Origin of the sequence: Halomicrobium sp. IBSBa, assembly GCF_017612575.1 — an archaeon.
Lineage (GTDB): Archaea > Halobacteriota > Halobacteria > Halobacteriales > Haloarculaceae > Halomicrobium.
This window is the reverse complement of the sequence record NZ_JADPQC010000003.1, coordinates 111,898-168,050: the sequence shown is the minus strand read 5'-3', so window position 1 is coordinate 168,050 and position 56,153 is coordinate 111,898. Positions and strand designations below refer to the sequence as shown.

At 65.5% G+C, this 56,153-nt stretch carries 55 protein-coding genes (1 of these 55 running past the window's edge); 35 read left to right on the top strand and 20 right to left on the bottom strand.

What is annotated here, in order from left to right:
* Positions 1 to 85: 85 nt before the first annotated feature.
* Positions 86 to 2,146, bottom strand: coding sequence for a hypothetical protein (locus IL252_RS10395; RefSeq protein ID WP_208627943.1), 2,061 nt, complete (start codon positions 2,144 to 2,146; stop codon positions 86 to 88).
* 140 nt (positions 2,147 to 2,286) lie between these two features.
* Here IL252_RS10395 and glyA point away from each other — a divergent pair, with 140 nt between their 5' ends.
* The 4 genes from glyA (at position 2,287) to IL252_RS10375 (ending at position 5,399) form a co-directional block, all read left to right on the top strand.
* On the top strand, positions 2,287 to 3,561 hold the full coding sequence (gene glyA / locus IL252_RS10390; protein WP_208627942.1) for a serine hydroxymethyltransferase: 1,275 nt from the start codon (positions 2,287 to 2,289) through the stop codon (positions 3,559 to 3,561).
* 172 nt (positions 3,562 to 3,733) lie between these two features.
* Positions 3,734 to 3,958, top strand: a complete 225-nt coding sequence (locus IL252_RS10385) for a hypothetical protein (RefSeq protein ID WP_244257044.1) — start codon at positions 3,734 to 3,736, stop codon at positions 3,956 to 3,958.
* A gap of 72 nt (positions 3,959 to 4,030) precedes the next feature.
* Positions 4,031 to 4,924: a bifunctional methylenetetrahydrofolate dehydrogenase/methenyltetrahydrofolate cyclohydrolase gene (locus IL252_RS10380; RefSeq protein ID WP_208627941.1), complete on the top strand. Its 894-nt coding sequence runs from the start codon at positions 4,031 to 4,033 to the stop codon at positions 4,922 to 4,924.
* A 1-nt stretch (position 4,925) separates the two neighbouring features.
* Positions 4,926 to 5,399 (top strand): NUDIX domain-containing protein, encoded by a 474-nt coding sequence (locus IL252_RS10375; protein WP_208627940.1) that lies wholly within the window; start codon positions 4,926 to 4,928, stop codon positions 5,397 to 5,399.
* 1 nt (position 5,400) lies between these two features.
* Here the strand turns inward: IL252_RS10375 and IL252_RS10370 are convergent, their stop codons facing one another.
* A complete protein-coding gene (locus IL252_RS10370) occupies positions 5,401 to 6,114 on the bottom strand; it encodes a TFIIB-type zinc ribbon-containing protein (RefSeq protein ID WP_208627939.1) in 714 nt (237 codons plus the stop codon).
* A 58-nt stretch (positions 6,115 to 6,172) separates the two neighbouring features.
* On the opposite strand from IL252_RS10370, the gene IL252_RS10365 reads away from it, so the two are divergent.
* Both IL252_RS10365 and IL252_RS10360 read left to right on the top strand, forming a co-directional pair.
* Positions 6,173 to 6,319, top strand: a complete 147-nt coding sequence (locus IL252_RS10365) for a hypothetical protein (protein ID WP_170094198.1) — start codon at positions 6,173 to 6,175, stop codon at positions 6,317 to 6,319.
* A gap of 459 nt (positions 6,320 to 6,778) precedes the next feature.
* Positions 6,779 to 7,057 carry a PadR family transcriptional regulator gene (locus tag IL252_RS10360; RefSeq protein ID WP_015763165.1) on the top strand — a complete coding sequence of 93 codons (279 nt, stop codon included), beginning with the start codon at positions 6,779 to 6,781 and terminating at the stop codon, positions 7,055 to 7,057.
* Between the two features lie 84 nt (positions 7,058 to 7,141).
* Here the strand turns inward: IL252_RS10360 and IL252_RS10355 are convergent, their stop codons facing one another.
* Complete coding sequence (locus IL252_RS10355) at positions 7,142 to 8,323, bottom strand: AI-2E family transporter (RefSeq protein ID WP_208627938.1); 1,182 nt, start codon at positions 8,321 to 8,323, stop codon at positions 7,142 to 7,144.
* Between the two features lie 97 nt (positions 8,324 to 8,420).
* Here IL252_RS10355 and IL252_RS10350 point away from each other — a divergent pair, with 97 nt between their 5' ends.
* Together IL252_RS10350 and IL252_RS10345 are read left to right on the top strand one after the other, a co-directional pair.
* On the top strand, positions 8,421 to 9,689 hold the full coding sequence (locus tag IL252_RS10350) for a DUF4010 domain-containing protein (RefSeq protein ID WP_208627937.1): 1,269 nt from the start codon (positions 8,421 to 8,423) through the stop codon (positions 9,687 to 9,689).
* A 60-nt stretch (positions 9,690 to 9,749) separates the two neighbouring features.
* On the top strand, positions 9,750 to 11,084 hold the full coding sequence (locus tag IL252_RS10345) for an aminotransferase class III-fold pyridoxal phosphate-dependent enzyme (RefSeq protein WP_208627936.1): 1,335 nt from the start codon (positions 9,750 to 9,752) through the stop codon (positions 11,082 to 11,084).
* Between the two features lie 29 nt (positions 11,085 to 11,113).
* Here IL252_RS10345 and IL252_RS10340 read toward each other — a convergent pair whose 3' ends face one another.
* The 3 genes from IL252_RS10340 to IL252_RS10330 form a co-directional block, all read right to left on the bottom strand.
* The gene (locus tag IL252_RS10340; protein WP_208627935.1) at positions 11,114 to 12,346 is read right to left on the bottom strand and encodes a digeranylgeranylglycerophospholipid reductase; all 1,233 of its coding nucleotides are present in this window, start codon (positions 12,344 to 12,346) and stop codon (positions 11,114 to 11,116) included.
* A 180-nt stretch (positions 12,347 to 12,526) separates the two neighbouring features.
* Complete coding sequence (locus IL252_RS10335; RefSeq protein WP_170094193.1) at positions 12,527 to 12,859, bottom strand: multidrug efflux SMR transporter; 333 nt, start codon at positions 12,857 to 12,859, stop codon at positions 12,527 to 12,529.
* Between the two features lie 246 nt (positions 12,860 to 13,105).
* Complete coding sequence (locus tag IL252_RS10330) at positions 13,106 to 15,097, bottom strand: DUF262 domain-containing protein (RefSeq protein ID WP_208627934.1); 1,992 nt, start codon at positions 15,095 to 15,097, stop codon at positions 13,106 to 13,108.
* Between the two features lie 409 nt (positions 15,098 to 15,506).
* On the opposite strand from IL252_RS10330, the gene IL252_RS10325 reads away from it, so the two are divergent.
* Positions 15,507 to 16,295 (top strand): TrmB family transcriptional regulator, encoded by a 789-nt coding sequence (locus tag IL252_RS10325; protein ID WP_153553394.1) that lies wholly within the window; start codon positions 15,507 to 15,509, stop codon positions 16,293 to 16,295.
* A 22-nt stretch (positions 16,296 to 16,317) separates the two neighbouring features.
* Here the strand turns inward: IL252_RS10325 and IL252_RS10320 are convergent, their stop codons facing one another.
* Positions 16,318 to 16,647, bottom strand: coding sequence for a hypothetical protein (locus IL252_RS10320; protein WP_153553395.1), 330 nt, complete (start codon positions 16,645 to 16,647; stop codon positions 16,318 to 16,320).
* Between the two features lie 98 nt (positions 16,648 to 16,745).
* On the opposite strand from IL252_RS10320, the gene IL252_RS10315 reads away from it, so the two are divergent.
* The 3 genes from IL252_RS10315 to IL252_RS10305 all read left to right on the top strand — a co-directional run bounded on the left by IL252_RS10315 (position 16,746) and on the right by IL252_RS10305 (position 18,649).
* Positions 16,746 to 17,663 carry an A/G-specific adenine glycosylase gene (locus IL252_RS10315; protein WP_208627933.1) on the top strand — a complete coding sequence of 306 codons (918 nt, stop codon included), beginning with the start codon at positions 16,746 to 16,748 and terminating at the stop codon, positions 17,661 to 17,663.
* A gap of 45 nt (positions 17,664 to 17,708) precedes the next feature.
* Entirely contained in the window at positions 17,709 to 17,990 is a 282-nt protein-coding gene (locus tag IL252_RS10310) for a hypothetical protein (protein ID WP_208627932.1), read from the top strand.
* A gap of 80 nt (positions 17,991 to 18,070) precedes the next feature.
* Positions 18,071 to 18,649, top strand: a complete 579-nt coding sequence (locus IL252_RS10305; RefSeq protein ID WP_208627931.1) for an NADPH-dependent FMN reductase — start codon at positions 18,071 to 18,073, stop codon at positions 18,647 to 18,649.
* Positions 18,650 to 18,724: 75 nt separating this feature from the next.
* Here the strand turns inward: IL252_RS10305 and IL252_RS10300 are convergent, their stop codons facing one another.
* On the bottom strand, positions 18,725 to 19,468 hold the full coding sequence (locus IL252_RS10300; RefSeq protein ID WP_208627930.1) for a CPBP family intramembrane glutamic endopeptidase: 744 nt from the start codon (positions 19,466 to 19,468) through the stop codon (positions 18,725 to 18,727).
* A gap of 315 nt (positions 19,469 to 19,783) precedes the next feature.
* On the opposite strand from IL252_RS10300, the gene IL252_RS10295 reads away from it, so the two are divergent.
* From IL252_RS10295 to IL252_RS10220, 16 genes are all read left to right on the top strand, one after another.
* A complete protein-coding gene (locus IL252_RS10295) occupies positions 19,784 to 20,458 on the top strand; it encodes a hypothetical protein (protein WP_208627929.1) in 675 nt (224 codons plus the stop codon).
* Positions 20,459 to 20,506: 48 nt separating this feature from the next.
* Entirely contained in the window at positions 20,507 to 21,124 is a 618-nt protein-coding gene (locus tag IL252_RS10290; protein WP_208627928.1) for a YIP1 family protein, read from the top strand.
* A 50-nt stretch (positions 21,125 to 21,174) separates the two neighbouring features.
* Positions 21,175 to 21,438: a hypothetical protein gene (locus IL252_RS10285; protein ID WP_208627927.1), complete on the top strand. Its 264-nt coding sequence runs from the start codon at positions 21,175 to 21,177 to the stop codon at positions 21,436 to 21,438.
* A 97-nt stretch (positions 21,439 to 21,535) separates the two neighbouring features.
* Positions 21,536 to 23,758, top strand: coding sequence for a DHH family phosphoesterase (locus tag IL252_RS10280; protein ID WP_208627926.1), 2,223 nt, complete (start codon positions 21,536 to 21,538; stop codon positions 23,756 to 23,758).
* Positions 23,759 to 23,830: 72 nt separating this feature from the next.
* The gene (locus IL252_RS10275; RefSeq protein ID WP_208627925.1) at positions 23,831 to 24,148 is read left to right on the top strand and encodes a hypothetical protein; all 318 of its coding nucleotides are present in this window, start codon (positions 23,831 to 23,833) and stop codon (positions 24,146 to 24,148) included.
* 51 nt (positions 24,149 to 24,199) lie between these two features.
* Positions 24,200 to 24,715 (top strand): cupin domain-containing protein, encoded by a 516-nt coding sequence (locus IL252_RS10270; RefSeq protein ID WP_208627924.1) that lies wholly within the window; start codon positions 24,200 to 24,202, stop codon positions 24,713 to 24,715.
* 43 nt (positions 24,716 to 24,758) lie between these two features.
* A complete protein-coding gene (locus IL252_RS10265) occupies positions 24,759 to 26,420 on the top strand; it encodes a tRNA uridine(34) 5-carboxymethylaminomethyl modification radical SAM/GNAT enzyme Elp3 (protein ID WP_153553407.1) in 1,662 nt (553 codons plus the stop codon).
* 95 nt (positions 26,421 to 26,515) lie between these two features.
* Positions 26,516 to 27,229 (top strand): MBL fold metallo-hydrolase, encoded by a 714-nt coding sequence (locus IL252_RS10260; RefSeq protein ID WP_208627923.1) that lies wholly within the window; start codon positions 26,516 to 26,518, stop codon positions 27,227 to 27,229.
* Positions 27,230 to 27,276: 47 nt separating this feature from the next.
* Positions 27,277 to 28,344 carry an NAD(P)/FAD-dependent oxidoreductase gene (locus tag IL252_RS10255; RefSeq protein WP_208627922.1) on the top strand — a complete coding sequence of 356 codons (1,068 nt, stop codon included), beginning with the start codon at positions 27,277 to 27,279 and terminating at the stop codon, positions 28,342 to 28,344.
* A 36-nt stretch (positions 28,345 to 28,380) separates the two neighbouring features.
* Positions 28,381 to 30,507 carry a ribosome rescue protein RqcH gene (gene rqcH, locus IL252_RS10250; RefSeq protein ID WP_208627921.1) on the top strand — a complete coding sequence of 709 codons (2,127 nt, stop codon included), beginning with the start codon at positions 28,381 to 28,383 and terminating at the stop codon, positions 30,505 to 30,507.
* A gap of 179 nt (positions 30,508 to 30,686) precedes the next feature.
* Positions 30,687 to 30,887: a hypothetical protein gene (locus IL252_RS10245; protein ID WP_170094171.1), complete on the top strand. Its 201-nt coding sequence runs from the start codon at positions 30,687 to 30,689 to the stop codon at positions 30,885 to 30,887.
* Between the two features lie 250 nt (positions 30,888 to 31,137).
* Entirely contained in the window at positions 31,138 to 31,626 is a 489-nt protein-coding gene (locus tag IL252_RS10240) for a 50S ribosomal protein L11 (protein ID WP_153553412.1), read from the top strand.
* Positions 31,627 to 31,923: 297 nt separating this feature from the next.
* Positions 31,924 to 32,562 (top strand): 50S ribosomal protein L1, encoded by a 639-nt coding sequence (locus IL252_RS10235; protein ID WP_153553413.1) that lies wholly within the window; start codon positions 31,924 to 31,926, stop codon positions 32,560 to 32,562.
* 1 nt (position 32,563) lies between these two features.
* Positions 32,564 to 33,616 carry a 50S ribosomal protein L10 gene (locus tag IL252_RS10230; protein ID WP_208627920.1) on the top strand — a complete coding sequence of 351 codons (1,053 nt, stop codon included), beginning with the start codon at positions 32,564 to 32,566 and terminating at the stop codon, positions 33,614 to 33,616.
* Positions 33,617 to 33,624: 8 nt separating this feature from the next.
* Positions 33,625 to 33,975, top strand: a complete 351-nt coding sequence (gene rpl12p / locus IL252_RS10225) for a 50S ribosomal protein P1 (RefSeq protein ID WP_170094169.1) — start codon at positions 33,625 to 33,627, stop codon at positions 33,973 to 33,975.
* A 124-nt stretch (positions 33,976 to 34,099) separates the two neighbouring features.
* Positions 34,100 to 35,329, top strand: coding sequence for a tripartite tricarboxylate transporter permease (locus IL252_RS10220; RefSeq protein ID WP_208627919.1), 1,230 nt, complete (start codon positions 34,100 to 34,102; stop codon positions 35,327 to 35,329).
* On the opposite strand, the gene corA is transcribed toward IL252_RS10220, so the two are convergent.
* The 3 genes from corA to IL252_RS10205 form a co-directional block, all read right to left on the bottom strand.
* Positions 35,324 to 36,307 (bottom strand): magnesium/cobalt transporter CorA, encoded by a 984-nt coding sequence (gene corA / locus IL252_RS10215; RefSeq protein ID WP_208627918.1) that lies wholly within the window; start codon positions 36,305 to 36,307, stop codon positions 35,324 to 35,326. The two genes, IL252_RS10220 and corA, sit on opposite strands and share 6 nt — an antisense overlap.
* 201 nt (positions 36,308 to 36,508) lie before the next feature.
* Entirely contained in the window at positions 36,509 to 37,993 is a 1,485-nt protein-coding gene (cysS, locus tag IL252_RS10210; RefSeq protein ID WP_208627917.1) for a cysteine--tRNA ligase, read from the bottom strand.
* A gap of 53 nt (positions 37,994 to 38,046) precedes the next feature.
* A complete protein-coding gene (locus IL252_RS10205) occupies positions 38,047 to 38,523 on the bottom strand; it encodes a hypothetical protein (protein WP_208627916.1) in 477 nt (158 codons plus the stop codon).
* Positions 38,524 to 38,607: 84 nt separating this feature from the next.
* On the opposite strand from IL252_RS10205, the gene IL252_RS10200 reads away from it, so the two are divergent.
* Positions 38,608 to 39,483: a CbiX/SirB N-terminal domain-containing protein gene (locus IL252_RS10200; protein WP_153553420.1), complete on the top strand. Its 876-nt coding sequence runs from the start codon at positions 38,608 to 38,610 to the stop codon at positions 39,481 to 39,483.
* 72 nt (positions 39,484 to 39,555) lie between these two features.
* Positions 39,556 to 40,635 (top strand): DR2241 family protein, encoded by a 1,080-nt coding sequence (locus tag IL252_RS10195; protein WP_208627915.1) that lies wholly within the window; start codon positions 39,556 to 39,558, stop codon positions 40,633 to 40,635.
* A 3-nt stretch (positions 40,636 to 40,638) separates the two neighbouring features.
* Here the strand turns inward: IL252_RS10195 and IL252_RS10190 are convergent, their stop codons facing one another.
* Genes IL252_RS10190 through IL252_RS10180 form a run of 3 tightly spaced genes read right to left on the bottom strand, consistent with a single transcriptional unit; the run spans position 40,639 to position 42,885 of the window.
* On the bottom strand, positions 40,639 to 41,196 hold the full coding sequence (locus IL252_RS10190; RefSeq protein ID WP_244257041.1) for a hypothetical protein: 558 nt from the start codon (positions 41,194 to 41,196) through the stop codon (positions 40,639 to 40,641).
* Positions 41,197 to 41,246: 50 nt separating this feature from the next.
* Positions 41,247 to 41,441: a methytransferase partner Trm112 gene (locus IL252_RS10185; RefSeq protein ID WP_049940806.1), complete on the bottom strand. Its 195-nt coding sequence runs from the start codon at positions 41,439 to 41,441 to the stop codon at positions 41,247 to 41,249.
* Positions 41,442 to 41,490: 49 nt separating this feature from the next.
* Complete coding sequence (locus IL252_RS10180) at positions 41,491 to 42,885, bottom strand: adenylosuccinate synthase (RefSeq protein WP_208627914.1); 1,395 nt, start codon at positions 42,883 to 42,885, stop codon at positions 41,491 to 41,493.
* 207 nt (positions 42,886 to 43,092) lie between these two features.
* Between IL252_RS10180 and IL252_RS10175 the strand changes: the two genes are divergently transcribed.
* Complete coding sequence (locus IL252_RS10175; protein ID WP_049940805.1) at positions 43,093 to 43,398, top strand: hypothetical protein; 306 nt, start codon at positions 43,093 to 43,095, stop codon at positions 43,396 to 43,398.
* A gap of 70 nt (positions 43,399 to 43,468) precedes the next feature.
* Here the strand turns inward: IL252_RS10175 and IL252_RS10170 are convergent, their stop codons facing one another.
* On the bottom strand, positions 43,469 to 46,048 hold the full coding sequence (locus tag IL252_RS10170; RefSeq protein ID WP_208627913.1) for a hypothetical protein: 2,580 nt from the start codon (positions 46,046 to 46,048) through the stop codon (positions 43,469 to 43,471).
* A gap of 95 nt (positions 46,049 to 46,143) precedes the next feature.
* Between IL252_RS10170 and IL252_RS10165 the strand changes: the two genes are divergently transcribed.
* The 4 genes from IL252_RS10165 (at position 46,144) to IL252_RS10150 (ending at position 49,373) form a co-directional block, all read left to right on the top strand.
* Positions 46,144 to 46,539 carry a hypothetical protein gene (locus IL252_RS10165; protein WP_208627912.1) on the top strand — a complete coding sequence of 132 codons (396 nt, stop codon included), beginning with the start codon at positions 46,144 to 46,146 and terminating at the stop codon, positions 46,537 to 46,539.
* A gap of 49 nt (positions 46,540 to 46,588) precedes the next feature.
* Complete coding sequence (locus tag IL252_RS10160) at positions 46,589 to 46,834, top strand: DUF6684 family protein (RefSeq protein ID WP_208627911.1); 246 nt, start codon at positions 46,589 to 46,591, stop codon at positions 46,832 to 46,834.
* A gap of 295 nt (positions 46,835 to 47,129) precedes the next feature.
* A complete protein-coding gene (gene ctaD, locus IL252_RS10155; protein ID WP_208627910.1) occupies positions 47,130 to 48,926 on the top strand; it encodes a cytochrome c oxidase subunit I in 1,797 nt (598 codons plus the stop codon).
* A 183-nt stretch (positions 48,927 to 49,109) separates the two neighbouring features.
* Positions 49,110 to 49,373 carry a cox cluster protein gene (locus IL252_RS10150; protein WP_208627909.1) on the top strand — a complete coding sequence of 88 codons (264 nt, stop codon included), beginning with the start codon at positions 49,110 to 49,112 and terminating at the stop codon, positions 49,371 to 49,373.
* A gap of 12 nt (positions 49,374 to 49,385) precedes the next feature.
* On the opposite strand, the gene acs is transcribed toward IL252_RS10150, so the two are convergent.
* The 5 genes from acs to IL252_RS10125 form a co-directional block, all read right to left on the bottom strand.
* The gene (gene acs, locus IL252_RS10145; protein WP_208627908.1) at positions 49,386 to 51,383 is read right to left on the bottom strand and encodes an acetate--CoA ligase; all 1,998 of its coding nucleotides are present in this window, start codon (positions 51,381 to 51,383) and stop codon (positions 49,386 to 49,388) included.
* 250 nt (positions 51,384 to 51,633) lie between these two features.
* Positions 51,634 to 52,476 carry a hypothetical protein gene (locus IL252_RS10140; protein ID WP_208627907.1) on the bottom strand — a complete coding sequence of 281 codons (843 nt, stop codon included), beginning with the start codon at positions 52,474 to 52,476 and terminating at the stop codon, positions 51,634 to 51,636.
* Positions 52,477 to 52,530: 54 nt separating this feature from the next.
* Positions 52,531 to 54,234 (bottom strand): methylmalonyl-CoA mutase, encoded by a 1,704-nt coding sequence (locus IL252_RS10135; RefSeq protein ID WP_208627906.1) that lies wholly within the window; start codon positions 54,232 to 54,234, stop codon positions 52,531 to 52,533.
* Positions 54,235 to 54,287: 53 nt separating this feature from the next.
* Positions 54,288 to 55,154 (bottom strand): CBS domain-containing protein, encoded by an 867-nt coding sequence (locus IL252_RS10130; protein ID WP_208627905.1) that lies wholly within the window; start codon positions 55,152 to 55,154, stop codon positions 54,288 to 54,290.
* Between the two features lie 45 nt (positions 55,155 to 55,199).
* Positions 55,200 to 56,153 carry the 3' portion of a DHH family phosphoesterase gene (locus tag IL252_RS10125; RefSeq protein ID WP_208627904.1) on the bottom strand. 537 nt of this gene lie beyond the right edge of the window, so only the last 954 of its 1,491 coding nucleotides appear in the window; its start codon lies beyond the right edge, outside the window — the gene reads right to left on this strand; it ends in the stop codon at positions 55,200 to 55,202.

Below are 56,153 nucleotides of genomic sequence, written 5' to 3'. Positions count from 1 at the left end.
ACCGGTTGGGGGACAATGACAGACGGGGCGGCCACGTCGGCGGGCGAGCGACGAACGCCCGAGCGCGGAGCGTCCCCGTGGGCGATCAGAGTTCCTCGACCAGTTCCTCCGACCAGTGGAAGTCACCGTCGTAGATCACGGGCAGGGACTTGGCGGCGAGGACCTCGCGCAGCTCCGCCCCGCTCACGGTCTTCTCCAGCGTGTCGCCGTTGAGAATCTCTCTGCCGTCGAAGGGGAGGTCGTACCGGTCCCCGTTGGACTGAGCCGTCAACATCTCGCAGCTGACGGTGTAGCGCTCTCCCGTCTCGGCGATCTTGACGACGGCGGGCTGTTTGGGACTGGGCAAGAGCGCGTACGTCCCGTCGCCGACGACGGCGTAGTCTTTCCCCATCATGATCCGCCGACGGGCGAGCTGGAGCGCCCGCTCGATGCTGAAGCCGTGGACGAGCAGCCGCGCGAACGCGGTCCCGACCTTCGCGGCCTGCTGGTCGAGCACTTTCTTGAAGGTAACACCGCCCGCGATCGAGCCGCGCTCGACCAGCGAGAGCCCCTGGTCGTAGGAGCCACAGGCGTTGAGGAAGAACGTCTGCGTGTTCGACTCCTCGATCTCGGCTACGTCGAGCGTGCCGTCCGTACACCGCAGCCCGCCGTCCTCGCAGTGCCCGATGTAGTGGACGAAGTCGTTTTTCGCCTCGAACGTGGCCGCCAGTTCGGCGCGGTCGAGCCGTGACTGGATCGTCACGTCGATCGGGAGATCGGCGGCACGCTCCTCGTAGATGTCGGAGACGATCTGGTGTTCCTCGCACATCGCGTCGTCGTTGAGGACGACGCCGACCTGGAGCTGGTCGTTGCTGCGGTGTCGGTACTTGCCGCGGTTGTGGTACGCTTTCGGGAGCGGCTTGAACGCGTGGATCGGCGTTCCCGGCGCGAGCCACGCGTGGAGCTGTCCAGCCTGTAGCTCCGGTTTGAGCACGCCCGACGTGGCGGTCTCGCCGCGTGCGGTGTAGGCGTCCGAGAGGGTCTGTTCGAGCAGTTCGTCCTGGTCGAGCTCGGTCGCGCGCGGGAGATAAACGAGGCTGAGTCGGTCCAGCAGGAAGGGGAGACACGTGATCCGACCCGGCGTCGGCTTGGCGTACGTCGACAGGTGCCAGTCGGGCAACAGCGCGTCCAGATTCCGCTCGGACAGCGAGAGACACTGTTCGAGACGGGCCGCAGGGTCGAGCTGGCACAGCGCGTCCAGATCGATCGGGAGCTGCTGGAGTCCGGCGCTGGACGCCCGATCGGGCGCGACCCGGCGAGCCTGACAGTCGAGGAAGAAGGCCCGTCGAAGGAGCTGCGCACACTGGTGTTGGAAGCCGGGGAGATCGTCGAACTCGTACCGAATCGAGGGGTCGTCGGCCCGTAACACGGGGGCGTCGCAGTCGGTTACCTCGACGGTCGCGCCGAGATAGTACGCGAGCGGCGCGGCGACGAAGAGTCGATCCAGTTCCGGCGGCACCAGGAACTCGATCCCGGTCTCTGGCGTCTCGGCGGCGACGGCCGACGGAACGCTCGTCTCCGATCCCAGCTCCAGCAAGGGCGGGTGTGCCCTGAAGCTCGGGTGGGACCTGACGGGAGCGGTCGTGTGGTGGGCGGCCGCCAGGTGGGTCAGTCCAGTGGCGAGTCCGGACGGCGTCGGTTCGATCGTGATTCGACCCGGTCCGGCCCGGTTGCCGGAGGAGCCGCCGACGGTCACCGTCGTCGGCTCCCAGAACGAAACGACGAACTCCTCGCCGGCCGGCTTGACCGACGCAGGTCCCGGAAACCGGAGGTAGCTCGTCGGCCCGTGGGCCGACGCCCCCGATCGACTGCGGCACCTGAGGAGGTACTCGCCGTCGGGGAGTTCCGTCGGGGTCGTCACACGGTACTGGGCGTCGAGATCGAGTGCGGTCACCGTCACGTCGGAACACGGGATCGAGAGCCGATCGGCCTCGCCCTCGAAGCACTCGTCGATATCTCTCGGAATCGCAGACGACGACGCCTCGCTCAGTCGATTCAGCTGGGCACACAACGCTGGAAGTCCGGCCGGATCGGTCCCTTCGAACCCCCCCGAAGCGTCCGACTCGGCCGACCGGTCTCCGGCGTATGTCACCCCCCAGGTAGACATACAGCATGGTATGTGTGCCTCGCCTACATAATGGTTGCTGGTCGCGTGCCAGAGTGTCGCATACGATACCAGTGTGTGAACGGCCCACAGGTGCGCGCCGGAAAGGTAGATTATTGACGGCCGGACCGTACGGTTCGAGTATGCACTTCGACCATCTGGAGTCGGCCGATCCCGACGTCGCCGCCGCGCTGACGGACGAGGTCGACCGGCAGAACGACACGCTCGCCATGATCGCCTCGGAGAACCACGTCAGCGAGGCCGTCCTCGAAGCGCAGGGCTCGGCGCTGACGAACAAGTACGCCGAGGGATACCCCGGCGAACGCTACTACGGCGGCTGTGAGCCCGCCGACGAGATCGAGGAACTCGCGATCGAACGAGCCCAGGAGCTGTACGGTGCCGACCACGTCAACGTCCAGCCACACTCCGGTTCCCAGGCCAACATGGGCGTCTACCTCGCGGTGCTCGATCCCGGCGACAAGATCCTCTCGCTGGACCTGACCCACGGCGGCCACCTCTCGCACGGCCACCCCGCGAACTTCGCCGGCCAGGTCTACGAGGTCGAGCAGTACGAGGTCGACGCCGAGACCGGCCGCCTCGACTACGACGAACTCCGGGCACAGGCCGAGGAGTACGACCCCGACATCATCGTCTCGGGCTACTCCGCGTACCCCCGTACCGTCGAGTGGGAGCGCATCCAGGAAGCTGCCGACGCGGCCGACGCCTACCACCTCGCGGACATCGCACACATCACCGGGCTGGTCGCCGCAGGAGTCCACCCCTCGCCGGTCGGCGTCGCCGACTTCGTCACCGGATCGACGCACAAGACGATCCGCGCCGGGCGTGGCGGCATCATCATGTGCGACGAGGCGTACGCCGACGATATCGATTCGGCGGTGTTCCCCGGCATGCAGGGCGGCCCCCTGATGCACAACGTCGCCGGCAAAGCGGTCGGCTTCGGCGAAGCGCTCGAACCGGAGTTCGAGGAGTACGCACAGGCGACCGTCGACAACGCGAAGGCACTGGGCGACCGTCTGCAAGAGCACGGCCTCGATCTGGTCTCCGACGGCACGGACAACCACCTCGTCCTGATCGACCTCCGACCGTCCCATCCGGACACGACCGGCAAAGAGGTCGAGGAGGCCCTCGAAGAGGCGGGCATCGTCCTCAACGCCAACACCGTCCCCGGCGAGACGCGCTCGGCGTTCAACCCCTCGGGCATCCGCGCGGGCACGCCCGGCCTCACGACGCGGGGCTTCGACGAGGACGCCTGCGAGGAAGTGGCGGACCTCATCTACGAGGTCGTCGACGCACCCGACGACGAGGACGTGATCGCCGAGGTCAGTGCGCGCGTCGACGAACTCACCGACGAGTTCGACCTCTACGGCGAGGAGAGCGAAGGGCTGGTTTACGAGTAGCGCGAGAGCCTGAGCGTAGCGAAGGGTCTCGTTTTTGCGAGCGGGAACGTGGTGACACGCGAGTAGCGAGGGGCGCGACCGAAGGGAGCGGCCCTCTGTAATGCGAGCGGGAGTGAGCATAGCGAACGACACGCGAGTAGCGAGAGCCTGAGCGTAGCGAAGGGTCTCGTTTTTGCGAGGGCGCAGAGAACTACGACACGCCCACTCGACGGCACCGTTCACGCGCTCTGAGACGGTCGAGGTGTCCGAGGGCGTGCCCTGTGTCGTCGTCCGAAGTCACGACCAGAGCCATGGCTACGGCGGCCAGGCGAGGATCGTGAACGTCGACACCGGGCAGGCGAGACATGTACAGCAGGGTGGTGACGGCGAGGCGTTCGACGACGGCGACTGTCCGTGATCGACGGCGCTGTTGACTGTGTCGACACTGTCATAGGAGGGCTTTTGTTTCGCGGGCCACCCCCATCAGGTGATGACCGAAATTATCGACGGCAACGAGGTCGCCCAGGAGATCCGGGACGGCCTCGGCGACGCGATCGCGACGCTGGAGGACGCGGGCGTCACGCCCGCACTGGCGACGGTGCTGATGAGCGACGACCCCGCCAGCGAGACGTACGTCTCGATGAAGCAAGACGACTGCGAGGAGGTCGGCATCGAGGCCCTGGACATCGAGATCTCGCCCGACGCCGACGCCCAGGAGCTGTACGACACGATCGACGAGCTCAACGACGACGAGGCCGTCAACGGCGTTCTCGTCCAGATGCCGGTCCCGGACCACGTGGACGATCGAACGGTCCTGCGGAACATCGACCCCGCTAAGGACGTGGACGGCTTCCACCCGGAGAACGTCGGTCGCCTCGTGGCCGGGAACGCACGCTTCAAGCCGTGTACGCCCCACGGCATCCAGAAGCTCCTCGATGCTGCCGGCGTCGATCCCGAGGGTAAAGACGCCGTCGTCGTCGGTCGCTCCGAGATCGTCGGCAAGCCGATGGCGAACCTCCTGCTCCAGAAAGACGAGGGCGGCAACGCCACGGTGACGGTGTGTCACTCCCGGACCGACGACATGGCCGCCAAGACCCGTGCGGCGGACATCGTGATCGCCGCGGCGGGCGTGCCGGAGCTGATCGACGGCAAGATGCTCACCGAGGGGACGACCGTGATCGACGTGGGCGTCAACCGCGTGGACGTCGACAACGAGAAGGGGTACGAGCTGGTCGGCGACGTGGACTTCGAGAGCGCCAAAGCGAAGGCGAGCGCGATCACGCCGGTCCCCGGCGGCGTCGGCCCCATGACGCGTGCGATGTTGCTGTACAACACCGTGAAGGCGACGGCCCAGCAACACGGCGTCGACGTGGACCTCCCCTGAGATGGCCGAGGGACACGCGGACGACGTGGGCGAGGACGTGGCGCGGTTCGAGTCGACCCAGCGTCTGGACCCCGACGCGTTCAACCACGCCAAGTCACGGCTCGACGGCGGCTACGAGTGTGCCGTCGCGGCCCTCCTGACGGACGCCGACGGACGCGTCCTCCTGGTCTGTGAAGACGGGCGCTGGAGCCTCCCGGGTGGCGAAGTCGGCGGTGACCAGTCACGGGAGGCCGCCCTCCGCGACGCCGTCGCGGCGACGACCGGGCTGGAGCTGACCGTCGGACGGCTGGTGGCCGTCAACGACGTGACCCTGACCGACGGGGACCGCGAGGCCTCGCTCGCGTTCGAGATCTACGACGGCGAGATAGCGGCCGGCGAGCCGGAGCCGGCGCAGGCATCTGTCACCGACGCCGCGTGGCACGACGAGGTGCCCGCCGCGACCGTCGACCGCGACGTGATCGACGAACTGCGGTAAGCTACTGTTCGACGCCGTTGAGCCAGTTGTCGGCCGTCACGAGCGCGCTCTCGTCGCCGGCCGCGAGGTACTGCCCGAGATCTCGCGCGGCGTGGACGAGTCGGTCGGCGTCTTTCGGGTCCACGTCGCCGTCGAGGGCCTCGATCCGTTTGCGGTGGTCTCGTATTCGACCGGATAGCGACCGTGCCTGTGGGTCGGGCTCGTCGTCGAGGTACGCGCGCAGATCACGCTGGTAGGCCTCGACGGCGGCCATCATCGCCAGGCCGTAGGACGGACGCAGTTCCGACGGCACCTCTCGGGGAGCCGGTCGCTCGCCCTCGTCGGCACCCCTGAGTAGCGTGAAGAAGTACAGTTCCTGGGCGTCGGTCGGCTGGAGCGTGCGTGCGATCTCGCTGGCGACGTGGCCGAGTTCGGTCGCAGCCACGAAGGTCTCGTCGAGGGCGAGCAGCGATCCGCCGTCGACGAAGCCGCGCTGACGGACGTACTCCGACGACTGCTCGGCGGCGTCCGTGGCGATCTCTTCGAGCGGTTGCTCGTCGATCGACCCGCGCACCGGCGTCAGATCGTACTCGACGGGGGCGTTCGTGTGGCGCGTGCGGTCGTCGACGCCGACGCTCCGGAGACTCCCGCAGTCGGGACACTCCACGCTGGCCGTCTCGTAGTACGACCAGCGGCTGCCACACGCCTTGCACTCGCGGTGGCCTCGAACCTTCATGGCTCACTGTCGGCGTGGCAGCCTCAAGTTCCTTCCGTCGCCGGGTCGAACGATCGGTATGCGCGAGCAAGCAGCGATCAGAGAGCAGTACGAGTTCCTCTGTGAACAGCTGGACAGCGAGGAGATGAACCACGACCGCGTGCGGATGATGCTGACGCACTATCGGCGCGCACTCGGCTGGGTCCTCGAAGAAGAACACATGTAGCTCGCGATAGTGGTCAGTACAGCGACCTGATCTGGCGGCTGGCGACAGGTTTAAGTTACTCAACGACCCACGACCAAGTGACGCTTCGCTTTGGAGGGCCGAAGCGTCAGCGGGGACCAATTCAGGGCGGCAAGCGAATCGGGCCTTCCGCCTGATTCGCTTTCCACTTTCGTTTCGAAACTCGGTAGTCGCGACGTTATCGCTCGGCGAACGGACGCGAGACGGTCGAGCGACAGCACCGTGAACGCCGCCGTTCAACGGCGGGGTATGATGTATCTGAGATACGTCGACAGATCGCGATATCGTCAGTGCAACAACTATTCCTTCGCACTCATCTGACACCGGCGGATCTGGCGAGAGGTCGCCACGAGCGCGTGATTTCGAAGCGAAGCGAAAACGTCGAGTCGGATCCGATATACTTATTAGATTCCGACAATAAATACGTGATAGACTTTACCGATGTACGACCTGACAGGATTCCAGCGAGACCTCCTGTACGTCATCGCCGGGAAAGAGGAGCCACACGGGCTGGCGATCAAGGAGGAACTCGAAGATTACTACGAGAAAGAGATTCACCACGGCAGGCTGTATCCGAATCTCGATACGCTCGTCGACAAGGGACTCGTGGAGAAAGGGCAGCGCGACCGGAGGACGAACTACTACAGTCTCACGCGACGCGGCCGACGAGAGATCGAGGCACGGCGAGACTGGGAAGACGAGTACGTGGACGTAACGTAACGACGCTGACTGTTGTCAGTCACTGTCACATACGACTGGCACTGTGGAGTGTCGGCATTCGTCACCGGCGAGTCCGCGACAGTGTCAGGCTCCGCTTGGTGTGCCCTCGTCGCCGTCTCTCTCACCGTCGACAGTGCCCTCGCTGTCGGCGTCGTCGGTCAACACGGCCGGATCGACTTCTCTGGCGCGAATCGGTTCGTCAGTCACCAGTTCCGGCAGGACGATCCGTGCGAAGTGCGTGACCAACACCAGCACGATCGGACCGAGGAAGATACCGTACCACCCCCAGATGAGCGGGCCGAGGATGTAGGCGAACATCAGCGCACCGGTGTGGAGTTCTCCGCCCGAGACGTAGGGCCGCACGAGGAGGTCCGGGATCACGTCGACGACGACGAAACTGACCGCGGCGAAGGCGACGACGAACCACCATCCCTCGCCGCTGGTCCCCGCCAAGACGGCGAGATACGCCGCCATCGGGACGTAGACCAGTTTCATTCCGACGATGGGGATCAGACTCGCTCCACCGGCGAGTACGCCCACCAGTGCCGCGTACGGAATAGCGACCGACGGGGGCGCGATCTGGTTGAGCAGCGTGTACACGATGCCACCGACCAGTCCCGTGATCATCGCGTTCAGGATGTTGCCGTAGAACACCTTGTCGAAGCTCTCGTCGACGGCAGCGACGAACTCCTCGAAGACGGTGCGCTCTGCCGTCAGGTGGCCGGCCCAGCCCGCGAACCGGCGGTCGTCCCGGAGCAGGTAGAACGCGAGCGCGAGCATCACGAACAGGTGTAAGAGTCCCGTGCCGACGACCCCGAGGTAGCCAAGCGCCGATTCGAGCGTCGTCGTGATCGTTCCGACGCCGCCGACGTTGTCCAGCAGCGCGGTCGGATCGCTCAACACCGTCAGATTCAGGTACGGCTCGGCCATCTCCAGCAGGTCGTCGATCTGGCTCCCGGACTCGGTACCGTCGATCTCGTCGGCGAAGCGATTCAGTTGCTGGAGAGCGATCACGAGCGTGTAGGCAAGCAACAGGAGCACCGGAAGCACCATCCCGACCAGCGAGACGCCCGCGGCGACCGACGACTGGTCGATCCGTCGCCGGACTCGACGGTAGAGCCGCCGGGTCGCGTAGTAGACGAACAGTCCGAAGACGAAGGTCCCGACGAAGCGATAGGCGACGAAGACGAGGGCGGCGGCGAGCACGAACCCCAGGGCGACCCACGCGGTTCGTGGCCAGTCGACGTCGAACTCGAACTCGACCATGGCACCGTGTTCGATGGACCCCGAAAAAAAGGTCGGGGGTGGATCCGAAACACGGACCGACGGCGGAGATTTATGCCAGGCGTGTGAAACAGTAACTGTGACCGCGCTGACGACAGTCGGACTGAGTCCGGTCGGCGACGAGGTGGGACGCATCGTCCTCGCGGCGGCCCTCGGGATGTTCCTGGGCATCGAACGAGAGTGGTCCCAGAAATCCGCCGGGATTCGTACGTTCGCCCTCCTCAGCCTGCTCGGTGCCGTCTTCACGCTCGTCGAGGCCGACAGCCTGCTCGTGGTCGGCGGCCTGCTCGTCATCGTCCAAGGCGTGTTGCTGGCGGCTGAGGGGCTCCGAGACGAGGCGGCGGGACTGTCCCTGACGACCTCCGTCTCGATGCTGGTCGCCTACGGCGTCGGCGCGCTCGTGATGCAGTCGTACATCCTCGAAGGCGTGACCGTCGCGATCCTCTCGTCGCTCTTGCTGGTGCTCAAACGCGAACTCCACAGCTTCGCCGGGGGGCTCAGCCGCGCCGAGTTGCGGTCTGCGACGGAGTTCGCGATCCTGGCGTTCGTGGTCTACCCGCTGTTGCCCGCCGCTCCGATCCCGGTCTCGGTCGCGGAGCTCTCGCTGGAACTGGAGTTGCGCGTCGCGTGGCTGCTCGTCGTCACCGTCGCGGGCATCGGCATCGCGAACTACGCGATCGTCCAGACCTACGGCGGACGTGGCATCGCAGTGACCGGCTTCTTCGGCGGACTGGCCTCCTCGACGGCCGTCGTCGGGACCATGCTCGACCACGTCCGCCAGCGGCCGGCCGCCGCGAGCTACGCCCTGGCGGCGATCCTGCTGGCCGACGCCGCCATGGCGCTGCGGAATCTCGTCATCGCGATCGCGTTCACGTTCGAGCGAGGAATCCTCTATCAGTCGATCGTCCCGCTCGGTGCCGTCGCGGTCGGGAGCGTCGCCGTCGCGGCCTACGCCGCCGACTGGACTGAGTCGGTCGAGATGGAACTCGACAGTCCGTTCTCGCTCCGTAACGCGCTCGTGTTCGGCGGCATCTTCCTCGTCGTGCTGGTGGCCAGCACGGTCGCGAGAGCCCAGTTCGGTACCGGCGGACTGTACCTGACCGCGTTGCTGTCGGGGCTGGTCTCCAGCGGCGCGGGCACCACCTCGGCGGTGTTGCTCTACCGGGGCGGTGCCGTCGACTCGAACACTGCGACGATCGCCATCTTGCTGGCGACGGCCGCCAGCATCGCGGTGAAAGCCGGCCTGACGATCGCGAGCCCGGACCGTCGCTTCGCCGTCAGAGTGGCGCTCTGGAGCCTCGCGCTGCTGGCCGGCGCGACCGCGGTGACGATCGCGGTGATCGTCTGAGACGGAACGACAACCGTCCGGCGGTGTCTTTTATCACGAGTGGGCGTGTAGTTCGGTAGCATGGATCGTGACAGCGTCGAGCCGGCGGTCGAGGATCTCCCCGGCGAACGCGCCAGCGAGTGGGTCGAGTACCACCACGAGCACGCAGCCCCCAGCACCTACGTCTACGAGTTCGTCTGGGACCGCAACGCACCGGCGATCGGCCCCTTCTGTACCGACGTGGACGGCAACGTCCTGATGGACTGGACCGGCCACGTCGGCGCGATGCCACTGGGGTACAACAACCCCAAAGTGCTCGATCCGCTGTCGGCGTTCGACCTCGTCGAGCCCACGAAGATCGCGGGACAGGACTTCTACGCGACCGGCACCGGTTCCGATCTCCCCGGCGCGGCCGGGCTGATGGATCGCCTGACGAACATCTCCAGTCACTACGGGATGGACACCGTCTTCCTCTCGAACAGCGGTGCCGAGGCGGTCGAGAACGCCATCAAGATCAGCTACGACCACCGCCGGGGCAAGTACGCGATCACCTTCGAAGGTGCCTTCCACGGTCGAACGCTGGGAGCGCTCTCGCTCAACCGCTCGAAGGCGGTGTACCGCAGGCAGTTCCCCGAGATCGCGACGGTCCACGACGTTCCCTTCTGTGACGACCGCCACTGCACGCCCGAGAGCTGTGACTGTGGCTTCTTCACGGGCGACGGCTCGGTGCTGGGGCGGATGCTCGACCCCGAAACCGGCCACGTCGATCCCGACGACGTGTCCTATATCATCTTCGAACCGATCCAGGGCGAGGGAGGGTACCGGTTCCCCAGCGACGCCTTCGCGACGGAAGTCGCCGACATCGCCGAGCGACACGGCGTACCGATCGTCGTCGACGAGGTCCAGACCGGTCTGGGGCGCACGGGCGAGTGGTGGGGCTCGGACCACTACCCGTTCGATCCGGACGTGATCGCCAGCGCGAAGGCGCTCCGTGTCGGCGCGACCATCGCCAGTGAGGACGTGTTCCCCGACGAGAAGGGCCGCCTCTCTTCGACGTGGGGAGCCGGGGACGTGCTCGCGTGCGCCCAGGGCGCGCTCACCATCGACGCCATCGAGGAGTACGATCTGCTCGACAACGCTGTCGAGCGAGGGCGAGCGTTCGTCGAGCGGTTCCGCGACGCGACGGCCCAGTCGGCGGCCGTGGAAGACGTGCGCGGCGAGGGGCTCTTGCTCGCCGTCGAGTTCGACAGCAAGGAACGGCGGCAAGCGGTCATCGAGGCCGCCATGCAGCGCGGGCTGTTGACGCTTGGCTGCGGTCGGAAGACGCTGCGCCTGCTCCCGCCGCTGGACTCGACGCGTCGAGAGATCGAACTGGGCTCCGGGCTGCTCGCGGATGCGGTCGACGCGGTCGCCTGATTCGACACGCGTCGAACGCGCCATGTGGTCTATACGGGCAGCGTGAACTCGCGGACGTAGCGCCAGAGGTAGGAGAGATCGCTCGGCGAGAGGAGGCCGAGGATGTGCCGTCTGCTGCCCTCGTTGACCTTCGAGAGCGTCTCGCGGTCCAGGGCGTTCAGGTCCCGCATGAGCCGATCGTATCGCTCGTTGGGCACGAGATACAGCAGTCGCGTCATGAACAGGCGACGCTCCTGTCTGGGAGCCACGCGTTCGTGCCAGAGATCGTCGTAGACCGCCATCGCTTCGCGGGACGTATCCACGCCCCCGGTGAGACAGCGGTCGGCGGTCATCGCCGCCGCGCGTGCCGAGCGCATCCCCTTGTCGATCCCCTCGCCCCACACGGGATCGACGGAGGGGACCGTGTCGCCGATCGCCACAAACGAGTCGGTACTCATCGATCCTGGCGGCTGGACGTGTGCAGAGCCGCGGACCTGGGTCGACTCGACTCGGCTGGCCTCGGCAAAGCGCGGGTCGCTGTCGAGCCAGTGTTCGAGGTAGCCGTCGACGGTCCGTTCGTCGCTGGCGTGTTCCCGGTATCGCTCGTTCTGGATGTAGCAGACGCCGACCTTGGCCGTGTCGCCGCCGGTGTGGAAGATCCACGAGTAGCCGCCGGGAGCGAAGTCGTGGTCCAGCCGGAGCATCATCGCGTCCGTCAGATCGGCGTAGTCGGGGTGGTCCAGTTCGACGCCCTCGAACTGGTACTCGATGCCGATGGCGTGGTTCCGGCGTTCGAGATCGACGACGCCCAGCTCCTTGGCCAGCGGTGCCGCCGGCCCCGTCGCGTCGACGACGATGTCACCGTAAACCGTCTCGTCGCCGTTGTACCGGACGCCGACGACCGACCCCTCTTCGACGATCGGGTCCCGGACGCGAGCGTCGAACCGATACTCGGCACCCTTCGCCCGGCCGTCGTCTACGAGGAACTGCTTGAACGCCGGGAAGTCCAGCACGAAACCCGGCTGGTCCTGGACGAAGTGGTCGCTCGGGGACTCCAGTACGACGGCGTCGGTCGCGTGCATCACCACGTCGTCCGGGATCCCGAATGCCGTCATCATCGACGCGAACGTCCCGCCCGTGGACTTGTCGCTCCGGGCGGGGAACTCCGCCGCGGTCTCGGTCTCCAGTACGACCACGTCGTACCCGCGGTCGGCGAGGTCTCGCGCACACTGTGCCCCCGCCGGGCCTGCACCGGCGACGACCACGTCGTAGTTGTCACTCATGGCTCTGGGTCAGGCGACCGTGTCGACGGGGACGGTGCGTCGGCGATACGTCGGCGGACAGACAGTAGTGAAGCGCCATAGCGAACTCACGAATCTGTCCGTGGATACGCCAACGACGTAGAAAAGATGTCGAAACACGCTCCCACTTCCAGTTCGTTGTCCCGCCGCCGGCTCGCGCCATCAGTGGGCAGCCATCTGGGACAGGACGTTGACACAGTAGACGCCGCCGACGATGAGGAGGATCCCGACGATTCCCACGGCGTCGATGGGCTCGTCGAAGACGACGACGCCGATCGCTGCGACACCGACGATCCCCAGCGCCGCCCACGTCCCGTAGACGACGCCGATGGGCAACTCTTCGAGCGTCAGCGAGACGAGGTAGAAGGCGACGCCGTAGCCGACGACGACCCCGAGGCTGGGCAACGGCCGCGAAAAGCCGTCTGAGAGCTTCAGGGCGGTCGTGCCGACGAGTTCGGAGACGATCGCACCACCGAGCAGGACGTACGGATGCATACCGCCGGCTGGGGAACCCACCGACATGCAACTGTTGGAACAGGTCGGGACTTGCGACGCGTTTCCCGTCGTGTCTCGCGGCCGTCGCTCTCGGTCCCGTCAGGACCTTCCCGACGGACCAGCGTGTCGTACCGTCGTCCCGATCTCGTATCAGCTATCCGCGGGCGGTCGGTATAGGTGATAGAATAAACATTATCACCCAAATAATAAAACACCCCTTTGAAAATATTTTATGGAGTATATTAATTATCCTTCAACATTAGGTGAGACGCAACTGTTGATCCATTGAATAGCAAGATCTCCATCTAATTCGATATATCGGTTTACTTCGTCATTTTCGTAGGCTTTCTCGTATTTCTGGAGATTTTCAAGATGGTATCCAACATCATCTCTCTCAGGGAAGATATTAGAGAAGACTGTCCAATGAATATCGATGATATTCGACGCCTCCTTCATCGTAATGAATTTTAATTTCTCACGGTCCTCTTCTACGTCTCCGTTCATCCGCTGGGATACCTCAGAGACAACTCCACTGGGTAATAACTCCCAGTAGCTGCCATCGTTGTCTTCTGAGAGTTTTTCGTCAATTAGGTTCCGGATAGTGCCCTTTGCTTGACTGATTTTCTGTTCATCAGTCATAGCATCTTCATCAAGTTCCAGTGACCCACCTATCAACTCCCTCACTTTCTCCATTATCACCGTGCATCTCTGATCTACGAACTTCTTATAGTCATTAGTCCATATCGCGGAACCTTCGTCGTATGGAATAAAGTGAGAGTACATTACTTTGTCAAAGTCCTCTCTGTCCTGATATTTAGAGAAGTATTTTGAGGGAGCAGTGTCTGAAATTTCGTTGTTGATATTCCGTGGGAGAAAAGTGATATCTGCAACGCTCTTTCGATCTTGCTTGTCGAAATCTAGCTGTCGAAGATATGCGTTCGGGAAGATGTGGTGGTTTTCTAATTGGAAGCTGGTGAAGTGGTCTTCACTGAGATCAATTGGTGTTCCGTCCTCAAAGTTGCGCGGATTATTATTGGCTAGAATACACAGAAACGCATTTCGGATACTGGAGTTAGAACGTTTGATATTCGCATTTTTCAGCTTTTCAGGAGTGATAGTCGGAGTGAAGTCAATATTGACATCGTTACCGTCGATGATATTATCTATGATGGAAATGTCTGAACCGATGGTGGTCTGCCGACTTCGCTCCCAGTGATCGGATACTACCACTCTCCAGAAGTACCGGTCTATTTGGTCTTGGTGGCTGGATTTGACCGTCTCCTCCTGAGCTTTGTACATATAATATGCGAGGACTGCGATTAGGCTCTGGTACGGGAGAAATTCGACTCTCTTGATATTATACCGCTGTCTGATATACCGAACAGCATTAATAAAGGCGTCTTTGAGGTCTTGCCAGTTGTCATTAACTTTTTCAGATTCAAGAGACTTCTGAGCCTTCGTCTTCGACTTTTTCTCCAGAGCGAGAGACAACGCCTCGGCTACGGTTTCCCGTTCAACCTTTCCAAATCCTTTGTCCATGAGCGGTTCAACTATATCCTCGTCTATCCTCTGACGTAGATTGAATTGCTCAGACCAGATATTAGCGTGGACAATATCGAATCTGCTTAGATCCTGACCCTCCTGATTTATTCGCTCAAAGATGTCAATCACTTCTTCGAAGTTCGGTGTATCGACCTCAATTATAGGTAATTTGTAATTGTTGAACTGATTGTAGCAGTTCTGAACTCTGAGCTGCCTCTCATCTTCCATACCTTTTGTAACCTCAACTCTCTTCTCATCATCCCAAATGTCTGCCATACTGACTAGACGATCAGCAGATGCACTGGTTAACGTGAATTCCTCATTATCGATGTCGAAGGCAACCCGACTATAATCGTAATCATCAAATTCCAGACCCTTCAGACCCAAGTAGAGAGATGTAAGTCTCTGCTGACCATCCAGTATGAAGCTGATTTCTCTACCAGTCTCCTCTATGGGCGGCTGGTTAAGTTGGTGTAGCTTGCGGAAAAATCTATTCATATCAGTGGGTACCTTCCAAGCAAAAATGCTGCCAATAGGATAGCTGTTATAGACGCTGTCGAAGAGACTAGTTACATCGGACTTCGACCAGACATACTCTCGTTGGAACTGAGGGACGCGGTACTCGCCGTTTGACATCTCGTATATCATACGGCTAAGTGTGGTATCGTTTACATCAAGCGTAGCCTCAGAGGTCATGAGATGCACCTACTAACTGAAAACTAATTACTTGAGGGGTATTATAATTTCACTAGCTCATCGCTATGCGACTCTACATATCCAGAACAGGCAAATATCTGCCATTTTAGTGATGGTTTAGGTTCAACATCTATGTCGCGCTTCTCACTCTTATTCCTAGCTTTACTCGCCCATTACAATGACACAGTCAGAATTCCACTCAGTACGAACACCACGAAATAGTAAACTTACATAGACGGCCCAGATGCTCCACCACCAGCGCCGCCGTAATCAGCCATCCCGTGGGCGGTGCGACGGTACCCACGACGGACCGTCGTCGATCCCGAGTGGCGACGGGTGGCCGTGACACAGCCTCCCGAGAACCACCAGACGGGGTACATATTTACGGACCGGCTCGCAACGAGGGTGCATGACGGAGCTGGGTGCGCTCGGCCTGTCGAGCTACGAGGAGAAGGTGTATCGGACGCTGTTACTGACGGGTGCGGCGACGGCGACCGAGCTCTCCGAGGCCAGCGGCGTTCCGAAAGGTCGCATCTACGACGTGCTCAACGGCCTCGAAGCCCGGAAGGTGGTCCGCCTCCAGTCGAGTGATCCGAAGCAGTACGTCGCCGTCGAGCCGGAGGCCGTCGTCGACAGGCTGCTGGCCGAGCGGGCACACGAACTGCGAGAGGAGTGGCGACACTACCGGGAGCGAGCGGCGGCGGTCCGCACGAACGTGCTCCCGACGCCACCGACAGAGAGCAGCTTCTGGCTGGGCTCGCTGGGCAGCGAGGAGATGCAGACGGCGCTGCAAGAGCACACGCGCACCGCCGAGGAGTTCGTCCACGGCATCGTCGGGACCCCCTACGAGAACGCGACGTGGGAGACGCTCCAGAGAGAGTGGGAGGCCTTCTTCGAGGGCGCGAGCGCGGATTTGACGGTGCAGCTCCTCGTCAGCGAGAAGGTGGCGCTGACGCTGCCCGAGACGTTCGACCGGCTGATCGCCGACCAGTCCGGCGACGTGGCCGTCAGGACGCTGCCCGACGTGGGACTGTCCTTCGACGTCGTCGACGGGATCGGGACGACAATCGACATCCCGCACCCGGTCGCCGCCGACGATCGAATCGGCGTCCTCGGCATCAAGGACTCGGAGATCGTCGAGGAGTTCGAGCGCCACTTCCAGCGGCTGTGGGCCGGTGCAGCGCCGCTCGTCGAGTGAGCGTCCCGTTTCGCGGCCGCCCCTAGAACTGGTAGCGCCGGTCGTCTTTCTCCTGGGCCTGTGGGAACTGGTCCGCGCCAGTCATCTCGTCGAAGGTCATCCCGGAGAGGTACTCGTCGTAGGTACAGTCGTAGCCAGAGCGGAGGTGAAAGTCGAGGTTGCCGGTCTCGACGGCGTTCTGAAAGAGCATGTGGACCGCGCGGCGGACGAGTTCGTCGGGGTCGTCGGGGTCCAGTGCGCTGGTCAGCATCGCCAGTTCGTTGCGCGTCTCGCGGTCCAGCGAGACGGCGAGTTCCGCGCCAAGCTCGGAGTACTGGGCCTGTACGTCGTCGGAGAGATCGTCCAGCGTCATGTTGGGGCGGTGGTCCAGCGCGGGAAAACCTCTTTCGGCCTCCGGCGGTCGGGTGTGGACCGTCACGCACAAGCGCCGTCGCTCGTAACGCCGCGGTAATGACGGAGCTGCCGGGCGCAGTCCCCGAGAACCGCGACGCCGTCCAGCGGGCACTGATCGAGTGGTACGAGGCCGACCACCGGTCTTTTCCCTGGCGCGAGACCGACGACGCCTACGAGATCCTCGTCTCGGAAGTGATGAGCCAGCAGACACAGTTGGGCCGCGTCGTCGACGCCTGGCGCGAGTTCCTCGATCGGTGGCCCGACGCCGAGGCGCTGGCGGCCGCCGACCAGTCCGACGTGGTCGCGTTCTGGACGGCCCACTCGCTGGGGTACAACAACCGGGCGAAGTACCTCCACACCGCGGCCAATCAGGTCCTCGACGAGTGGGACGGCTCTTTCCCCGAGACGCCCGCCGAACTGCAGGAGCTCCACGGCGTCGGCCCCTACACCGCCAACGCGGTCGCCTCGTTCGCGTTCAACGCGGGCGACGCCGTCGTCGACACGAACGTCAAGCGCGTCCTCCACCGCGCGTTCGACGTGCCCGACGACGACGCGGCGTTCGAGGAAGTCGCGGGGGCGCTCATGCCCGACGGCGAGTCCCGCGTCTGGAACAACGCGATCATGGAACTCGGCGGGGTCGCCTGCGAGAAGACGCCGGCCTGCGACGCCGCCGGCTGCCCGTGGCGCGAGTGGTGTGAGGCCTACGACACCGGCGACTTCACCGCGCCGGACGTGCCGACCCAGCCCGATTTCGAGGGGAGCCGCCGGCAGATGCGCGGCCGCGTCGTCAACGTCCTGGGCGAGTACGACCGCCTCGCGCTCGACGAACTCGGCCCGCGCGTCCGTGTCGACTACTCCCCGGACGGTGAGTACGGCCGCGAGTGGCTCCGTGGGCTCGTCGAGGACCTCGCGGACGACGGCCTCGTCAGCGTCGAGGACGGCGACGAGTCGCTGGTAGTCGGTCTCAGCGAGTGAGAACGCACCCGGTGGTACTTGCACGTCCGTGTCCAACGTTCACGTATGACCGTCCAAGCAGATACCGTCCGCGTCTGGCTGGTCGAACGGACCTACTCCGACGACGAGCAGAACCTCGTCATCCTCACGTACGCGACGCCCGACGGCGAGCGGTACTTCCGCAAGGAGCGGGCGCTGACCTCGTTCGGAGACATCCGAGACACGACCGCGGCCGTCGACGCCGAGCCGGGGAACCTCGGGACCGTCGACGACGCGGACCTGCGCGAGCGATACGCGACAGAAGCCCGGCGGATGGCCGACGTTCACGATCCTGACGACCGCATATAGAGCGGTCGCCGACGGCCCTACTACACCAGAGCGGGCGGACGAAGCGTACTCATAAATAAGCCCCAGTCGTCTGAGGCGCTATGACGCGAACGAAAGTCGTCGGCATCTGTGGTAGTCTCCGCGAGGGCAGTTACACCCGACAGAGCCTCCGGGTCGCACTGGCAGCCGCAGCGGTAGCCAGTGGTGACACCGAGTTGCTCGACCTCCGCGAGTGGGACCTCCCCGTGTTCGACCCCGACGCCGAGGACGCTGGCGACGCAGCGGCGTTCCGCGAGCAGATCCGGGCGGCGGACTCGATCCTGCTGGGCACGCCGGTGTATCACGGCTCGTTCTCGACGCCGCTGAAGAACGCGCTGGACTACTGTGGCTTCGACGAGTTCGAGAACAAGACCGTCGGCCTCCTGTGTGTCGCCGGGGGGAGTTTCCCCGTGACGGCGCTGGAGCACCTCCGGTCGGTCGGGCGGTCGCTGGACTGCTGGGTGATCCCGCACCAGGCAGCGGTGCCCCGCGCGGCCAGTGCCTTCGAGGACGGGCGACTCGTCGACGAACAGGTGCGCGAGCGCATCGAGACCCTCGGCCGCGAGGCCGTCCAGTACGCCAGCATCGAGCCCGATCCCCAGAGTATCGAGAGTTGCGAGAACGTCGGCGCGGACGACTGATACCACCGTTCGTTCGTCGCGCTCGGCGTTCGCCGCCTCGGGCGGCGAGTCGATCCATGCACTGACAGCCGTGTGTCAGAAGATCGAGAGCACCGATTCGAACGGAATCGTCCACATCATCGCGTGGTTCAGGGCCGTCACGGCGAGGTTCTCGGTCCGCTCGTAGGCGTACCCCCAGAGCAGACCGCCGGCACCCGTCGAGACGACCGAGTACACCGCGCTGCCGGTCGAGAAGACGGCGAAGACGCCGTGCATGAGGGCGAACGCCGTGGCACTGACGAAGACGACACCGGCCGTCCCGAGGTGTGGCCGCACGCGCCCCTGCACGACGCCTCTGAAGAGGAGTTCCTCTGCGGGAGCCGCGACAGCGTACAGTCCGAGGAGCGCGACGATCCAGAGCGCCGGGCGGTCGAAGAGCAGCGCGACGGTCCCGCTGGTCTCGTGAGTCGGGACCGAGAGACCGATCGCCGGCAAGACGACACCCAGGAGCACCGAGGTCGCCCAGAGACCGAGCGGCAAGGCGGCGATCCAGCCGAGGTCTCGGATCGTCGGAATCCGGACCCGAACGTACCGGTGCCGGTCCTCGACACGCCACAGGTACGCGACGGCGACGACGGCGAAGCCGATCTGGACACCGGAGCCCAGAACCGTGAAGGCGTCCGTCTCCGCGACGCCGAACAACGAACCCGAGAGCTGAAACACCGCGACGCCGCCGAAGCCAGCGATCCAGCCGCAAACAGCGAGGAGGAGGGCCGAAGCGACCGCCAGCGGCGTGTCGCCGATGGCCGACGACGGCAACCGCTCGGGGAAGACGCTCACGCGTCTCCCCCCAGCTCACCAACGGCGAGGCGACGTCGCTCGTGTGTTCGGGTGCGATGCGCCAGAGTGCCGTCCTCCGGGCGCGGAGGTCGTGGGCCGTCGTCAGCCATCACCACCTCGTACCACGAGGGGGCACAAGAACGGGGAGCTCCGTTTATTTCCGAATCGGGAGGTGGACGAGTGTACACTGGCGTTCGTCGACCGCGTATACGGTCGTACACCGCCCTCGAAGCGGTCCACAGCAGGCGATCTGTTCGGGCCCGTCCCTCGAATGTCGACACGATTAAGAGCGCGTCAGCAATAAATTCGCCCGTCTTGCCAGAGAAACCGGCCGCCCTGCTCACGAAGACACAGCGAGAGCGCATCGCGAGTGACTTTCGCGGACTGTCGGACGCCAAGCGCCGCCGCGATCAGCGACAGATTCGCGAACGCGTCGCCGCCGGGCTCGACGACTTCGGGTACCTGGTCGACTATCCGGACGAGCAGTTCGAACTCGCGTTCGACCAGTACGACGACGAGACCGTCGAACAGATGCTCGGGGAGCTGTCGCTCGTGACCGAGCGTCTCCGCCTCCTCCACGACATCGAACGGGAGACGGTGGTCGGTCGTGCGCGGGGCCGCGTCGCGGACATCGAGACGAACGAACGGACACTGGCGGCGCTCGACGTCGACGAGGCAGTCGGGGGCGGCGACGCCACCGCCAGAGCGGGCGATCGAGACCGGCTCCGTCGGCGCTCCACGCAGTCCCTGAAGCTGGGTATCGCTGTTGGAATTCCCGGAGCCCTGTTCGCGGCGATCCCACCGGGGACCGTGCCCGCGGCGGTCGACGGTCCCGTGGTACTGCTCTCCTTTCTGTTCGCTGGTGCCACGCTGGGCATCGGGCTGGCGGGCATCGCGCTCCACGGCATCAAGCACGACCTCCTCCCGGCTCTGCGACGCTTCCGAGAGAGTCCGCGGGACGCACTCCGGGCAGCGTGGGAGCGACTGTGACCGTCGGGAAAGGAAACTGACTAACGCTCGCTGGACCTACGGCGAACCGTGACACAGTGGGTCGAGAACCCGACGGGCGGGCGCGACCGCGGCCCGATTGCACTCGTTCGCGCGTGGGTCGAGATACTCTTGCGACCGCAGCGGTTCTTCCAGACGGGGATCGCACCCGGCGATCAGGCACCGGCACTCGTCTTCATCGCCGTCGTCGTCCTCGTCGAGGAGGCGTCGCGGTTCGCGGTCGTCGAACTCGCTCAGCGCGGACAGCTGTCGCTCGGGCCGTACGACTACCCGGTGATCGGTGATCTGGAACCACTGATGGCGCTGCTGGCGCTGGTCGCCATCGTCGTCTTCGTTGCGCCCGCGGTGCTCCACCTCACGGCGGCCGCCCAGACGCTCCTGTTGGCACCGCTGGCACCGGATCGGGGCGGCATCAGCGAGACCGTGCAGGTGATCGCCTACGCGACAGCGCCGTGTGTGTTCGCCGGGCTCCCGATCCCGGAGGTGCGGATCGCCTGTGGTCTCTGGGGTGCCGGGCTGTACGTCTACGGAATGAGGACGATCCACACCCTCTCGCTCCCGCGCGCCCTCGTCGTCAGCGCCGTTCCCGCGGCCGTCCTCTTTGGCTACGGCTTTCGCGCGTTCGCGGCGGGCAATGCGTTGTTGTAGCGCCCGGACACGTCGAACAGTTTAGGTGGCTGCCGGCCGGCTCCTCGAATATGCTCACGCTCGACCTCGACGACTTCATGTTCGAACTCAAAGACGGCGCACTCAAGCACGTCGGCCCCTCGAACCGGACCGCGACCGCGAAGATGTACGATGTCGAAGGCATCGACGTACGGGAGTTCGGCGACGAGCGCGTCAAGCTCGCCTTCGAGGACGACGACGGCAGCCAGTTCGAGATCGCTCTCGCGCCCGAGCAGGCAAGCGAGGTGGCGCGTGGCATCGAGATGCTCGAATCGGAGAGCCAGATCTACGAGTAGCGGGACGGAACCGACCGACGGCAGGCCCAGCCCGGCCGATCGGCGAGCGACGAGGATTTCGACAACCGTTTTAGTGCCGAAATGCTTTCACCGGTCAATGGGTTCGTGTATCATCTGTGGCACCTCCGTCGACGGTCACATCTGTGACCTCCACGAGGAGGACGTCCTGTTCGAATTCCGAGGCGACCATCCGAATCAACTGACGACCAATCGATACTACCGCGGCTCCGTCGACGGCTTCGCCGAGTTCGGCGTCTTCGTCGACATCGGCGATCGCGTGACCGGGCTGCTCCACCGCAGCGAGCTGGATCAGCGACTCGACTCGCTGGACTGGGAGCCGGGCGACACCGTCTTCGTGAAGGTGAAAAACGTCCGGGACAACGGCAACATCGACCTCGGCTGGTCGATCCGACAGGCCGAGCGAGAGTTCCGCGGCACGCTGATCGACGATCCCGAGTTCGACACGGCGCGACTCGCCGAAAACGTCGAGGAGGACGAGTCGGGAAACGGGCGTGAGGAGCCGGCGGCGGACGCCGACTCCGAACCGTCGCCCGACGAGCAAGCCGTCGAAGCGACGACCGACACAGACTCCTCGCCCGACGACCAGACCGCCGAAGCGACGAGTGACTCCGAACCGTCGGCCGACACCGCCGAAACGACGACCGACGCCGACGCGGCGAAGATCAGCCAGGCCGACGACAGCGAGCGCGTCGAACGAAGCGCCAGCGTCGTCGGACAGGGCAGTACGGCGACGACCGAGAGCGACGACACGTCGGCCGACGCCGAGAGCGACGATGCAGTCGACCACCAGCGAGACCACCCCGTCGTGACGGTCGACAGCCTGGACAACCACGAAGGCGACGACGTTCGCCTCGAAGGCGAGATCGTCAACGTTCGCCAGACCAGCGGACCGACGGTGTTCGAGCTCCGGGACGAGACCGGGACCGTCGACTGTGCGGCCTTCGTCGAGGCGGGCGTCCGCGCCTACCCCGACATCGTCGAAGAGGACATCGTCCGACTGGACGGCGACGTGCGCCGTCGCCGCGGCGAGATTCAGGTCGAGACCGAGACACTCGTCGCGCTCGACGGCGACGAACGCCAGACCGTCGTAGACCGGATGGCCGACGCGCTCGACGACCGCGCCCGGCCCGCCGCCGTCGACGCACTCGCCGAGGACCCGACGATCGAGGCACTGGCCGACGATCTCGTCGACGCCGCGACGGCGATCCGGCGCGCGGTCATCACCGACCGCCCGGTGATCGTCCGCCACTCCGCGACCGCCGACGGCTACGTCGCTGGCGTGGCCCTCGAACGGGCGACACTCCCGCTGGTCGCCGACGAGCACCGCCGAGCCGACGCGCAGTACCACTACTTCGATCGCCGACCGCTGGAAGGCGGCGTCTACGACATGCAAGACGCCACCAAGGACGTGACGAACATGCTCGAAAACCGGGAGCGCCACGACGAGAAGCTCCCGCTGTTCGTCTTCGTCGCCGCCGGTGGGACCCGCGAGAGCCTCGACGGCTTCGATCTGCTCGACGTGTACGGCGCACCCCGCGTCGTGATCGACGACGCCGTCGCCGACGAAGCGATCGCCGACTCGGTCGACACGCTCGTCAGCCCGTCGCTGGCCGGCGCGTCCCCGACGACGGCGACGGCGCTGGCGGCCAACGTCGCCGCCCACGTCAACGAGCACGTACAGGACGATCTCGTCCACCTGCCGGCAGTCAGCTTCTGGGACGAGACGCCAGCGTCCTACCTCGACGCCGCGGCCGAGGCGGGCTACGACGAAGCCTCGGTGACGGAGCTTCGCGACGCGGTCGCGCTGGAAGCGTACTACCAGTCCTACGAGGACAAGCGCGAGCTCATCAAGGACCTGCTGTTCGGTGACGACGAGGACGACGTGACCGGGCTCGCCGGCAACGTCGCCGAGCAGTTCCGCGAGAAGCTCGCGACGGAGGTCGACACCGCGACGGCCAACATCGAACACGAGGCGATCGGCGGGACGACCGTCGCCGTCCTCGACACCGACGCCTTCACGCACCGCTACGACTTCCCGCCGTCGACGATCCTGCTCGACGAGCTGTTCCGGCAGGCCGACAGCGAGACGGACGCACTCGTCGGCGTCGCCGACGACACCCTGTTCGTGCGGGCCGACGAGACGGTCGACGTACACGATCTGGCCGACGCGATCGACGAGGGCGCACCGGAAGCCGCCGTCCGGACACGCAGCGCCCGCGAGCAGTCGATCCGATTCCTCTCGGGCGAGCGCGACGCCGTGATCGACGCGACGCTGGCCGTCGTCGGCGAGCGGTTCTGACGGCCCGACTATCACGACAGCGGCGGTCGAGCAGACACAGCCTCTTTGTGCCGTCGACGAAATCCCCCAGCTATGGCCTTCCCCGCACCAGAAGCTATGCTCGTGTCGGCGACACTGTTGCTCCCCGCGCTCGTACTCGTCGTCGTCGGCTGGCGAGGAGGGATTCGGCGCTGGAAGCTCCCGCTCGTCGCCGGTGTCTGGCTTGCAGTAGTCGCAAATTTAGCGAACACAGTGATCGACTCGGGGTCGCTGCCGAGCGGCCTCGATCGGACGCTCGTGGGCGTCTTGGTCGTGGTCGCGTCGCTCCTGGGCATCGCACTGAGCGTCTACGGCTGGCGACGCTACAGGACCGACCCGGACGCGACTGTCGATCTCTCACCGCCCCGGTAGTCGTCGACGGACCACCAGAACGCTCTTGCAGTCGGTCGGCGAACGCCGCGTATGGACGATCAAGTCCTCGATACGGACGCCCTCGACTGGCAGGAGTACGATCACGGGACTCGCTCGTTCAGGGGCAAGCGCTTCACGCGAGCCAGCGCCGCCAGCGAGCTGGGCTGTAGCCTCTACGAGATCGAGCCAGAATCTCGGGGCTGGCCCGCCCACTACCACGAGGGCAACGAGGAGGCGATCTTCGTCCTCGACGGCGACGGGACGCTGTGGCTCGGGAGCGACCGCGAGGAACGCGACCTCGAAGCGGGCGACTTCGCGGTCTTTCCCCGGAGCGAGGCCGGGCAGCACGAACTCGAAGCCGGGCCGGACGGGCTCCGGTATCTCGCGATGTCGACGATGAACGAGCCCGACATCACGGTCTACCCGGACAACGACGCGGTCGGCGTGTTCGCGGGATCGCCACCCGGCGGCCAGAAGGGCGAGCGCCGACTCTCGAAGTACCTCGATCTCGACGCCGAGGTGCCGTACTGGGACGACGAGGACGGCGACGGCCGGCGGGAGGAGTAGCGACACGCTTATTCGCGCGAGCGAACGAACTGTGACAACGGCAATGAGCACCGAGACGGGCGATCCCACCGAGTCCGAGGCGTTCGAGCAGGTCTGTGCAGAGCTGGTCGACCGCATCCTCGCGGGCGAACTGGAGCGCGAGGACGTGGAGAGCGCCAAGATGGAGGTCTGTTCGAAGTACTCCGCACCGAAGGTCCCGAAGAACTCGGAAATCCTCGACTACGCGCCGCTGGAACGACGCGAAGAGCTGGAGGAAGTGCTCCAGCGCAAGCCGGTGCGGACCGCCTCGGGGGTCTCGCCGATCGCGGTGATGACCTCGCCCCACCGGTGCCCACACGGGAAGTGTCTCTACTGTCCCGGTGGTCCCGATTCTGAGTTCTCGTCCTCGCAGTCTTACACCGGCCACGAGCCCGCGGCCGCCCGCGGCGTCCAGAACGACTACGACCCCTACGGACAGGTCACCCTGCGGCTGAACCAGTTGCGCGAGATCGGCCACCCCGTCGACAAGGCCGAACTGATCCTGATGGGCGGGACGATGACCGCACGGAGCCACGACTACCAGGAGTGGTTCGTCAAGCGCGCCATCGAAGCGATGAACGACTTCGACACCGAGGCCCAGCCAGCGCCCGCAGAGGGCGAGAGCTTCGCGCAGGACCCCGACGAGTACGACTTTCGCTACCTTGAGGACGTGATCGCGGAGAACGAGACCGCCGACGTGCGAAACGTCGCCACGACGTTCGAGACGAAGCCCGACTGGTGCGATCCCGAGCAGATCGATCGGATGCTCCGGCTGGGCGGGACGAAGGTGGAGGTCGGCGTCCAGACCACCTACGAGCGGATCAACCGGGAGATGCACCGCGGCCACGGCGTCCAGGCCAGCGTCGACGCGAACCGCCGGCTGCGAGACTCGGCGTTCAAGGTCGGCTTCCACATGATGCCCGGCCAGCCCGGCATGTCCAAGGAGATGTGTCTGGAGGACTTCCGGCGCATCTTCGAGGACAGCAAGTGGCGACCGGACTACCTCAAGATCTACCCGACGCTGGTCGTTGAGGGGACCGTCACCTACGACTGGTGGCGCAAAGACGAGTTCGAGCCCCTGGACAACGACGAGGCCGCGGAGCTCGTCGCCGAGATCAAGTCGATGATCCCGAAGTACACCCGCCTCCAGCGCGTCCAGCGTGACATCCCCGCGGACTTCATCGAGGGCGGCGTCTGGAAGTCGAATCTCAGACAGCTCGCCCGACAGCGCATGGACGAGCACGGCTGGACCTGCGACTGCATCCGCTGTCGCGAGGTCGGGATGAACGACGAGGACCCCGAACGGATCGAGAAGGACGTCATGACCTACGAGGCTGCCGGCGGGACCGAACACTTCATCAGCTTCGAGGATCCCGACAAGGACCTGCTCGTGGGCTTCTGTCGCCTCCGATTCCCGAACGACCCGGTTCGACGCGAACTGCAAAACGCCGCGCTCGTGCGGGAACTCCACGTCTACGGCAGCCAGGTCGGCCTCGGGAGCGCCAGCGAAGACGACCAACACCAGCACGAGGGATACGGTCGCCGACTGCTCGCGACGGCGGAGGAACTGGCGGCCGACGCCGGCTACGACAAGCTCGCGGTCATCTCCGGTATCGGCGTCCGGCAGTACTACCGCGAGAAGCTCGACTACAAGCAAGACGGGCCGTACGTCAGCAAGCGGCTGTGACCGGACGAACGGAGTGAGTCCGGCTTTTTCACCCATGTCCTGCCGTCGTGAAACCGGGCGACAGCCATTAGCGTGGGGCCGGCGTACGGTCGGCAATGGCACGGAGGTTGATCGACGGGGTGTGGGAGCTCGATCTGGGACTACTGCCGCCGCTGGCGTCGAACGCGTTTCTCCTCGACGAGCGGGAGATGGACGGCACCGACGGCGAGGCGGTGACGCTGTGTGACACCGGCCTGTTCTGGAACGAGCCCTCGATCAGAGACGAACTCGCAGCCGTCGGTTGCGAGCCCGGCGATCTCGACCGCGTCCTGTTGACTCACTACGATCTGGACCACGTCGGCGGGCTCGAACGGCTGCAACCGGAGTTTACCGGCCCGGTCTTTCTCGGGCGAGCCGACTACGAGCTGGTCGAGAACGGCGCACCGCCGCCGTCGAACAACCACAAGGGGCTGTTCCACCGCGCCGCTCGGACGCTCTGTCCGCTGCCCGACGGGATCGACCTGCGGCCGGTCGACGACGGCGACGCCGTCGGTCAGTTCACCAGCTACGCGACACCGGGGCACAACCCGGGACACACGGTGTACGTCCACGACTGCGGCGTGGCGCTGCTCGGCGACCTCGTCTGGGAGGAGGGCGGTGCGATGACGACGCCGATCTGGTTCGACTCCTACGACATGGATCGGGTCCGGGCGTCCGTCCGGGAGTTCGCCGCGCGGGCACCCGCCTTCGAGGTGGCGGCGATGGCCCACGGGACGCCGTTCGTCCGCGACGGTGACGACGTGCTGGGCGCACTCGCCGCGACCCTCTGACCGATCGAACGAGCGGGTTTTTGTACTGTCCGTGCGGAGATCTGTCTATGCAACGATCAGTCGCGATCGTCGGTGCGGGCGCGGCCGGTGCGGCGGCGGCGTACGCGCTCCGGGAACACCCCGCGGACGTGACCGTCTTCGAGAAGAGCGGCGGTGTCTGCGGCCGTGCCGCGACCCGGCGGCGCGACGGCTGTGTCTACGAGTACGGTGCCAACTACCTGACTGCCGACGACGACCGCGTGACCGAACTGGTCACCGAGGAACTCCCGACCGAGGGGCTCACCGAGATCGACGAGCCCGTGTGGGGGTTCGATTCTGACGGGGCGATACGCGATGCGCCGACGCGATCCGCGGAACAGGTGAGCGAGGATCGCGACGAACAGACGACGCGGTGGACCTACGAACAGGGGATCACCCAGCTCGCGAAGCGGCTGTTCGCGGCCGGCGACGCGACGGTCCACCGGCACACGCGCGTCGAGTCACTGGCGCGAAGCGAGGCGGGCTGGCGTGTCACCGACGCCGACGGCGGAACCTACGGCCCGTTCGACGCCACGCTCCTGACGCCACCGGGTCCACAGACCGCGGACCTGCTGGGTCAGTCGGAGTGGCGACACGCCGACCGACGGCGGCTCAGGCAGGCCGCCGCCTCCGTTCCCTATCGCACCGTCGTCGCCGGTCTGTTGCACTACGATTTCGAACTCGACCGCCCGTACTACGGACTGGTCAGCGAAGCCGGGGATCACGACGTGGGTTGGATCGGCCGCGAAGAGTGCAAGGCGGGGCACGTCCCCGACGGCGAGACGCTCCTGTTGGTCCAGATGGCACCGGACTGGTCGGTCACCCACTACCGTGACGACGACGCCGCGCTGACCGACGCGATCGCAGACGCGACAGCGACACTGCTGGACGACGACCGACTGACCGAGCCCGACTGGACCGACCACCAGCACTGGCGGTACGCGCTGCCGGACGACGGCGTTGCGGCGGACGCCCTGGAGGCGGCGCCAGCCCACGACCTCTTTGTGGCCGGCGACTGGGTCGCGGGCGAGGCGCGGCTCCACGCCGCCGTCCGGAACGGCCTGAGAACCGGCGAGCGAATCGGCGAGCACCTGTAGCGAAGCGGTTTTGCGTCCCGGCCTGCACCACCCGACATGGACCACAAGCGGGAGCTGACGAGCGTCGACCTCGCCGCCCTCGAACGGGAGCTGGGCGGCTACGAGGGGGCCAAGCTCGACAAGGCGTACCTCTACGAGGACGACCTCCTGCGGCTCAAGATGCGGGACTTCGACCGCGGCCGGGTGGAGCTGCTGATCGAGGTCGGCGAGAACAAGCGCGCCCACGTCGTCGACGCCGACCACGTCCCCGACGCGCCGGGCCGACCGCCCAACTTCGCGATGATGCTTCGCAATCGGATCGCGGGCGGCGAGCTGGCCGACGTACGCCAGTTCGAGTTCGACCGGATCATGGAGTTCGAGTTCGACCGTCCCGACGCCTCCACCACGGTCGTCGCGGAGCTGTTTGGCGACGGCAACGTCGCGGTGCTCGACGAACACGGCGAGGTCGTCGACTGCCTGGAGACGGTCCGGCTCAAGTCACGCACCGTCGCGCCGGGCAGCCAGTACGAGTTCCCGTCGGCGCGGTTCAATCCGCTGACCGTCGACTACGAGACGTTTCTGGAGCGGATGCGCCAGTCCGACGCCGACGTGGTGCGGACGCTCGCGACCCAGCTGAACTTCGGGGGGCTCTACGGCGAGGAGCTGTGTACCCGGGCCGGGATTCCGTACAACCAGGCCATCGAAGACACCGACGAAGCGGAGTTCGAGCGGCTCTACGAGGTGATCGCCGAGCTGAAAGAGCGCCTCCGGAGCGGCGACCTCGATCCGCGCGTCTACTACGAGTACGAAGAGATCGAGGGCGAGGAGATCGAGCGTCGCGTGGACGTGACGCCGATCCCCCTCGAAGAGTACGACGACGTAGAGAGCCGTGCCTTCGAGACCTTCACCGAGGCGCTGGACGAGTACTTCTACGAGGTCGAACGTGAGGACACGGCCGAGGAGATCGCCGACGCGGGCGTCGACCGGCCGGACTTCGAGAGCGAGATCGAGAAGTACGAGCGCATCATCCAGCAACAGCAGAGCGCGATCGAGGACTTCGAGGCCGACGCCGAGGCCGAGCGCGAGAAGGCGGAGTTGCTGTACGCCCGCTACGACCTCGTCGACGAGATCCTCTCGACGATTCAGGGCGCGCGAGCCCAGGACACGCCGTGGGACGAGATCGAGGCGACCTTCGAGGAGGGCAAAGAGCAGGGCATCGCCGCGGCCGAGGCCGTCGAAGGTCTCGACGGCAGTGAAGGGACGGTGTCCCTGTCGATCGACGACGTGCGCGTGACGATCGACGCGACGATGGGCGTCGAGAAGAACGCGGACCAGCTCTACCAGGCGGCAAAGCGCATCGAGGAGAAGAAGGAGGGCGCGCAGGCGGCGATCGAGGACACGCGAGAGGATCTCGAAGCCGTCGAGCGACGCCGCGAGAACTGGGAAGCCGAGGACACGACGGAGACCCAGGAGCAGACCGAGGAGTCAGACGACGTGGACTGGCTCTCGCGAGCGTCGATTCCCGTCCGGAGACAGGAGCCGTGGTACGATCGCTTCCGGTGGTTCCGCACCTCGAACGACTTCCTCGTGATCGGCGGCCGCAACGCCGACCAGAACGAGGAACTGGTCAAGAAGTACCTCGACCGCGGAGACAAGTTCTTCCACGCGCAGGCCCACGGCGGTCCCGTGACCGTCCTGAAGGCGACCGGTCCCAGCGAGTCCAGCCGCGACGTGGACATCCCGGACCAGGACAAGCGCGAAGCAGCGACGTTCGCAGTGGCGTACTCGTCGGTGTGGAAGGGCGGCAAGTACGCCGGTGACGCGTACATGGTCGATCCCGACCAGGTGTCGAAGACCCCGGAGAGCGGCGAGTACCTGGAGAAAGGCGGTTTCGCGATTCGAGGCGACCGGACGTACTTCCGGGACCTCGAAGTCGACGTGGCCGTCGGAATCTCCTGTGAGGACTGGACCGGCGTGCTCGGCGGCCCGCGATCGGCCATCGAAGACCGCGTAGCGACCAGTATCGAGATCGAACCCGGTCAGTACGCACAGAACGACATCGCGAAGCGACTGTACCGAGAGTTCAAAGAGCGGTTCGAAGACGAATCGTTCGTCCGCAAGGTCGCCAGTCCGGACCTGATCCAGGAGTTCCTCCCGCCGGGCGGCAGTCGAATGGTCGAGTAACCCCCTGCCATCCAGTACCGTTTACCATCACTGAACGGCCGTCAGATCGGTGTCACAGCGCCGACAGCTGCCGATCGGAAATATCCGAGAGTATTAGACGAGAGAACGGACGAACATCGAATTCTCGGCGATGCGAGTACTTCGATACACTAATACCTCGTCCGACACCACATCCGATAATGGCAAGTGCCGACCGGTTTCGCGACAGCACGCAGATCCTCCTGCCAGCCGCTGCCCTGGACGGCATCCGCGAAGACCTCGAACGCGAGTTTACTCTGACGGTACGCGAGGAGGGAACACAGGTCCGCATCATCGGTTCGCCAGTGGAGATCAAGGCGGCCTCGGACTTCCTGGCGATGAACGGCATCAACCTCGCCTGATACGGATTATTGTAGCCGTTTTCCCGGTCGACCGCACCACGGTGTGCGGTCAATCCGGTAAAGATCTACAATAATCCGTATGATACCGTCGACCGTCACTGTTTGATCTTCGCGACGACGGGTCGCGACACACCGTCTCGACCGTCGTGATCGGCGCGATTCTCCGACACCGACCAGAGCGGTGTGGTTCACTCCCACGCGGCGTCGTCGAAAAGCAATCCTTAAAACTGCTGGGCAGGTCCAACCTAACATGGCTGGAACTATCGAAGTGCTCGTTCCGGGCGGCGAGGCCAACCCTGGCCCGCCCCTCGGTCCGGAGCTGGGGCCGACCCCCGTCGACGTGCAGGCAGTCGTCCAGGAGATCAACGACCAGACCGCAGCCTTCGACGGCACCGAAGTGCCCGTCACCGTCGACTACGACGACGACGGCTCCTTCGAGATCGAGGTCGGCGTCCCGCCGACAGCCGAGCTCATCAAGGACGAAGCTGGCTTCGACACCGGATCGGGCGAACCCCACGAAGAGTTCGTCGCCGATCTCTCGGTCGACCAGATCAAGCAGATCGCCGAGCAAAAGCAGACCGACCTGCTCGCGTACGACACGAAAAACGCCGCGAAGGAAGTCGTCGGCACCTGCGTCACGCTGGGTGTCACCATCGAGGGCGAGAATCCCCGCGACTTCAAGGAGAAGGTCGACGCCGGCGAGTACGACGACGTCCTGCTGGACGCCGCCGAGGCCTGACTGGGCCACCGACGCCGGTTTTCGGCGCTTTTGCCGATCCTCATACCGTCGGCTGTGACTTCGTGACGAGCTTCGCCACCCCGGGTGGCGAAATCGTTCACAGATGTACAGCCGGCAGTATCAGCGACAGCTGGGTGACACGGAGACCGACGACAGTGCCGTCGCTACCGTGGTTCGACGGCTTTAAGTGTCGCATCGGCTTCGTACCGGGTGAGACAGGCGACTGTACTGTCTACGACAGTACGCCCTGTTTCACTGACCCGTAGAAGCCCGTTGGGCGTACTACGGAGGTGAACAATGGCAGACCAGGATATAGAGAACGCAGTCTCTCGCGCACTCGAAGAGGCCGACCCTCGGAACTTTACCGAGACAGTCGACCTCGCCGTCAACCTGCGCGACCTTGATTTGAACGATCCGTCGAACCGTATCGACGAGAGCATCGTCCTTCCTGCCGGTACCGGCCAGGAGACGAGCATCGTCGTGTTCGCCGAGGGGGAGACCGCTCTGCGAGCCGAAGACGTTGCCGACCAGGTCATGTCCAGCGACGAGCTGGCCGAGCTGGGCGACGACGACGATGCAGCGAAAGATCTCGCCGACGATACCGACTTCTTCCTCGCAGAGGAAGCGCTGATGCAAGACATCGGTCGCTACCTCGGGACCGTCCTCGGTCCACGCGGGAAGATGCCGGACCCGATCAGTCCCGACGACGACGTCGTCGAGATGGTCGACCGAATGCGCAAGTCCGTGCAGATCCGCAGTGGTGACCGCCGAACCTTCCACACCCGCGTGGGTGCAGAGGACATGTCCGCCGAGGAGATCGGCGACAACATCGACGTCATCCTGCGCCGCCTGCACGCCGACCTGGAGAAGGGGCCGATGAACATCGACTCGGTCTACGTCAAGACCACGATGGGCCCCGCGGTGGAGGTGGCCTAACATGAGCGCCGAAGCAGAACGAAAGACCGAGACGATCCCCGAGTGGAAGCGCGAAGAAGTCGACTCGATCGTCGAGATGATCGAGTCCTACGACAGCATCGGGGTCGTCGCGATCACCGGCATCCCCTCGCGCCAGCTCCAGGACATGCGCCGTGGCCTGCACGGGACCGCAGAACTGCGCGTCTCGCGCAACACGCTGCTGGAGCGTGCACTCGACGAGGTCGACGCCGGCCTCGAACAGCTCGGCGACTACGTCGCCGGTCAGGTCGGTCTGATCGGAACGAACGACAACCCCTTCGGGCTGTACAAGGAACTGGAAGCCTCGAAGACGCCCGCGCCGATCAGTGCGGGCGAGGTCGCGCCCAACGACATCGTCATCCCCGAGGGTGACACGGGCGTGGATCCGGGGCCGTTCGTCGGCGAACTCCAGAACGTCGGTGCCAACGCGCGCATCGACGGCGGTTCGATCAAGGTCGTCGAGGACTCGACCGTGCTGGAAGCGGGCGAGGAGGTCTCGACGGACCTCGAGAACGTCCTCGGCGAACTCGGGATCGAGCCCAAGGAAGTCGGGCTCGACCTGCGGGCCGTCTTCGCCGACGGCGTGCTGTTCGAACCCGAGGAGCTCGAACTCGACGTCGAAGAGTACGAGGCAGACATCAAGGCCGCCGCATCGGCCGGGTGGAACCTCTCGGTCAACGCCGAGTACCCGACCACGCAGAACGCGTCGACGCTGCTGCAGAACGCACGCGGCGACGCCAAGAGCCTCGCGGTGTTCGCGTCGATCGAGGACCCCGAGGTCGTGCCGGATCTGGTCAGCAAGGCCGACGCACAGGTCCGTGCGATCGCTGCCCAGATCGACGACGAAGAAGCGCTGCCGGAAGAGCTCCAGGGCGTCGACGCCCAGCCGGCAGCCACAGAAGCATCGACCGACGAAGACGAAGCCGACACTGAAACCGAGGACACCAGCGACGACACCGAGGCCGAAGCGGCCGAGGACGACGACGACGATGACGACGACGAGGACGCTGGTGACGCACTCGGAGCAATGTTCTAATTACAACAATGGAATACGTTTACGCTGCACTCATCCTGAACGAATCGGGCGCAGAGATCAACGAAGACAACCTCACTGACGTGCTCGACGCCGCTGGCGTCGACGTCGAAGAGTCCCGCGTGAAGGCGCTCGTCGCCGCACTCGAGGACGTCGACATCGACGAGGCCGTCGACGAGGCCGCCGCCGCACCCGTCGCAGCCGGCGGCGCTGCCGCGCCGGCCGCCGAGGGCGGTGCCGAGGAAGACGCTGGTGCCGAGGAAGAGGCCGCAGAAGAAGAGGCCACAGAGGAAGAAGCCGGCGACGACGACGACGAAGACGAGGGCGACGGCGGCGAAGGCCTCGGCGAGCTGTTCGGCTAATTCGGCCACAGCACCAACACTTCGATTCTTTCGACACGGATCCGAGAGCGACAGCGCCGCCTCCGTGATTGGCCGGGTAGCGACGCCACAGGTTTATCTGCGAGGGCGGGACCAGCCCGTCGCAGTGACCGGACCGGTACAGTTCGTCGTCGACCCAGAGCTGACGGTGGCGACACTGGCGGCGATCGCCGGTGGGATCGCGCTGGGAACGGTCAGCGGGCTCGTGCCGGGCATCCACGCCAACACGTTCGCGCTTGGACTGGCGACCGTCGCGCCTGCGGTCCCGGGACCGCCACGGCTCGTCGGTGCGGCGATGCTGGCCGCCGGGACGACCCACACCTTCCTCGACGTGGTGCCGGCGATGGCGCTTGGCGTGCCCGATCCGGCGATGGCCGCGAGCGCGCTCCCGAGCCACCGCCTCGTGATCGCCGGTCGGGGACGGGAAGCGCTCCGGCTGTCGGCGCTTGGTAGCGGGCTCGCGGTGGCGCTGGCCGTCCCGCTGGCGGTCCCGATCACGCTGGCGATGACGCGCCTGTACCCGACAGTCCGCACACATCTCGGCCCGCTGCTCGCCCTCGTCGGGGTGGCCCTGGTGGTCACCGAGCGCGGACGCTGGCCGCGGATCGGTGCCGGCGTCGCGCTGGTCGGCAGCGGTGTCCTCGGTGTCGTCGTACTGCCGATCGAACCGGACGGTCCGGTCGCGGTCGGGAGCATGTTGATGCCGCTGTTCGCGGGGCTGTTCGGCGCGCCGGTGCTGATCGAGAGCATCGGCGGCGACGGCGTGCCCCCACAGGACGACGCGACCGTGGCACTCTCCCGGCGGTCGATCGGCGTCGTCGCACTGACTGGGACCGTCGCCGGAGCGATCGTCGGCTACGTCCCCGGCGTGACTGCGGCCATCGCCGCGACTGGTGCCCTCGCCGCGCTGTCGGGGTCGGGACCCAGAGAGTTCGTGGTCGCGACCAGCGGCGTCAACACGGCGACCGCGGTCTTCGCGCTGTTCGCACTCGTCGCCCTCGAAACGCCACGGACGGGTGTGCTCGTCGCCTTCGAGCAGACTGACGCGCCTCTGGCCCTCGGCCTCCTGCTCGTCAGCGTGACCGTCGCCGCGACCGCCGGGTTCGTGCTGGTCCCGCTGGTGGGCGATCGCTACCTCGCCGTCGTGGGGACGCTGGATACGACGCGACTCGCCGTCGCCGTGCTGGTCTCGCTCGTCGGCCTCGGGTGGTTGTTCGCCGGCCCCATCGGCGTGGCGTCGCTGGCTGCCGGCACCGTAATCGGGCTCGTCCCGGCCCGCTGTGGCGCACGGCGGGCGAATCTGATGGGCGTCCTGCTCGTCCCCCTGGCGCTATAAGTAGTCCTGTCGGCGAAAGTACGCCAGCATCGCGACGCCGATCAGCGCCATCACGACGAGGACCGCCGGGTAGCCGTAGGCCCACCCCAGTTCGGGCATGTTGTAGGGGCTCGCGGCCGGATCGAAGTTCATCCCGTAGACGCCAGCGACGAACGTCAGCGGGATGAAGATCGTCGCGACGACGGTCAGCGTCTTCATCACCTCGTTGGTCGACTGCGAGAGCGCGTTGAGGTAGATGTCCCGTGCGCCCGAGACGAGGTCCCGGTACGTCTCGGTGAGGTCGGCGAGCTGGACGAGGTGGTCGTACACGTCCCGAAAGTACTTCTCGGTCTGTGGCTGGACCTGTGCAGGATCGCCCCGCGCGAGGACGCCGACGGCCTCTCGGGCCGGCCAGACCTGTTTCCGGAAGGAGAGCAGGTCGCGCCGAACTGCGTTGATCCGTTCGAGCGTCTCTCGATCGGGCGAGTCGATCACTTCGTCTTCGATCGCCTCGATGAGGTCCTCGACGCGGTCCAGCACCTCGAAGTAGTCGTCGACAACTACTTCGATGACGCGGTATGCGGTGAAGTCGGCTCCGTGCTGGAGCAGTCGCTCGTCATCGCGTTCGACCGCGTGTCGGACCCGATCGACGGGCGACGCAGCACCCGGCGAGACGGAGACGACCCAGTCGTGGCCGACGAACAGTCCGATCGGCGTCGTCGAGAGCTCTTCGGCGAACGTCGTCGCACCGCCGGCCAGCGTGATCGTCTTCAGCAAGACGAAGGTGTACTCCGGGAACGTCTCCGTCTTGGCGCGAACGCCGTTCCGGAGGTCCTCGACGGTGAGCGGGTGGATGGCGAACGTCTCGGCGATGGCGTCCAGCTCCGCGTCGGTGACCTCGGGTGCGTGGACCCAGGTCGTGCCCTCGGCGTCGCGTGCCGCCGCGAGTTCGTCGTACCGGCTGATCCCGTCGTCGCCGAAGACGAACGCGTCGATCACGGCACGGACCCTCCCCGAGAGTCGGACGAGCGAGGGCTCTCGTCGGCCGGGATCGTCTCGGACCGGGCAGCGGGAGCCGGCGAGCGGGTCCTCGCTGACGATGTCATACGACGGTCCACACCGGCGATCGACAAAAGCGTTCTCGCTGGTCACCGAGGCGCTGGCGGTGGTGAGCGGACGGGCACGCTCGCAGGTGGCTAGCTATCCGAGTCGGTAGGTCGGGCCGTCGTCGGTGTCCTGTACTTCGACGCCGAGAGACTCGATTTCGTCACGAAGTTCGTCCGCCCGCTCGTAGTTGCCGGCGGCTCGCTCGGCCTCGCGCACGTCCAGCAGGAGTTCGACGAGATCCTCGGCGACCGACACGTCGCCGCCCTCGGAGCCACCGAACGAGAGCCCGAGGACGCCACCGCCCAGTTCCTCGATCGTTTCGACGGCCTCACGCAGCGCCCGGTAGTCGAACGACGACCGTTCGTCGACGTGGACGTTGACGGCACCGACAAGTTCGGTCAGCGCCGCGAGCGCCTCGCGGGTGTTGAAGTCGTCGTTCATCGCCGTCTCGAAGTGCTCGCGGGCGGTGGTGACGGCCGTCCGGAGCGTGTCGTCTTCGACCGTCGCGTACGCGTCCGCGTCGTCACACGCCCGTACCGCCCGTTCGTAGCCTCGTTCGAGCGTCTCCCAGCGCTCGATGGCCTCGTCGATCGTCGCCTCGCTGTAGACGGCGCTGTTGTGGTAGGCCGTCGACAGCAGGAACGTCCGGACCACGTCCGTCCCGTACTCGTCGACGGCCGCCTCGACGGTGAAGAAGTTGCCCAGCGACGAGGACATCTTCTCGCCTTTGGTCTCCAAGAGGCGGACGTGGAGCCAGTGACGCGCGAACTGCTGGCCGGTCGCGGCCTCGCTCTGTGCGATCTCGTTTTCGTGGTGCGGGAAGACGAGGTCCTGACCGCCGACGTGGATGTCGATGGTCTCTCCGAGGTGGGTCGTGCTCATCGCCGAGCACTCGATGTGCCAGCCGGGTCGGCCCTCGCTCCACGGGGCGTCCCAGGTCTGGGCGGTCTCACAGGCCGCTTCGGGGGGCGACGCTCCCTCGTGCTGGTGCTCTTCGATCGCCGCCGGATCGACGCCGCCGGCCTTCCACAGCGCGAAGTCCGCGGGGTTTCGCTTCTCGGTTTGCTCGTCCGGGTCGCCCTGGGCTTCGATCTCGTCGAGTTGCTGGTTCGAGAGTTTCCCGTACTCCTCGAAGGTCGTCACGTCGAAGTACACCGAGCCGTTGGCCTCGTAGGCGTAGCCCTTCTCGATCAGCGTCTCGACCATCGCGACGATCTCGGGGACGTGTTCGGAGACGCGCGGGTACACCTCCGCGCGCCGGAGGTTGAGCGCGCGCATGTCGTCGATCACCGACTGGACGTAGTGGCGGGCCACGTCGGCCTCGCTCTCGCCGTCCTCGCCCACGCGAGCGACGATCTTCTCGTTGACGTCGGTGAAGTTCTCGACGTGACGCACGTCGTAGCCCAGGTGCGCCAGCCAGCGATGCATCACGTCGACGTGGACCCACCCGCGGGCGTGTCCCAGATGAGCGGGATCGGAGGTCGTCAGGCCACAGTAGTAGAGCAAGACGGAGTCGGGATCCTGTGGCTCGAACGCCTCTCGCTCGCCGGTGAGCGTGTTGGTCACGCGAAGCGTCATCGTCGAGTACCAGACGAGGCGGCGATTTCAAAGCGTCGGATGTGCTGCCACGCTCACGCGTCCAGCGTCCCCTCGACGGCCCGCACTGCGTCGGGGCCGTCACGGCGGCCGACTATCACCAGCGCCGTCTCCTCGGCGAATCCCGCGGCGTCGACGCCGATCCCCTCGGCTCTGAGTGCGCCGAGCACCCGCTCGAACGTGTCGATGCCGGTAAGACCGGCGACGACGAGTCCAGTCAGTGAGCCACTGTCGGAGGCGTACGCGGCGTCGGCGACCGTGATCAGAGCGTCCTCGTCGTCGGTCCGACCGAGGCCGCTTCGCATCTCGACGCGCGCGTCGGATTCGAGGCCGGCGTCGCCGTCCAGTTCCTCGGCGTAGCGACGCAGTGCCGTCGCGACGGCGTCGGTCTCGCCCTCGACGGGCAGCCAGCGGGCGGCGGCGGTGTAGTTGACCACGCCGGCCCGGAGCGCGTCGTAGAGGAACGGTCTCGCACGGACGGCCTCTCGCGTTCGCGCTGCGAGTGATGCCATGGCGGACCGTTCCGTCGGCCCCGGAAAAGCGTCACTGGTTCCGGCAACGAAGCCCCTAAGAACGTCTCTCCCCAAGAACTGGTCATGCAAGCGCTCGTCATCGCGGCCCACGGATCGCATCTCAGCGCCGGGTCATCGACGCCGACGTTCGACCACGCGGACACGATCCGCGCGGTGAGCGCCTTCGACGAGGTCCGCGAGAGCTTCTGGAAGGAAGAGCCACACTTCAGGGAAGTGTTGCGGACCGTCGACGCCGACGAGGTCTATCTCGTGCCGCTCTTCATCAGTGAGGGGTACTTCACCGAGCAGGTGATTCCCCGCGAGTTCCGCCTCGACGAGTGGGACCCGGCGCTGTGGGACTCGGACGGTACCAGCGCCGACACGGCGACGCTGACGGCCGAAGACACCGGGCAGACGATCCACTACTGTGGTCCCGCCGGGACCCACGACGCGATGAGCGACGTGATCGTCCAGCGAGCCCAGTCGGTCACCGGCGACCCGGATGTCGGCGACGGCTTCGGGCTCGCGGTCGTCGGTCACGGCACGGAGCGCAACGAGAACTCCGCGAAGGCCATCGAGTACCACGCCGACCGCATCGGGGAGCGCGACCGCTTCGACGAGGTGCAGGCGCTGTTCATGGACGAGGACCCCGAGATCGACGACGTGACGGAGTACTTCGAGAGCGACGACATCGTCGTCGTCCCGCTGTTCGTCGCCGACGGCTACCACACCGAGGAGGACATCCCCGAGGACATGGGGCTGACCGACGACTACCGGACCGGCTACGACGTGCCCACGACGGTCGACGGCCACGACATCTGGTACTCCGGTGCCGTCGGGACCGAGCCCCTGATGGCCGACGTGTTGCTCGAACGGGCGGCCGACGCGGGCGCGGACGTGGGCGACGCGATCCAGCGGGTGAAATCCGAGACCGGCGGGGCAGAGGCCAGCGGCGACTGATCCCCGAGTACTGAGGGCGAGACGCCCCACTGAACCGCCCCACTTTTCTCGACAGAATCCTTCCGGTCGACCATGCAGGGTGCCCACTTGGACGCACTGGTGACGACGGCAGCCGACGGCATCGCGTTCGACGGACTCGTCGTGGAACCGGACGACGGCGGTTACGTCGTCGCGGTCGACGGCGACAGTCACACGGTCGAGACCGACGAGGACCTCCGCCGCGTCGCGACAGAGTACCCTGCGTACGTCTCGAACTGGTACTTCTGGCACACGAGCGCTCCACAGAAAGAAGACCGATGGGCGTTCCTCCGGTGGATCGAGGGGGCCGAAGAACGCACGGTGCCAGAACGCTACGACGCGCTCGCAGACGGGGTGACCGAGAGCTGGGGACAGCTACAGATCACGGCCCGCGTCGACGACGGCAATCGGCGCTACGACATCCGTCACGTCGACGACACGCCCACGGACGCGACGCTCGAACGCCACGACGACCCGCTCGACGCTCGAACGCTCGTCAAGCACGACGACGACGGCAAGTACCGTCCGCTGAAGACGGCTCCGACACTGCAGACCGGCTGGCAGTTCGTCGATCTCGGTCCTGCCGATCTCGTCCAGACCGTCGAGTTCGTCTACCCCGCGACGGTGGCCAACTGGCACCGCGAGCGGACCGGCGACCTCGACGTCAACCACTGGCGCGAGACGATGGAGCGCCAGAGCGGGATCTACGGCGTGGTCCAGACCTGGGACCGCGGCGAAGGGTACGAACACGTCAACTGGGTCGCCGAGGCCTGCTGTGACGACTCGCAGTGTCTGAAGCGTCGGGAGTGGGAGTACGACGACGAGACCGAACTCGACGTCGACGGCGGTGACGGCGAGTTCCCGTGTCGCGAACCGTGCTCGCTGGTGATTTCGGCCGCGCGCCGCTGGACGAAGCTAGAAGGCGAACAGTCCCAGACCTACGAGTTCGAGCTCACCCCGAGCGAGAAAGAACAGGTCGAGCGGATCGTCGAGGCGGTGGCCGACGGCGAGACCGAAGCGATCAGAGAGGCCGACGTGTACGACGGAGCCAATCGCTACCGGACACGATTCCTGCGGGCGAAGCTGTTCGACGACGAGGGGAACCTCGGTGGCGTCGAAACCGACGCGGAGTGATCGTCACTCGCCGACTGCGAGCGCGGTCGCGACGGCGACGGCCGCGAGGACGACGAACGCCCCGAGCCAGGCGGCCGTCCCACCGACCCAGGCTGCGACCGCCAGCGCCAGCGCGACGGCGACGAGCCCGAGAGCCAGCAACGGCCACGGAACCGCGTTCACGCCGGTCGTGTCGTCGCGCCCGTCCGACCGGGGCTGGGGCTTGGACAGCGACTCGTCGACCTGGACCGGCTCCTCGGTCTCGATTGGCTCGTCGATGTCGACGTCGACGTAGCGAGTCTCGGCCCCGTAGCTGGTAGCGATCTTGAGCTTGCCGAACGTCGAGCCGTGGCTGTGGACGGTGGCCCGAACCCGCCGCTCGGACTCGCGCTCGACGTGGTGGTTCGGCGCTTCGATCGAGGCCAGTTCCGAGAGGGCGTCGTCTAAGTGCAGGTGAATGTGGGTCGGCTCGCCGTGGTTGATCAACAGGATCTCGAAGGAGTCGTCGGTCTCGAAGCGGTCGGCGACTTCGAGCGAGTGCAACGACGCCCTGTTGACGTGCACGGGTAACGTATCAGGCACGCCAGAGAGTGGGCGACGCCGGCAGAAAAAGGTTCATGTAGTGACAGCCATCAGGCCGGCGCGTCCTCGCGCATGTCCGGCGGGAGGAGATTCGGGATCCCGTCTTCGATCGGGTAGCTCTCGCCACACTCCGTACAGACCAGCGAGCCGGCGAGCACTTCCTCGTCGTCGCGCTCGTCGACTTCGAGGTCGAGCTCGTGCTTGTCGAGCGGACAGCAGATGATGTCCATCAGATCCTCCTTCATACACCCGTCTCCGGTCGGCGCTGTGAAAAACGTGCCGGGTGTCGACGGTCTAGAACGGTCGTTCGCAGACGATCGTCTCCTCGCGGCCGGGACCGACGCCGACCGCGTAGATCGGAACGTCGAGTTCGTCGCTGACGTACTCCAGGTAGGTCCGGGCCGTCTCCGGGAGCGCGTCGTAGCCCTCGTCGGCGACCGCGGCCCAGTCCTGCTCGTCCCACCCCTCGAAGGTCCGGTAGTTGACCGCACACTCGCCCCACCGTTCGGTCGTCGGGGGCATCGAGAGCAGTTCGTCGCCGTCGAGCGTGTAGGAGTGGCCGACCCGGATCTCGTCCAGTCCCGCGAGCGTGTCGACGTGGTTGACGACGATTCCGGTGAACCCGGAGGCCCGCGCGGCGTGACGGAGCATGGGCATGTCGAGCCAGCCGACGCGGCGCGCGCGGCCGGTGACGGTGCCGTACTCGCCACCCTCCTCGCGGATGTAGTGTGCCAGTTCCTCTTCGCTCTGGGGCTGGTCGATGTCCGCCGAGAGATCCGGCGACTCGCTGGCCTCGTAGCCGGGGGTGTGGCCCTCGACGCCGGCCAGCTCCGTCGGGAGCGGGCCGGTGCCGACGCGTGAGAGGTAGGCTTTCACGATCCCGATGACTTCGCCCTGGCCGACCGTGGTCGGACCCAGGCCGGTCCCGGTACAGGCCCCGCCGGCCGTCGGGTTCGAGGAGGTGACGTAGGGATAGATCCCGTGGTCGATGTCGATCGAAGTGCCCTGTGCGCCTTCGAGCATGACGTTCTGGCCGCCGTCGATGGCGTCGTCGAGGAACGAGCCGACGTTGACGACCATGCCTTCCGCTTCGAGTCGGCGGCCGTACTCGCGGTACTGCTCGAACAGCGGCTCGACCTCGAAGGCCTCGTCGGTCTCGATGCCGAACACGTCCGCTGCGAGGGCACGCTTCTGGGGGACGACGTACTCCAGTCGGGCCCGAAGCGTCTCGGGATCGAGTAGGTCGCCGACGCGAACGCCCCGTCGACCCGCCTTGTCCTCGTAGGTCGGACCGATACCGCGGCCGGTCGTCGCCGCTTCGAGATCGCCTTCCTCGCTCTTTGCGTCTTCTTCGATTCCGTCGAGAACGCGGTGGTAGGGGAAAATAACGTGAGCACGAGCGGCGACGCGAACGTCGGGTTCGATCCCGCGCTCGCGCAGCGCGTCGAGTTCGTCGAACAGCGTCTCGGGGTTGACAACGCACCCGTTCCCGAGAACGCCGATCTTCCCGCGAATGGCTCCGCTCGGAACGAGAGAGAGCTTGTACTCCTCGTCGCCGTCGACGACGGTGTGGCCGGCGTTGTCGCCGCCCTGATAGCGGACGACGACGTCCGCCGCGTCGCCGTAGACGTCGACGATCCCGCCCTTCCCTTCGTCGCCGAGCTGCGAGCCGACGATGGTTACGGTCATCAATCTCAACTTTCAGCCACCGGGGTATACAGATTACGGTACCGCGCGCGACGAGACTGTGCGCACGCACCACGACAGCTTTATGCACACATTCGCTGTACGCTAAGATAGCTCGCTGCCAGCGGGGGGAGATCGGCGAAATATACCGGCAAACGGCCCCCCACGACAGCAACTTTTAAATCCTGCAAACACAAGTTAACAATTGCCATGATAGACAGGCTTGAGAAGGAAGTAGATATGCTGGAGCGTCATCTGCAGGTTCTGCGGATGGTCATCGAGAACGAACCGATCGGTATCGTGAAGATGTCCAACGAGACGGGCTACCCGCACCACAAGGTTCGGTACTCGCTGCGCGTCCTCGAAGAGGAGAACCTCATCGAGCCGTCGAGCCAGGGTGCCATCACGACCGAACAGACCTCCGAGTTCGTCGACGACCTCGACGAGAAAGTCGACGAGATCATCGACAAGCTCGAAGGCATGAAGATCGAAGACGCCGCCGAGATCGAAGGCTGACGCTCCAGTCGGGTGGGGATCGGACCGCCGCGTTCAGTTCTCCGGATCGAATCGCCGTTCGATCCGTCAGTTACAGTTCCGGGACCGCGAGGTGGAACTCCTGGTTGCGCGCCTCGACCAGACAGAGGTGATAGCCGTCCTTGCGCGAGAGATTGACGAAGCTCTTTCGCTTGTCGCGGCTCAACAGTCCGCTGGAAGTCGCCTCTTCGGCCGTTTCGAGCGCAGGCGGTTCGAAGAAGCTCTCGGTGACGAGGAAGGCACCGGCCAGTGACTCGTTCGAGGACCCGACCCGTTCGGCCCGCGTGATCAGGTCGGTCATCATGTCGTCGGTCGCCGGATCGCGGGAGTCGTTGATGTTGGCGACGATCAGCGGATTCCCCATCCGATCGCGCACGACCACGTCGAACTGCTCCTGGGACCGGTGTTGCTCGCCGTCTTCCGTGTACTCGACGGCGATCTGTCCGTTGAGTTCCGCCCTGTCGATCTGTGGCAGCGCGTCGAACAGCTCCGACATCGCTTCGGGGTTGCCGGTGTCGCGGATCTCGTAGAGGAGGTTCCTGACGAGCCAGTCGACGAAGCGGTACTGGATGCTCTCGGGCAGGAACGTCTCGAACTCCGTGTCGCCGACCGCCGCCGTCCCCGCGTCGAACTGCGTGTGAAACTCCAGTCGGAGGTTGTCGTCGACCGCAGATCGGTCGGCGTTCCCGGAGTGGACGGCCGCGAGCGTCGCGTCGCCCTTCGAGTTGTAGCGAACGAAGAGGTTCGTCTGGTCGATGGCCTCTCGCTGGCTCAGCCGCGTCTCCGCGGCCGGCACGTCGTCGTCTTCGACCGACAGCTCTTCGACCCGCTGTTCGAGCCGTTCGATCTCCGTGCGAGCCTCTTCGAGTTCGGACTGGAGACGGTCCCGCTCGCTCGCGAGCGTGTCGAGTTCGGACTGGAGCTGGTCGCGCTCGGCCTCGGTCTCTTCGAGAGCCGCTTCGAGTTCCGCGACGCGCTCCGCGTGGGGCTCTGTCGTGTCCGTCGGCTCGGGTTCTGGTTCGCTCGTCGGCTGGGCGGGCTGGCGATCGGGAGCGTCTGTCGACTGCTGGTCGGCCCGTCCCCTCGACTGGCGTTCGGGCTCGTCTCTGGGCTGGGACTGGCGGCGCTCGGTCGCCTCGGCGGAGCGCTCGGGTTCGCGCTTTCGGTCCGGCTCCGACTCAGCCGTCGCCGACTGCTGGTCGGCCGGTGCGCCGGGATGCCGTGACTGGCGGCGCTCGGGCTCCGGATCGCTCTCGACACCGCCGTTCGCTCCAGCCGACGGGGCCGGATTCGATGGCTCGTCGGCGGCCGTCGCTGCGCTCGCGGTGCCAGAGTGAGACGGATCGAGCGACGGGATCGAGCGGGTTTCGAGGTCGCCGGCACCCGCGGCCGACGGATCGTTGGGCGCGGGAGCGACGCTAGCACCGCTCTCGGACTGGTCCACCGGTTCGGGCTGCCTGCCCGCCTCGGGTTCCGCCGAGACGCCGTCGGTCGGCTGGGGATCGACGGGTTCGCTGGACGTGCGTGTCGCGTTCTCACCCGCGGGCCGGTCGGTCGCGGGCTGGTTCCGGGGCTCCTGTTCGCGTCGCGTCGGCTCCTCGGATCTGTCGCCGGCCGGCGTCTGGTCGCTCTGGCGTCGGTCACGGGGACGTTGTTGGCCGTCGGGCGACTCCGAGGTCGGCGTTCGGTCCGGCGACGACTGCTCGGGCGTTCGGGACTCGGAGGACGGCGCGGCCGAGTCCGGAGCCGCGTCCGTCCGTTCGTCGGTCGGCGAGGACGGCTCTGAAGTACGCGATTCGGTCTGCTCGCGAGCGTCGGCGTCCGCTTCGCGCCGCCGTGTCGTCTCCGTCCCAGTCTTCGCGACGGGATCCGATCGGGCGTTCCCACCGTGTCCCGCCGGCTCCCCACCGTCGTCGCCTATGGTGGTCGTGTCCGCTGGTGCGGCGTCGCCCGACGCTGCCGGCTCGTCGGCGGTGTCCGGATCGGGAGACGCAGTCGGCTCGGAGGTAGGTTCGTCCGCTGGCGGCTCGTCGGCCGGCGCTTCGCCGGAGACACCGGCCGTCTCCTCGCTCGACGCCGGCTCGGGTGTCGTCGGTTCGGGCACGTCGACGATCTCGATGTCGACCGGCCGGACCTCGTAGATCCCGACTTCGTCGTTGGCCTGCTCGAAGGCCTCGTCTTCGGTCACGAGCTGGTCGCTGTTGCCGACCCAGGCGACGCTCATCGAGCGCCCCTGGTGGTAGATCTGGTAGTAGTCGCCCGAGAGGACGTTCTCGGAGAGTTCGACGAAGCCGGTGAAGCCGCCACTGGAGAGGGTCTGGTCGACCTCGGCGATGGGCGTGTCCTCGGTGTAGTACTTCGCTCTGACCTCGTCGGAGCGCTCTTGCATGACTGCCAGCAACGGCAGTCCGTGATGCGGTGCCTTCCGTGCGGTCCCACCGGCGTCCTCGAAGTCCTCGATCGATCCGTCGAGGATTCCGACGACGTTGCCGTTGAGCATGAACAGCCGAGACGGACCGGCGACGACGACGCCGGAAAACTCCGAGTCGGCCAGCTCGTGGAGCCCCTCGTACCCACCCGAGAAGGGCACGGTGTCCCACGAGTCGATCTGCTCGACCGTGCGTGTACTCATTATAACCCACAAGCCGCATGCGGGACAAATACTTTGCGCCCGGTCTGGCACGACGACTCCGACGAGACTATGTTTCCTCGCCCGCAAGCGCGCGTATGAACGAGGAGCAGGGATTGAGCGATCAGTACGGTCGAGCGAGCCCGTGGCCGCTGTTCGTCGCTCTGGGACTGGTCGTCTCGGAGGTCGGGGTCTTTCTGGGCCTGTTTACCGTCGCAGTGTTCGGACTGGTGTTGTTCGGTGGCAGTATCGCCGGCATCCTGACGGAGTCGGGGTACACGTCCCGCCCGTGGCCGACGCTGCTCGGCTTCGGTGGCGTTCTCGCCGTCATCGGACTCGGACTCGTCGTCTGGCAGGTCCCACTGGCGACGGTCACGCTGGAGAACTTCGGACGGGACGGGCTCCTCTCGCGCAGCGTCGCTATCGTGGCTGCCGGCGTGATCCTCGCGGCGGCCGGAAGCGTCGCCTCGGTCGCCGAGCAGACGACGGTCTGACCGACGGAAAATCAAAGAGCTATTAGTCGCCGTTCGCTAACGACCAGGTATGTCACTGCTCGGTTTCGAGAAAGAGACGCTCCTGGATCTGACCGTCAACGCGATCCCGCTGGGGATCCTCCTCTTTTTCATCGCGGCCTTCGCCGTCGTCCCGGCGTTCGGCGTCGATCCGGTGTTCAGTACGATGCAGTTCGCGCTGATCGGCTCCATGTTCGCGGGGTTGGCGATTCTCTCGTACTACACGGGCAAAGCGATCGAAGGGGCCGAACAGCAGACCGAAGAGTCCGCAGAATAGCGCCGTCTCCGTTCTCGTCCCGTCAGTAGCGTCACTCCGACAGTAGCGATCCAGACGATCGAGATACTTATCGCACTGTCGTCGTATGATTGGATGTGCAGTGACGTTCGATAGCTACCGTAGCGGTCCGTCTGTGACGACCGACGCCGCCCGGAACGGCGCATCGTCTGGGGCGGTGACAGCCGCCGATACGAGTGCCGACCCCGGCGGACTCGTCGGACGACTCCGAATGCGTTCGGTCGCCCTTTCAAGTTGAACCGACCCTTTCATTATGCCCCAAACCTGAGGCACACCCATGGCAGGAGAGCAGTTAGTACTGACCGGACTCATGGCCGTTCTCCTCGTCGTGATCGTCGGGGCCCTCGCGCGAGCCGAGGACTGGCGGTCGTACACACCCCTCGCGGGCGGCGGGGGGTACGGCGAGGCGACGGGACACGGACACGCAGAGAAACCGGGTGGGCTCGTGCGGTGGCTCACGACGGTCGACCACAAAGACATCGGGATCCTCTACGGCGTCTACGCCGTGATCGCCTTCGCCGTCGGCGGCATCATGGCGGTGCTGATCCGGGTGCAGCTGACGCTGCCCGGTGGCACCATCATCGGGAACAGCTACTACAACTCGATCCTGACGAGCCACGGGATCACGATGCTGTTCCTGTTCGGGACGCCGATCCTGGCGGCGTTCGCGAACTACTTCGTCCCGCTGTTGATCGGGGCCGACGACATGGCGTTCCCCCGGATCAACGCGATCGCGTTCTGGTTGCTCCCGCCGGCCGCACTCCTGATCTGGGCCGGCTTCTTCACCGCGCCGCTGACGGGCAACGAGATCGAGCCCGCACAGACGGCCTGGACGATGTACACGCCGCTGTCGGCCGAACAGCCCAACCCCGGCGTCGACCTGATGTTGCTCGGCCTGCACCTCTCTGGGGTCGCGGCGACGATGGGTGCGATCAACTTCATCGCGACCATCTTCACCGAGCGCGGTGACGGCGTAAACTGGGCCAACCTCGACATCTTCAGCTGGACGGTCCTCACCCAGTCGGGGCTGATCCTCTTTGCCTTCCCGCTGCTTGGCAGCGCGATGATCATGCTCCTGCTGGACCGGAATCTCGCGACGACGTTCTTCGCCACCGGCAACGGCGGGACGATGCTGTGGCAACACCTGTTCTGGTTCTTCGGCCACCCCGAGGTGTACATCCTCGTGCTCCCGCCGATGGGACTGGTCAGCTACATCCTCCCGAAGTTCTCGGGCCGGAAGCTGTTCGGCTTCAAGTTCGTCGTCTACTCGACGCTGGCGATCGGCGTGCTCTCCTTTGGCGTCTGGGCCCACCACATGTTCTCGACCGGGATGGACCCGCGGCTGCGTGCCTCCTTCATGGCGGTCTCGTTGGCCATCGCGATCCCCAGCGCCGTCAAGACGTTCAACTGGATCACGACGATGTGGAACGGCCAGCTTCGCCTGACGACGCCGATGCTGTTCTGTATCGGCTTCGTCTCGAACTTCATCATCGGCGGTGTCACCGGCGTCTTTCTGGCGTCGATCCCCGTCGACCTCGTGCTCCACGACACCTACTACGTGGTCGGTCACTTCCACTACATCGTGATGGGTGCGATCGGCTTCGCCGTCTTCGCCGGCATCTACTACTGGTTCCCGATCGTCTCCGGGCGGATGTACCAGCGTACCCTCGGGAAAGCCCACTTCTGGCTCTCGATGATCGGCACGAACGTCACCTTCTTCGCGATGCTGGCGCTTGGTTACCTCGGCATGCCACGGCGCTACGCGACCTACAACTTCGACGGTGCCATCGCACCGCTCGCACAGGTGACGACGTTCCACCAGCTGGCGACCGTGGGCGCGTTCATCCTGCTGGTCGGACAGCTGCTGTTCGTCTGGAACGTCGTGACCTCCTGGCTCGAAGGTCGCCGCGTCCAGAGCCACGACCCGTGGAACCTCGAAGAGAACGACATGCTGGGCAACGAGTTCAGCTGGTTCAAAGAACAGCGTGAGACCGCCCTCGCCGACGGCGGCGAGGAAGACGAGGCCGTGATGGCCGACGGCGGACAGCCCAGCGAGCAGTCGGACGAACGGTAGTTCGAGCGGTCGTCTTTTCGATTCGCCGGTCGTCTACACGCCGCCCGAGATGAGGATGATCCCGGTGACGAACATCAGCGACGCGATCCCGGCGAGCACGAGAAAGAGGAGGTCTTTTTCGGCCATAGCGGCCCTTGGCACTGGAGCGAAAAAGGCTAATCGACTCGCTCCCGAGTGGCAAGCGTGAGTGGCACGCTGCGTGGCGATCGACTCGTCGTCAGACTCTACCTGATCATCGTGGCGCTGACGGGCGTGATGGGGTACGTACTCGCCTGGGCGACCGACGAGACGCTCGAACCGGAGCTGTTCGGCGTCGTCGCGCTGCCGCCGACGCCGATCGGCGTCGCCGTCTTCGGGATGGTGACCATCGGGACCGGCCTGGGCGTGTTGCTGGCGCTGGTGGTGTACGTCGCGAACAACTTCGACGACGACGCCAGAAACGAGTAGGCGGTCGGGCGATCAGTCGCCCTGGACCTGGTCGCGGATCTCCTCGGGGACACTCGGGTCACGCAGCGTCGTCGTGTTACCGAGTTCCTCGCCGTTGGAGATGTTTTCGAGGATCCGGCGCATGATCTTGCCGGAGCGAGTCTTTGGCAAGTCGCCACAGAAGATGACGTTGGCCGGGCGGGCGAACTTCCCGATCTCGTCTTCGACGGCCGAGACGATCCGGCCACGGACCGCTTCGCTCGGCTCGATGCCGTCTCGGAGGACGACGTACACGTCCGGCACCTCTCCCTTCTCGGCGTCTTCGCGGGAGGCGACGGCAGCCTCGGCCACGTCCTCGACCTCGGCGACAGCCGACTCCAGTTCCATCGTTCCGAGACGGTGGCCGGCGACGTTCATCACGTCGTCGAGGCGACCGAGGACCCGATAGTAGCCGTCCTGTCCGTGGACCGCGCCGTCGCCGGCTTTGTACACCCAGTCCTCGGGATCGTCGGAGTCGGTGTCAGAGAAATCCTGCCAGTACTCCTCGATGAAGCGCTCGTCGTTGCCGTAGACCGTCTGGAGCATACCGGGCCACGGTTTCTCGATGACGAGGTTACCGGCGCGTCCCGACGCGGGTTCGATTGGGTCGCCGTTGTCGTCGTAGATGGCCGGCTGGATCCCCGGAACCGCCTTGCCGGCGGAGCCGGGCTTCATGTCGTCCAGCGCGGGCAGATTCGTGATCAGGTGGCCGCCGGTCTCGGTCTGCCACCAGGTGTCGACGATGGCCGCGTCCTCGCCGCCGATGTACTTGTAGTACCACAGCCACGCTTCCGGCTGGATCGGTTCGCCGACCGTCGTCATGTGCCGGAAGTCGAAGTCGTAGTCCTGGACGTACTCTTCGCCCCACTTCATGAACATCCGGACGGCGGTCGGCGAGGTGTGGAAGATGTCCACGTCGTAGCGCTCGGCGATCTCCCAGATGCGGCCCTTGTGGGGATGGTCGGGCGTGTCCTCGTACATCACGCTGGTGGTCCCCAGCGAGAGGGGGCCGTAGACGATGTAGCTGTGGCCCGTGATCCAGCCGATGTCGGCGGCACACCAGTAGGTGTCCTCGGGTTTGATGTCGAGGACGTTCTTCGAGGTGGCCGTCACGTAGGAGAGATAGCCGCCGGTACGGTGCTGACAGCCCTTCGGCTGGCCCGTCGTCCCGGAGGTGTACATCAGGAAGAGCGGGTCTTCAGCGTCACGTGAGACCGGGTCGACGCGCGCTCGCTCGTTGTCGGCAAGCAGGTCGTCGACCAGCACGTACGGATCGTCCTCGCCGATCTCGACGTCGGGGTGGAGTTCGTCTTCGCGCGTCCACAGCAGGACGGTGTCCACGTCGGACTCGGCGGCGTCCAGCGCCTCGTCGCACTTTTCCTTGTGGTTGAGGAACTCGCCGCGTCGGTAGTAGCCGTCACAGGTGACGACCACGTCGCTGTCGGCGGAGTCGATCCGGTCGGCCAGCGCCTGGGCCGAGAAGCCGGCGAACACCTCCGAGTGTGGTGCGCCGATGCGGGCACAGGCGAGCATCGTCACCGGCAGCGCGGGGAGCATCGGGAGATGACAGGTGACCACGTCGTCCTCGCGGACGCCCACGTCCTGCAGCGAGGCTGCCATCGCGTTGACCCGGTTGTACAGGTCCTGATAGGTGATCGTCTCGCTCTCGTCGGCGTCGGTCCCCTCCCAGATGATCGCCGCCTGGTTCTTGCGCTCGTCGAGATGGCGGTCGATACAGTTGTGTGACGCGTTGAGCTTCCCACCGGTGAACCACTCGTAGAACGGCGGATTGGAGTCGTCGAGCACCTCGTCCCAGTGTTCGTCCCAGTCGAGGAGTTCGGCGTACTCCTCGAACGCCTCCGGGTAGTTCTCGTCGAACCGTTCGTGGATCTCCGGGTCGGTGACGTTGGCCTGGCCGACGAAGTCGGTCGGCGGACGGAAGTACTCTTGCTCCGTCAGGCGTGCCTCGAGTTCGGGTCCCTCATCTGGCATGATTAAATATACCTCATGCTGGTGCTCACAGTGGAACCGTATTAAGTTATTCCAAGCGACATGATCTGTATAGATACTGGCATCTCGTTTCCCAGGGACGAACGAATGGCAGGCAGGGACCGCGAAGCCATTCACCTTACCACTCTGAAACACCTGCGGCGCAACCGACGGTATCTCCGGTCAAAAGCCGGCGTCGGTCCAGTAGAGGCGAACGCTCACTGGAGAGCAAAGACGAGAGTTTCGAGTGCCGTTACAGCTTGGTCGTGGCGGTCGCCGCCGACGACGCGTCGCCGATCTCACGGTAGTAGGCGACGTAGTACGTGTACATGACCGAGCCGACGGCCGTGCTGATCACGAGACTCGAACCGAGAAAGAGCCCGGCCTCGGTGGTCGACATGTAGTCGAAGATCGAGACCATCCCGGTGCTGGACCGGGCGTCCATCGCCATCGAGTCGAAGCTGGTGTAGAACAGGAACGCCGTCGGGAGCTGTGCGAACAGACCGATCACGAACGCCAGCAGGTCGAAACCGAGCACCGAGACGACGTTCGAGCGAACGAGCGAGAGGCTCCGGCGGAACGAGTCGGCCACTCCGTCGCCGTCTAACACCATCGCGGCGGGGAAAAACTGCGAGAGGAACCACGGGACCAGGACGACGAGGAAACCGACCAGCGAGAGGAGCGCGACCACCAGAAGCGTCGCGGTCCCCAGCCCGGCGTTGAGCGCGAACCCGAACACCAGAACCACTGCCACGAAGAAGACGATCGCGACGAGAACGTAGAGGACGAGCGTGACGACACCGAGGAGCAGTCCGCCCAGGAGGAGGCCGACGTAGTGGTCTCGGCCAGCCGCGAGGAACTGACCGAACGACGGGGTCTCCGTCATCGACGCCGCCACGTAGGCGACGAGTCCGCCGACGAGGAAGGGCAGCAGGAGATAGACGACGCCGGTCGCGGGATACGCGAGCAGTGGGTTGACGAACTGGGCAGCAGAGAGGCCGGTGCTCAGCAGCGAGAACGCGAAGAGGATCGCGACGATCTGGGGCTGTCGGCGGAGGGTGTCGATACCGGTCGTGAGTGCGCCAGCGGGCTTCATGTCACCGACGACCTATCGGCAACGAATAAGTTTTCCGGGTGGCAGTCGACCGCGTCACGCGGCCCCGATCGTCTCCCGGTAGCTCCCGTACTCGTCCTCGAAGACGCCCATGATCTCGCCCATCGTCGCCTCCACTTTGACGGCCTCGACGATCGCGGGCATCACGTTCTCGCCGCCGACGGCCGCCTCTCGGACGCGGGCGAGTGCCGCCGTCACGGCCTCGTCGTCGCGTTCGGCCCGTACATCTGCGAGGCGCTCGCGTTGCTGCTCTTGGACGCGGTCCTCGACCTGCAGGAGGTCGGGTTCGGTCTCTTCCTCGACCGCGTAGGCGTTGACGCCGACGACGGTCTCCTCGCCGTCCTCGACGCGTTCCTGGTACTCGTAGGCGGCGTCCTGTATCTCCCGCTGGAAGTAGCCATCTTCGATCCCCGCGAGGACGCCCGCTCGCATGGAGCCGTCGCCCAGTTCGTCCCTGATGTGCTCGATGTACGCCATCGCGTCGGCCTCGATCTCGTCCGTCAGGGCCTCGACGGCGAAGCTCCCGCCCAGCGGGTCCACGATATCGGCCGCACCGGACTCCTCTGCGATGATCTGCTGGGTTCGCAGGGCGACCCGAACTGCCTTCTCGCTGGGCAGAGCGAGTGCCTCGTCGAAGCTGTTCGTGTGCAGGCTCTGGGTCCCGCCGAGGACGCCGGCCAGCGCCTGGATGGTCACTCTGACGACGTTGTTCAGCGGCTGCTGGGCGGTCAGTGACTGGCCGGCGGTCTGGGTGTGGAACTTCAGTTGCTTGGCGGCCGGCTCGCTCGCGTCGTACCACTCGTCCATGACTCGCGCGTAGATCCGCCGCGCGGCCCGGAACTTCGCGACCTCCTCGAAGATCGAGTTGTGCGCGTTGAAGAAGAAGGACAGTTGCGGGGCGAACGTGTCCACGTCGAGGCCTCGATCGAGACAGTCCTCCACGTAGGCGAAGCCGTCGGCGAGCGTGAAAGCCAGTTCCTGCGTGGCGGTCGATCCGGCCTCGCGGATGTGATAGCCCGAGACCGAGACCGGCTTGAACGACGGCGTCTCCTCGGTGGCGAACTCGATCACGTCCGTCACGAGTCGCAGCGACGGCTCCGGGGGAACGACCCACTCTTTCTGTGCGATGAACTCCTTGAACATGTCGTTCTGAAGGGTCCCACGAAGCTCCGTGCGGTCGACGCCGCGGCGGTCCGCGAGCGCGACGTACATCGCGTAGATGACGGGCGCGCTGGGGTTGATGGTGAAGCTCGTCGAGATCTCGGCGAGGTCGATCCCGTCGAAGAGGATCTCCACGTCCCGGAGCGTGTCGACGGCGACGCCCTCCTTGCCGACCTCGCCCTCGGCCATGCGGTCGTCCGAGTCGATCCCCATCAGCGTGGGCATGTCGAAGGCCGTCGAGAGTCCCGTCTGGCCCTCGTCGATCAGGTACTGAAATCGCTCGTTGGTCTCCCGAGCCGTGCCGAAGCCGGCGAACTGGCGCATCGTCCACTGGCGGCCACGGTACATCGTCGGATAGACGCCGCGGGTGTAGGGCTCCTCGCCGGGGAAGCCGAGATCACGCTCGTAGTCGAGGTCGGCAACGTCGGCCGGCGTGTACAGCCTGTCGACCGCGCGATTCGAGACGGTGGCGAACCGCTCGGCTCGCTCGCCGTAGGCGTCCAGTACTGGATCGAGCGTCTCGGCCTCCCAGTCGGCTTTCGCCTCCCGGATGGCTGCCAGGTCGGCCTCGTCGTACATACTGTATTCGTTGACTTCGTGTGACAATAAGTTTTGTACGCGCCGGGGGGATCCTACTCGTCTTCGCCCTGGAGGCGTTCGGTCGTCTCGACGAGGGGGTGGCGCGCGTAATCGACCACCTCGATGTCGCTGATCGAAGTGAGGTCTGCGTCGTCGGCGGTGCGTGCCATCCCGAGGTCGACGGGGTCGTCCAGCACGATCACGTAGGCGTCCATCTCCTCGACGCCCAGCTGTTCGGCCGCTTTCACTCGGTGGTGGCCGTCGGCAAGCAACAGCTCACGGGTCTGCTCCGGGCCCTCGCCGTCGGCGAACTCGGTGACGGTCGCCTGATCGGGCGGCTGGATCCCACCGTTGTCGATGACGACGAGCGGCTCTGCGAGTCCGCGTTTGAGTTCGTAGGTCCGTCCCTCCAGTTCGTCCGCGTAGACGGTCCCCTGTGTCGGTACCAGCTCGTCGATGACGACCTCGCGCCGTTCGTCCCGCGCGGACACGTCGTGGATCGACTCCAGGGTCCGGGTGAGCTTGTCGACCTTGTTCGGCGTCGCGCGCTCGATGTGCGAACGGATCACGTCAGCGTTCGAGATGATGCCGACGAGGTGGCCCGCGTCGTCGACGACCGGGAGCTTCTGGATGCCAGACCGGAGGATGACCCGCCCCGCGTCCTGAACGCCCATCTCCGGGTGGGCGACGAGGATGTCGTCGCTCATCACGCGAAACATCGGCTCGTGGTCCTCGGCCAGCAGCAGATCTCGGGCGCTGACGAAGCCCTCGACACGACGCCCCTCACACACCGGAAACCCGCTGTACTCGTCGCTCTCGGCGATTCGATGGGCCACCACCTCGACCGTATCGTCGGGCGAGACCGTGGCTACGTCGCTGGTCATGTACTCCCGGACCCGTGGTTCGCCGTCCGCTTCCATGAGTTCGGGGACGAGACCACGGGGGAAAAAGGCCCCGGCGGTCCGTCACTCCTCGCCGTCCTCGACGTCGAGATACTCGTCGGTGGCCCCGTAGCGCGACGCCGTGTACACCGGGCTCAGGAGGTGGTTGGGGCGGGCCTGGACCGCGTCGAGGAACCGGTCGTCGACGACGGCGCGGACGACCTCGTGGAGCGACTCGTCGCGGTCCTCGATGGATTCGAGGACGCCCAGCGTGATCTGGGCACCGGCCATGTCGGCGTGGCCTCCTGCACTGCCGATCTGGCCGAACGCCTCGCGGAGCACTTCGCCGAGGTCGATCTCGGTCCCGCGAGCGCGTGCCGACGCGTAGATCGTTCCGTCCTTGACGCCGTAGACCAGCGTCGAGTTGACCCCCTGGAGATCGAGCAGCCGGTCGGCGGCCTGCGCGAGCGCGTCCCGATCCGAGAGCTCGCCAACGCAGCTCAGCAGCACCGATCCCTCCCGCTGGCGGTTCGCGATCGCGTGTCCGATCGTATCGAGCGTGTCGGCGCTCATGCTCGGGTCCTCGATACGCTGGAGGATGTCGAGGTCGGCGTGTGGCAGCAGGTATGCCGCGGCCTCGAAGTCGTCGACCGACACCTCGCGTCGAAACTCGCGCGTGTCGACGCTGATGCCAAAGAGGAGTCCCGTCGCGACCGCCTCTTCGACGAGCGAGTCGAATCGGCGGAGATAGTCGGCGAGCAGCGTACTGGTGGCACCCACGTCGCTCCGGAGGTCGACGAATCGCGCCTCGACGGGCGCACGCGGCGGGTGGTGATCGACGACGATGTCGATGGGCGTCTCGGGCGGGAGCTGGTCGTTGACCCCGGGACGGGAGTGATCGACCAGCGCGAAGCCGTCGTACGCGTCGAGATCCGCGTCGGCGTCGAGGGTCTGGAGATCGAACTCCAGCAGATTCACGAACGCCCTGTTCTCCTGGTGGGTGATCTCGCCGTAGTAACACAGTTCCGTCTCACAGCC

Excerpts from the sequence above, each read along its gene's own strand:
- IL252_RS10395 (WP_208627943.1), bottom strand. The coding sequence starts at position 2,146 with ATGTCTACCTGGGGGGTGACATACGCCGGAGACCGGTCGGCCGAGTCG.
- glyA (WP_208627942.1), top strand. The coding sequence starts at position 2,287 with ATGCACTTCGACCATCTGGAGTCGGCCGATCCCGACGTCGCCGCCGCG.
- IL252_RS10380 (WP_208627941.1), top strand. The coding sequence starts at position 4,031 with ATGACCGAAATTATCGACGGCAACGAGGTCGCCCAGGAGATCCGGGAC.
- IL252_RS10375 (WP_208627940.1), top strand. The coding sequence starts at position 4,926 with ATGGCCGAGGGACACGCGGACGACGTGGGCGAGGACGTGGCGCGGTTC.
- IL252_RS10370 (WP_208627939.1), bottom strand. The coding sequence starts at position 6,114 with ATGAAGGTTCGAGGCCACCGCGAGTGCAAGGCGTGTGGCAGCCGCTGG.
- IL252_RS10365 (WP_170094198.1), top strand. The coding sequence starts at position 6,173 with ATGCGCGAGCAAGCAGCGATCAGAGAGCAGTACGAGTTCCTCTGTGAA.
- IL252_RS10360 (WP_015763165.1), top strand. The coding sequence starts at position 6,779 with ATGTACGACCTGACAGGATTCCAGCGAGACCTCCTGTACGTCATCGCC.
- IL252_RS10355 (WP_208627938.1), bottom strand. The coding sequence starts at position 8,323 with ATGGTCGAGTTCGAGTTCGACGTCGACTGGCCACGAACCGCGTGGGTC.
- IL252_RS10345 (WP_208627936.1), top strand. The coding sequence starts at position 9,750 with ATGGATCGTGACAGCGTCGAGCCGGCGGTCGAGGATCTCCCCGGCGAA.
- IL252_RS10340 (WP_208627935.1), bottom strand. The coding sequence starts at position 12,346 with ATGAGTGACAACTACGACGTGGTCGTCGCCGGTGCAGGCCCGGCGGGG.
- IL252_RS10335 (WP_170094193.1), bottom strand. The coding sequence starts at position 12,859 with ATGCATCCGTACGTCCTGCTCGGTGGTGCGATCGTCTCCGAACTCGTC.
- IL252_RS10330 (WP_208627934.1), bottom strand. The coding sequence starts at position 15,097 with ATGACCTCTGAGGCTACGCTTGATGTAAACGATACCACACTTAGCCGT.
- IL252_RS10325 (WP_153553394.1), top strand. The coding sequence starts at position 15,507 with ATGACGGAGCTGGGTGCGCTCGGCCTGTCGAGCTACGAGGAGAAGGTG.
- IL252_RS10320 (WP_153553395.1), bottom strand. The coding sequence starts at position 16,647 with ATGACGCTGGACGATCTCTCCGACGACGTACAGGCCCAGTACTCCGAG.
- IL252_RS10315 (WP_208627933.1), top strand. The coding sequence starts at position 16,746 with ATGACGGAGCTGCCGGGCGCAGTCCCCGAGAACCGCGACGCCGTCCAG.
- IL252_RS10310 (WP_208627932.1), top strand. The coding sequence starts at position 17,709 with ATGACCGTCCAAGCAGATACCGTCCGCGTCTGGCTGGTCGAACGGACC.
- IL252_RS10305 (WP_208627931.1), top strand. The coding sequence starts at position 18,071 with ATGACGCGAACGAAAGTCGTCGGCATCTGTGGTAGTCTCCGCGAGGGC.
- IL252_RS10285 (WP_208627927.1), top strand. The coding sequence starts at position 21,175 with ATGCTCACGCTCGACCTCGACGACTTCATGTTCGAACTCAAAGACGGC.
- IL252_RS10280 (WP_208627926.1), top strand. The coding sequence starts at position 21,536 with ATGGGTTCGTGTATCATCTGTGGCACCTCCGTCGACGGTCACATCTGT.
- IL252_RS10275 (WP_208627925.1), top strand. The coding sequence starts at position 23,831 with ATGGCCTTCCCCGCACCAGAAGCTATGCTCGTGTCGGCGACACTGTTG.
- IL252_RS10270 (WP_208627924.1), top strand. The coding sequence starts at position 24,200 with ATGGACGATCAAGTCCTCGATACGGACGCCCTCGACTGGCAGGAGTAC.
- IL252_RS10265 (WP_153553407.1), top strand. The coding sequence starts at position 24,759 with ATGAGCACCGAGACGGGCGATCCCACCGAGTCCGAGGCGTTCGAGCAG.
- IL252_RS10260 (WP_208627923.1), top strand. The coding sequence starts at position 26,516 with ATGGCACGGAGGTTGATCGACGGGGTGTGGGAGCTCGATCTGGGACTA.
- IL252_RS10255 (WP_208627922.1), top strand. The coding sequence starts at position 27,277 with ATGCAACGATCAGTCGCGATCGTCGGTGCGGGCGCGGCCGGTGCGGCG.
- rqcH (WP_208627921.1), top strand. The coding sequence starts at position 28,381 with ATGGACCACAAGCGGGAGCTGACGAGCGTCGACCTCGCCGCCCTCGAA.
- IL252_RS10245 (WP_170094171.1), top strand. The coding sequence starts at position 30,687 with ATGGCAAGTGCCGACCGGTTTCGCGACAGCACGCAGATCCTCCTGCCA.
- IL252_RS10240 (WP_153553412.1), top strand. The coding sequence starts at position 31,138 with ATGGCTGGAACTATCGAAGTGCTCGTTCCGGGCGGCGAGGCCAACCCT.
- IL252_RS10235 (WP_153553413.1), top strand. The coding sequence starts at position 31,924 with ATGGCAGACCAGGATATAGAGAACGCAGTCTCTCGCGCACTCGAAGAG.
- IL252_RS10230 (WP_208627920.1), top strand. The coding sequence starts at position 32,564 with ATGAGCGCCGAAGCAGAACGAAAGACCGAGACGATCCCCGAGTGGAAG.
- rpl12p (WP_170094169.1), top strand. The coding sequence starts at position 33,625 with ATGGAATACGTTTACGCTGCACTCATCCTGAACGAATCGGGCGCAGAG.
- cysS (WP_208627917.1), bottom strand. The coding sequence starts at position 37,993 with ATGACGCTTCGCGTGACCAACACGCTCACCGGCGAGCGAGAGGCGTTC.
- IL252_RS10205 (WP_208627916.1), bottom strand. The coding sequence starts at position 38,523 with ATGGCATCACTCGCAGCGCGAACGCGAGAGGCCGTCCGTGCGAGACCG.
- IL252_RS10200 (WP_153553420.1), top strand. The coding sequence starts at position 38,608 with ATGCAAGCGCTCGTCATCGCGGCCCACGGATCGCATCTCAGCGCCGGG.
- IL252_RS10195 (WP_208627915.1), top strand. The coding sequence starts at position 39,556 with ATGCAGGGTGCCCACTTGGACGCACTGGTGACGACGGCAGCCGACGGC.
- IL252_RS10185 (WP_049940806.1), bottom strand. The coding sequence starts at position 41,441 with ATGAAGGAGGATCTGATGGACATCATCTGCTGTCCGCTCGACAAGCAC.
- IL252_RS10180 (WP_208627914.1), bottom strand. The coding sequence starts at position 42,885 with ATGACCGTAACCATCGTCGGCTCGCAGCTCGGCGACGAAGGGAAGGGC.
- IL252_RS10175 (WP_049940805.1), top strand. The coding sequence starts at position 43,093 with ATGATAGACAGGCTTGAGAAGGAAGTAGATATGCTGGAGCGTCATCTG.
- IL252_RS10170 (WP_208627913.1), bottom strand. The coding sequence starts at position 46,048 with ATGAGTACACGCACGGTCGAGCAGATCGACTCGTGGGACACCGTGCCC.
- IL252_RS10165 (WP_208627912.1), top strand. The coding sequence starts at position 46,144 with ATGAACGAGGAGCAGGGATTGAGCGATCAGTACGGTCGAGCGAGCCCG.
- IL252_RS10160 (WP_208627911.1), top strand. The coding sequence starts at position 46,589 with ATGTCACTGCTCGGTTTCGAGAAAGAGACGCTCCTGGATCTGACCGTC.
- ctaD (WP_208627910.1), top strand. The coding sequence starts at position 47,130 with ATGGCAGGAGAGCAGTTAGTACTGACCGGACTCATGGCCGTTCTCCTC.
- acs (WP_208627908.1), bottom strand. The coding sequence starts at position 51,383 with ATGCCAGATGAGGGACCCGAACTCGAGGCACGCCTGACGGAGCAAGAG.
- IL252_RS10140 (WP_208627907.1), bottom strand. The coding sequence starts at position 52,476 with ATGAAGCCCGCTGGCGCACTCACGACCGGTATCGACACCCTCCGCCGA.
- IL252_RS10135 (WP_208627906.1), bottom strand. The coding sequence starts at position 54,234 with ATGTACGACGAGGCCGACCTGGCAGCCATCCGGGAGGCGAAAGCCGAC.
- IL252_RS10130 (WP_208627905.1), bottom strand. The coding sequence starts at position 55,154 with ATGGAAGCGGACGGCGAACCACGGGTCCGGGAGTACATGACCAGCGAC.